Origin of the sequence: Massilia sp. IC2-476, from assembly GCF_020707295.1 — a bacterium.
Taxonomy (GTDB): Bacteria; Pseudomonadota; Gammaproteobacteria; order Burkholderiales; family Burkholderiaceae_D; genus Telluria.
On record NZ_JAJFER010000002.1, the window covers coordinates 281,030 to 337,161 of the forward strand.

At 65.2% G+C, this 56,132-nt stretch carries 55 protein-coding genes and 1 other RNA gene (2 of these 56 running past the window's edge); 34 read left to right on the forward strand and 22 right to left on the reverse strand.

Translation table 11 applies throughout. The features are described 5' to 3' along the window. The 5 genes from LK539_RS06170 to yghU form a co-directional block, all read right to left on the reverse strand. Positions 1-1,709, reverse strand: the 5' portion of a protein-coding gene (locus LK539_RS06170) for a GMC oxidoreductase (protein ID WP_227800036.1). It extends 13 nt beyond the left edge of the window; the window shows 1,709 of its 1,722 coding nt (coding positions 1-1,709); its start codon is at positions 1,707-1,709; its stop codon lies beyond the left edge, outside the window. Between the two features lie 68 nt (positions 1,710-1,777). Beyond that, positions 1,778-1,993 carry a hypothetical protein gene (locus LK539_RS06175; protein WP_227800037.1) on the reverse strand — a complete coding sequence of 72 codons (216 nt, stop codon included), beginning with the start codon at positions 1,991-1,993 and terminating at the stop codon, positions 1,778-1,780. Between the two features lie 238 nt (positions 1,994-2,231). Further along, complete coding sequence (locus LK539_RS06180; protein ID WP_227800038.1) at positions 2,232-2,855, reverse strand: exopolysaccharide biosynthesis protein; 624 nt, start codon at positions 2,853-2,855, stop codon at positions 2,232-2,234. Between the two features lie 290 nt (positions 2,856-3,145). After that, the gene (locus tag LK539_RS06185) at positions 3,146-3,625 is read right to left on the reverse strand and encodes a VOC family protein (RefSeq protein WP_227800039.1); all 480 of its coding nucleotides are present in this window, start codon (positions 3,623-3,625) and stop codon (positions 3,146-3,148) included. Positions 3,626-3,763: 138 nt separating this feature from the next. Beyond that, positions 3,764-4,564: a glutathione-dependent disulfide-bond oxidoreductase gene (gene yghU / locus LK539_RS06190; protein WP_227800040.1), complete on the reverse strand. Its 801-nt coding sequence runs from the start codon at positions 4,562-4,564 to the stop codon at positions 3,764-3,766. A 156-nt stretch (positions 4,565-4,720) separates the two neighbouring features. On the opposite strand from yghU, the gene LK539_RS06195 reads away from it, so the two are divergent. Further along, on the forward strand, positions 4,721-5,392 hold the full coding sequence (locus tag LK539_RS06195; RefSeq protein WP_227800041.1) for a hypothetical protein: 672 nt from the start codon (positions 4,721-4,723) through the stop codon (positions 5,390-5,392). A gap of 58 nt (positions 5,393-5,450) precedes the next feature. Here the strand turns inward: LK539_RS06195 and rpoH are convergent, their stop codons facing one another. The 4 genes from rpoH to ftsY form a co-directional block, all read right to left on the reverse strand. Beyond that, positions 5,451-6,341 carry an RNA polymerase sigma factor RpoH gene (gene rpoH, locus LK539_RS06200; protein WP_227800042.1) on the reverse strand — a complete coding sequence of 297 codons (891 nt, stop codon included), beginning with the start codon at positions 6,339-6,341 and terminating at the stop codon, positions 5,451-5,453. 525 nt (positions 6,342-6,866) lie between these two features. Further along, a complete protein-coding gene (gene ftsX / locus LK539_RS06205) occupies positions 6,867-7,781 on the reverse strand; it encodes a permease-like cell division protein FtsX (protein WP_227800043.1) in 915 nt (304 codons plus the stop codon). Continuing rightward, positions 7,778-8,440 (reverse strand): cell division ATP-binding protein FtsE, encoded by a 663-nt coding sequence (locus LK539_RS06210; RefSeq protein WP_227800044.1) that lies wholly within the window; start codon positions 8,438-8,440, stop codon positions 7,778-7,780. Before LK539_RS06210 ends, ftsX begins: the two co-directional genes overlap by 4 nt. Positions 8,441-8,446: 6 nt before the next feature. Next, a complete protein-coding gene (gene ftsY, locus LK539_RS06215) occupies positions 8,447-9,604 on the reverse strand; it encodes a signal recognition particle-docking protein FtsY (protein ID WP_227800045.1) in 1,158 nt (385 codons plus the stop codon). A gap of 250 nt (positions 9,605-9,854) precedes the next feature. On the opposite strand from ftsY, the gene LK539_RS06220 reads away from it, so the two are divergent. Further along, positions 9,855-10,046 carry a hypothetical protein gene (locus tag LK539_RS06220; protein WP_227800046.1) on the forward strand — a complete coding sequence of 64 codons (192 nt, stop codon included), beginning with the start codon at positions 9,855-9,857 and terminating at the stop codon, positions 10,044-10,046. 101 nt (positions 10,047-10,147) lie between these two features. Here LK539_RS06220 and LK539_RS06225 read toward each other — a convergent pair whose 3' ends face one another. Further along, a complete protein-coding gene (locus LK539_RS06225; protein WP_227800047.1) occupies positions 10,148-11,851 on the reverse strand; it encodes a thiamine pyrophosphate-binding protein in 1,704 nt (567 codons plus the stop codon). A 146-nt stretch (positions 11,852-11,997) separates the two neighbouring features. On the opposite strand from LK539_RS06225, the gene rnpB reads away from it, so the two are divergent. The 5 genes from rnpB to LK539_RS06250 all read left to right on the forward strand — a co-directional run bounded on the left by rnpB (position 11,998) and on the right by LK539_RS06250 (position 15,305). After that, an RNA gene (gene rnpB / locus LK539_RS06230) (RNase P RNA component class A) lies at positions 11,998-12,336 on the forward strand. Positions 12,337-12,376: 40 nt separating this feature from the next. Beyond that, positions 12,377-13,864, forward strand: coding sequence for a glycerol kinase GlpK (glpK, locus tag LK539_RS06235; RefSeq protein ID WP_227800048.1), 1,488 nt, complete (start codon positions 12,377-12,379; stop codon positions 13,862-13,864). 128 nt (positions 13,865-13,992) lie between these two features. Continuing rightward, a complete protein-coding gene (locus LK539_RS06240; RefSeq protein ID WP_227800049.1) occupies positions 13,993-14,529 on the forward strand; it encodes a DUF6622 family protein in 537 nt (178 codons plus the stop codon). A 47-nt stretch (positions 14,530-14,576) separates the two neighbouring features. Then, positions 14,577-14,837 carry a hypothetical protein gene (locus LK539_RS06245; RefSeq protein WP_227800050.1) on the forward strand — a complete coding sequence of 87 codons (261 nt, stop codon included), beginning with the start codon at positions 14,577-14,579 and terminating at the stop codon, positions 14,835-14,837. Between the two features lie 201 nt (positions 14,838-15,038). Then, a complete protein-coding gene (locus LK539_RS06250; protein ID WP_227800051.1) occupies positions 15,039-15,305 on the forward strand; it encodes a hypothetical protein in 267 nt (88 codons plus the stop codon). A 2-nt stretch (positions 15,306-15,307) separates the two neighbouring features. Here the strand turns inward: LK539_RS06250 and LK539_RS06255 are convergent, their stop codons facing one another. Further along, on the reverse strand, positions 15,308-16,258 hold the full coding sequence (locus LK539_RS06255; RefSeq protein WP_227800052.1) for an AAA family ATPase: 951 nt from the start codon (positions 16,256-16,258) through the stop codon (positions 15,308-15,310). Between the two features lie 474 nt (positions 16,259-16,732). On the opposite strand from LK539_RS06255, the gene mraZ reads away from it, so the two are divergent. The 14 genes from mraZ to ftsA are packed head-to-tail and all read left to right on the forward strand — an operon-like array spanning position 16,733 to position 32,498. Continuing rightward, the gene (mraZ, locus tag LK539_RS06260) at positions 16,733-17,161 is read left to right on the forward strand and encodes a division/cell wall cluster transcriptional repressor MraZ (RefSeq protein ID WP_159696337.1); all 429 of its coding nucleotides are present in this window, start codon (positions 16,733-16,735) and stop codon (positions 17,159-17,161) included. Further along, the gene (rsmH, locus tag LK539_RS06265; RefSeq protein WP_373889524.1) at positions 17,148-18,131 is read left to right on the forward strand and encodes a 16S rRNA (cytosine(1402)-N(4))-methyltransferase RsmH; all 984 of its coding nucleotides are present in this window, start codon (positions 17,148-17,150) and stop codon (positions 18,129-18,131) included. The genes mraZ and rsmH overlap by 14 nt, the downstream gene beginning before the upstream one ends. Then, positions 18,128-18,400: a cell division protein FtsL gene (gene ftsL / locus LK539_RS06270; protein WP_227800054.1), complete on the forward strand. Its 273-nt coding sequence runs from the start codon at positions 18,128-18,130 to the stop codon at positions 18,398-18,400. Before rsmH ends, ftsL begins: the two co-directional genes overlap by 4 nt. Further along, positions 18,397-20,172, forward strand: a complete 1,776-nt coding sequence (locus tag LK539_RS06275) for a penicillin-binding protein 2 (protein ID WP_227800055.1) — start codon at positions 18,397-18,399, stop codon at positions 20,170-20,172. The genes ftsL and LK539_RS06275 overlap by 4 nt, the downstream gene beginning before the upstream one ends. After that, positions 20,172-21,704, forward strand: a complete 1,533-nt coding sequence (locus LK539_RS06280; RefSeq protein WP_227800056.1) for a UDP-N-acetylmuramoyl-L-alanyl-D-glutamate--2,6-diaminopimelate ligase — start codon at positions 20,172-20,174, stop codon at positions 21,702-21,704. Before LK539_RS06275 ends, LK539_RS06280 begins: the two co-directional genes overlap by 1 nt. Beyond that, on the forward strand, positions 21,704-23,071 hold the full coding sequence (murF, locus tag LK539_RS06285) for a UDP-N-acetylmuramoyl-tripeptide--D-alanyl-D-alanine ligase (RefSeq protein WP_227800057.1): 1,368 nt from the start codon (positions 21,704-21,706) through the stop codon (positions 23,069-23,071). The genes LK539_RS06280 and murF overlap by 1 nt, the downstream gene beginning before the upstream one ends. 1 nt (position 23,072) lies before the next feature. After that, complete coding sequence (gene mraY / locus LK539_RS06290) at positions 23,073-24,242, forward strand: phospho-N-acetylmuramoyl-pentapeptide-transferase (protein ID WP_227800058.1); 1,170 nt, start codon at positions 23,073-23,075, stop codon at positions 24,240-24,242. 4 nt (positions 24,243-24,246) lie between these two features. Further along, on the forward strand, positions 24,247-25,758 hold the full coding sequence (murD, locus tag LK539_RS06295) for a UDP-N-acetylmuramoyl-L-alanine--D-glutamate ligase (RefSeq protein ID WP_227800059.1): 1,512 nt from the start codon (positions 24,247-24,249) through the stop codon (positions 25,756-25,758). Then, positions 25,758-26,975, forward strand: a complete 1,218-nt coding sequence (ftsW, locus tag LK539_RS06300) for a putative lipid II flippase FtsW (RefSeq protein ID WP_227800060.1) — start codon at positions 25,758-25,760, stop codon at positions 26,973-26,975. Before murD ends, ftsW begins: the two co-directional genes overlap by 1 nt. Then, positions 26,972-28,048 carry an undecaprenyldiphospho-muramoylpentapeptide beta-N-acetylglucosaminyltransferase gene (gene murG / locus LK539_RS06305; protein ID WP_227800061.1) on the forward strand — a complete coding sequence of 359 codons (1,077 nt, stop codon included), beginning with the start codon at positions 26,972-26,974 and terminating at the stop codon, positions 28,046-28,048. Before ftsW ends, murG begins: the two co-directional genes overlap by 4 nt. Then, a complete protein-coding gene (gene murC / locus LK539_RS06310; protein WP_227800062.1) occupies positions 28,045-29,433 on the forward strand; it encodes a UDP-N-acetylmuramate--L-alanine ligase in 1,389 nt (462 codons plus the stop codon). The genes murG and murC overlap by 4 nt, the downstream gene beginning before the upstream one ends. 4 nt (positions 29,434-29,437) lie before the next feature. Continuing rightward, on the forward strand, positions 29,438-30,424 hold the full coding sequence (locus LK539_RS06315; protein ID WP_227800063.1) for a D-alanine--D-alanine ligase: 987 nt from the start codon (positions 29,438-29,440) through the stop codon (positions 30,422-30,424). Between the two features lie 6 nt (positions 30,425-30,430). Beyond that, entirely contained in the window at positions 30,431-31,252 is an 822-nt protein-coding gene (locus tag LK539_RS06320; protein ID WP_227800064.1) for a cell division protein FtsQ/DivIB, read from the forward strand. 13 nt (positions 31,253-31,265) lie between these two features. Further along, on the forward strand, positions 31,266-32,498 hold the full coding sequence (gene ftsA, locus LK539_RS06325; RefSeq protein ID WP_227800065.1) for a cell division protein FtsA: 1,233 nt from the start codon (positions 31,266-31,268) through the stop codon (positions 32,496-32,498). A 39-nt stretch (positions 32,499-32,537) separates the two neighbouring features. On the opposite strand, the gene LK539_RS06330 is transcribed toward ftsA, so the two are convergent. Beyond that, positions 32,538-32,762: a hypothetical protein gene (locus LK539_RS06330; RefSeq protein ID WP_227800578.1), complete on the reverse strand. Its 225-nt coding sequence runs from the start codon at positions 32,760-32,762 to the stop codon at positions 32,538-32,540. Here LK539_RS06330 and ftsZ point away from each other — a divergent pair. The 5 genes from ftsZ to lpxC all read left to right on the forward strand — a co-directional run bounded on the left by ftsZ (position 32,673) and on the right by lpxC (position 36,950). Then, on the forward strand, positions 32,673-33,869 hold the full coding sequence (gene ftsZ, locus LK539_RS06335) for a cell division protein FtsZ (RefSeq protein WP_227800066.1): 1,197 nt from the start codon (positions 32,673-32,675) through the stop codon (positions 33,867-33,869). The two genes, LK539_RS06330 and ftsZ, sit on opposite strands and share 90 nt — an antisense overlap. 216 nt (positions 33,870-34,085) lie before the next feature. Next, positions 34,086-34,589: a peroxiredoxin gene (locus tag LK539_RS06340; protein WP_227800067.1), complete on the forward strand. Its 504-nt coding sequence runs from the start codon at positions 34,086-34,088 to the stop codon at positions 34,587-34,589. Positions 34,590-34,635: 46 nt separating this feature from the next. Beyond that, positions 34,636-35,085, forward strand: a complete 450-nt coding sequence (locus LK539_RS06345; protein WP_227800068.1) for a GNAT family N-acetyltransferase — start codon at positions 34,636-34,638, stop codon at positions 35,083-35,085. Between the two features lie 35 nt (positions 35,086-35,120). Beyond that, positions 35,121-35,963 (forward strand): DMT family transporter, encoded by an 843-nt coding sequence (locus LK539_RS06350; RefSeq protein ID WP_227800557.1) that lies wholly within the window; start codon positions 35,121-35,123, stop codon positions 35,961-35,963. Between the two features lie 51 nt (positions 35,964-36,014). After that, a complete protein-coding gene (lpxC, locus tag LK539_RS06355) occupies positions 36,015-36,950 on the forward strand; it encodes a UDP-3-O-acyl-N-acetylglucosamine deacetylase (protein ID WP_159696321.1) in 936 nt (311 codons plus the stop codon). A gap of 44 nt (positions 36,951-36,994) precedes the next feature. Here lpxC and LK539_RS06360 read toward each other — a convergent pair whose 3' ends face one another. Next, a complete protein-coding gene (locus tag LK539_RS06360) occupies positions 36,995-37,462 on the reverse strand; it encodes a DciA family protein (protein WP_227800069.1) in 468 nt (155 codons plus the stop codon). A gap of 150 nt (positions 37,463-37,612) precedes the next feature. Here LK539_RS06360 and LK539_RS06365 point away from each other — a divergent pair, with 150 nt between their 5' ends. The 3 genes from LK539_RS06365 (at position 37,613) to secA (ending at position 43,157) form a co-directional block, all read left to right on the forward strand. Continuing rightward, positions 37,613-39,019 (forward strand): MBOAT family protein, encoded by a 1,407-nt coding sequence (locus LK539_RS06365; protein WP_227800070.1) that lies wholly within the window; start codon positions 37,613-37,615, stop codon positions 39,017-39,019. A gap of 3 nt (positions 39,020-39,022) precedes the next feature. Continuing rightward, the gene (locus tag LK539_RS06370; RefSeq protein WP_227800071.1) at positions 39,023-40,213 is read left to right on the forward strand and encodes a hypothetical protein; all 1,191 of its coding nucleotides are present in this window, start codon (positions 39,023-39,025) and stop codon (positions 40,211-40,213) included. Positions 40,214-40,373: 160 nt separating this feature from the next. Next, positions 40,374-43,157 carry a preprotein translocase subunit SecA gene (gene secA, locus LK539_RS06375; protein ID WP_227800072.1) on the forward strand — a complete coding sequence of 928 codons (2,784 nt, stop codon included), beginning with the start codon at positions 40,374-40,376 and terminating at the stop codon, positions 43,155-43,157. A 199-nt stretch (positions 43,158-43,356) separates the two neighbouring features. Here the strand turns inward: secA and alr are convergent, their stop codons facing one another. Further along, positions 43,357-44,460, reverse strand: a complete 1,104-nt coding sequence (gene alr, locus LK539_RS06380) for an alanine racemase (protein WP_227800073.1) — start codon at positions 44,458-44,460, stop codon at positions 43,357-43,359. Positions 44,461-44,467: 7 nt separating this feature from the next. Then, the gene (locus LK539_RS06385) at positions 44,468-45,757 is read right to left on the reverse strand and encodes a D-amino acid dehydrogenase (protein ID WP_227800074.1); all 1,290 of its coding nucleotides are present in this window, start codon (positions 45,755-45,757) and stop codon (positions 44,468-44,470) included. Between the two features lie 111 nt (positions 45,758-45,868). On the opposite strand from LK539_RS06385, the gene LK539_RS06390 reads away from it, so the two are divergent. Continuing rightward, positions 45,869-46,354 (forward strand): Lrp/AsnC ligand binding domain-containing protein, encoded by a 486-nt coding sequence (locus LK539_RS06390; protein ID WP_159696317.1) that lies wholly within the window; start codon positions 45,869-45,871, stop codon positions 46,352-46,354. A 22-nt stretch (positions 46,355-46,376) separates the two neighbouring features. Here the strand turns inward: LK539_RS06390 and LK539_RS06395 are convergent, their stop codons facing one another. The 3 genes from LK539_RS06395 to LK539_RS06405 form a co-directional block, all read right to left on the reverse strand. Then, entirely contained in the window at positions 46,377-47,399 is a 1,023-nt protein-coding gene (locus LK539_RS06395; RefSeq protein ID WP_227800075.1) for a MerR family transcriptional regulator, read from the reverse strand. 119 nt (positions 47,400-47,518) lie between these two features. Then, entirely contained in the window at positions 47,519-48,523 is a 1,005-nt protein-coding gene (locus LK539_RS06400; RefSeq protein WP_227800076.1) for a peptidoglycan-binding protein, read from the reverse strand. Between the two features lie 26 nt (positions 48,524-48,549). Further along, positions 48,550-49,281, reverse strand: a complete 732-nt coding sequence (locus LK539_RS06405) for a transglycosylase SLT domain-containing protein (protein WP_227800077.1) — start codon at positions 49,279-49,281, stop codon at positions 48,550-48,552. A 347-nt stretch (positions 49,282-49,628) separates the two neighbouring features. Between LK539_RS06405 and argJ the strand changes: the two genes are divergently transcribed. Genes argJ through LK539_RS06420 form a run of 3 tightly spaced genes read left to right on the forward strand, consistent with a single transcriptional unit; the run spans position 49,629 to position 52,171 of the window. Then, the gene (gene argJ, locus LK539_RS06410) at positions 49,629-50,867 is read left to right on the forward strand and encodes a bifunctional glutamate N-acetyltransferase/amino-acid acetyltransferase ArgJ (RefSeq protein WP_227800078.1); all 1,239 of its coding nucleotides are present in this window, start codon (positions 49,629-49,631) and stop codon (positions 50,865-50,867) included. 4 nt (positions 50,868-50,871) lie between these two features. Then, a complete protein-coding gene (locus LK539_RS06415; protein WP_227800079.1) occupies positions 50,872-51,762 on the forward strand; it encodes an ATP-binding protein in 891 nt (296 codons plus the stop codon). Beyond that, positions 51,755-52,171, forward strand: a complete 417-nt coding sequence (locus tag LK539_RS06420; RefSeq protein WP_227800080.1) for an NUDIX domain-containing protein — start codon at positions 51,755-51,757, stop codon at positions 52,169-52,171. The genes LK539_RS06415 and LK539_RS06420 overlap by 8 nt, the downstream gene beginning before the upstream one ends. Positions 52,172-52,324: 153 nt before the next feature. On the opposite strand, the gene yacG is transcribed toward LK539_RS06420, so the two are convergent. From yacG to LK539_RS06440, 4 genes are all read right to left on the reverse strand, one after another. Next, complete coding sequence (gene yacG, locus LK539_RS06425) at positions 52,325-52,507, reverse strand: DNA gyrase inhibitor YacG (RefSeq protein ID WP_227800081.1); 183 nt, start codon at positions 52,505-52,507, stop codon at positions 52,325-52,327. Between the two features lie 11 nt (positions 52,508-52,518). Continuing rightward, positions 52,519-53,274, reverse strand: coding sequence for a cell division protein ZapD (zapD, locus tag LK539_RS06430; RefSeq protein ID WP_227800082.1), 756 nt, complete (start codon positions 53,272-53,274; stop codon positions 52,519-52,521). A gap of 93 nt (positions 53,275-53,367) precedes the next feature. Beyond that, positions 53,368-53,997 (reverse strand): dephospho-CoA kinase, encoded by a 630-nt coding sequence (gene coaE / locus LK539_RS06435; protein ID WP_227800083.1) that lies wholly within the window; start codon positions 53,995-53,997, stop codon positions 53,368-53,370. Between the two features lie 2 nt (positions 53,998-53,999). Continuing rightward, complete coding sequence (locus LK539_RS06440; RefSeq protein WP_227800084.1) at positions 54,000-54,872, reverse strand: A24 family peptidase; 873 nt, start codon at positions 54,870-54,872, stop codon at positions 54,000-54,002. A gap of 236 nt (positions 54,873-55,108) precedes the next feature. Between LK539_RS06440 and LK539_RS06445 the strand changes: the two genes are divergently transcribed. Further along, a protein-coding gene (locus LK539_RS06445) for a hypothetical protein (protein WP_227800085.1) crosses the window boundary here: on the forward strand, positions 55,109-56,132 show its 5' portion. 359 nt of this gene lie beyond the right edge of the window; 1,024 of the gene's 1,383 nt are visible here — the first part of the coding sequence; it begins with the start codon at positions 55,109-55,111; its stop codon lies off the right edge, out of view.

Below are 56,132 nucleotides of genomic sequence, written 5' to 3' on the forward strand. Positions count from 1 at the left end.
TTCTTGAGCTGGTCCACGGCGAAATGCGCGGCCCGTGCGGTAAGCGCCATATAGGTGAGCGAAGGATTCGCTGTTCCGCTCGACGTCATGCAGGCGCCGTCGGTGACGAAGACATTCGGGGCGCCCCATACCTGGTTGTGGCCGTTGAGCACCGAGCTGCGGGCATCGCGGCCCATGCGCGCCGTGCCCATTTCGTGGTTGCGCAGCCCCATGTTGTCGTGCGCTTCGTGCGTCGTGATGTTGGTGAAGCCTGCACGTTCGAACATGTCGGCGCCGGCGGCGAGCATGTCGCGGGTCATCGCATGCTCGTTGTCGCCGAACGCTGCGTCGACCTCGAGCAATGGTACGCCCCAGGCATCGCGCAAAGTCGGGCTCAGGCTGACCTTGTTGCCGTGATAGGGCAGGCATTCGCCGATCCCGCGCATGCTGATCTGCCATGGACCGGGATCGCGCAAGGCCTGCTTGAGCTCCGCCCCGAGGCCTGGCGGCGTCGCTTGGGGCGTGCGCGTGCTGTTGCCCTGGTAGGCGAAACCGCGCAGGAAGGCGCTGCTGCGGTCGGCCCCGAGATTGCGAAATCGCGGCAGATACACGCCTCCGGGACGGCGCCCTTGGTAGTACTGGTCCTGGTACAGCGGCAGCTCGGCGCGGATCGTGGCATTGCAGTTATGGTCCATCAGATTGCGTCCCAGTTCGCCGCTATCATTGCCCATCCCCCGCGGGAAGCGGCTGGAAGTGGAGTTCAGCAGGATCAGCGTCGTGTTCAGGGTCGAAGCATTGACGAACACGAGCTTTGCAAAGTACTCGGTACCGGTCCTGGTGTGTGCGTCGATGACACGCACGCCCTTCGCCTTGCCGCTGGCGGGATCGACAATGATGGATTCGACCACCGAGTCCGGACGAATGGTCAGCAGGCCGGTCCGGTCTGCTGCCGGCAGGGTCGCGCTGTTGCTGCTGAAGTAGCCGCCAAATGGACAACCGCGCACGCACAGGTTGCGGTTCTGGCAGCTGCCGCGTCCGAGGTGCGGCACCGTCAGGTTGGCCATGCGCGCAATGACCAGGTGACGGTCCTGATAATGCCTGGCGAGCTGGCGCTTGAAGTGCTGTTCGGCCGGGGTCATCTGCATCGGCGGCAGGAATTCGCCGTCCGGTACCTGGGGCAACCCATCGCGGTTGCCGCTGACGCCGACGAATTTTTCCACGTGGCTGTACCAGGGAGCGAGGTCGCGGTAGCGGATCGGCCAGTCGACAGCAATGCCTTCCCTGGCGTTGGCCTCGAAATCCTGCTCGCTCCAACGCTGGGTCCAGCGCCCCCATGTCAGCGAACGCCCGCCCAGCTGGTACCCGCGGATCCAGTCGTAGGGGCGTGTCTGCACATACGGGTGTTCCTGGTCCTTGACAAAGAAGTGCTCGGTCGCTTCCTGGAACGAGGCATGGCGGCTGACGATCGGATTGTCTTCCCGCGTCTTGCGGCTCAGCTGATTCCGGTGGGGCAGCTCCCACGGCGCGCTCAGCGCAGTCGGATAGTCCTTGATGTGTTCCACCGTACGGCCCCGCTCGAGGACCAGGGTGCGCAAGCCCAGTTCACACAATTCCTTCGCCGCCATGCCGCCGCTGATGCCCGAGCCAATCACGATGGCATCGTAAGTCTGCTCGGCAGCTGCCTTGATATTGAGTGCCGGCGCGGCAGGAGAGGCTGGGATCGTGTTCATCACGTGAAGTGTACGGCCTCGTTGCCCTCACGAAAAGTGGATTCTGCCAGCCTTTCCAGGCCGAGGCCTCAGCGTGCGGGGCGGGGATGCCGGCGGCGGTCGCGCTGGCGGAAGTGCTCGGGAGAGCACAGGACGCGCAGGGCCACCTGGCGCGGCACGCCCACCTGTTCCATGAACAGCAGGGCAGGGTGCACGCCATAGCGGGCGCACAACTTCAGGCCTTCGTCGACCTGGCCCGCCGTCACAACATCGGTGCGTGCATCGTTTCTGCTTTGCTCAACCATGTGTCCTCCATGCCAGCGAAGGATGCTAGCAGAGCGGTAAATGCACTTAAAGTAAATTCTTAAGAGTGCGTGCCAACTTGATGTTTTCAGTGGCTTATCTGCAAAACTTGCATGTGTGGCATTGCGCGCTGTTGGGACAGCCGTTAGTGCCGGTCTGCATGTTTAGCAAGGGTTTGCGTGCGGGCACCGGAACGGAAACGGGCTGGAATGTTCCAGCCCGCCGAATGAGGAGGAAGGTTCAGCCGGCCATGCGGTTGAAGACTTCGCGCACCGCCAGGCCGCCGCCGCCGATGAGCAGGGTGAAATACAGGATGGTGACGACGTTGCTGATGTGGCCCAGCAGCACGCTGACGCCGTCGCGCTGCAGCAGGCCGATTGCCAGGAACAACAGGGCGACCGCAGGGAAGGTATTGCTGAAGGGGATCAGGCCGAAGGGCATCATCAGCAGCACAGCGCCTAGGATCAGGCCGGCATTGTTGAGGTGCTGGATCGGGCCGTTTGCCACCAGCCACTGGATACGATTGGGCTTGCAGACGCGTTCGATCCGGTACAGCCAGGGCAGCGCCTTGCGCAGCGCCGGGCGCAGCTTGCTGGTGGAGATCATGCGGTGCTTCAGTTTTGCCGGGACCCAGAGTTCGCGCCCGAACAGCCGGCTGATGCCGATCAGGAGGATCGCAGCGCCGAATACGGTGCTGACACCCGGGATCGATACCGGAATCAGGAACACCAGGGTGAGCAGGGCGGTCAGGATCAGCAGGCCTTCGTTGCCGACCCGGTAGATCAGTTCGCTCAGGGTGATGCCGCCAGGCGGCAGGGAGCGGACCATTCCGCGGACCTTCTTGAAGATCGGTTCACCTTGCATGGGTGTTTTTTCGTGTTGCTTGTACATGAATATGGCGTTGGGCCAGCGGCGGTGCTGCCGTTGGCTTGAAGATCGGCAATAGTATAGTGGAGAGGCGGGGCCGCCCGATGAAATCGTGTAGTTTCGCCTGATGAGGTGCGCCGCTACAAGGGCAATCGCGCCGCCCAGCCGGACAGGAGACGAATTCCACCCCTTCTGTTTCCTGGTACAGGGAGCAGAGCTTACCAGAGTATCCACCATGTCATCTTCTTGACCTCGGACGCATAGACGCGCATGGCATGGAAAGCAGCTCAGCCGTGGCGGGCAGCTTCGATCGCGGCGACGTCGATCTTCCGCATCGTCATCATGGCTTCGAAGACGCGTTTTGCCACGTCCGGGTCGGGGTCGGCGATCCCCTCGGTGAGCACGCGCGGCGTGATCTGCCACGACAGGCCCCACTTGTCCTTGCACCAGCCGCAAGCGCTCTCCTGGCCGCCGTTGCCGACGATGGCGTTCCACAGGCGGTCGGTTTCCTGCTGGTCGTCGGTCGCGATCTGGAAGGAAAAGGCTTCGGTGTGCGGGAAGACCGGACCGCCATTCAGCCCGATGCAGGGGATGCCGGCCACAGTGAAGGCGACGGTCAGCACGTCGCCCTTCTTGCCGGCCGGATAGTCGCTGGGTGCGCGGAAGACCTGGCCGACCGCACTGTCGGGGATGTTTGCCGCATAGAACTGCGCCGCTTCCAGCGCCGTTCCGTTGAACCAGAGGCAGATCGTGTTTTTGCTGACCATGGGCATGTCTCCAATCGTTGGCACATCGTTCGGGAACGTCGCGCGCCAGCATAACGCAATCGCGCCCCCGTCGTCACCTGTCCGGGTCCCGCTTACGGGAGATCAGTCCAGGTCGGAAGGATCGTGACGTTCGGGAACCTATTCATCCGGCTTGCCGCGCACGCGGTTGACCTTGCGCCCGCGGATCACGGCCGGACGCGCCGCGATCTCGTCGGCCCAGCGGCGCACGTGCTGGTACTCGTGCACGGACAGGAACTCGCCAGCGTCGTACAGCTCGCCGCGCACCATCCCGCCATACCAGGGCCAGATCGCCATGTCGGCGATCGTGTATTCGTCGCCCGCCACGAAGCGGTGCTTCGCCAGCTGCCGCTCCAGCACGTCGAGCTGGCGCTTGGTCTCCATCGCGTAGCGGTCGATCGGGTACTGCAGTTTTTCCGGCGCATAGGCATAGAAGTGGCCGAAGCCGCCGCCCACGAAAGGCGCCGAACCCATCTGCCAGAACAACCAGTTGAAGGTTTCCACGCGCGCCACGCCGTCCTTCGGCAGGAAGGCGCCGAACTTTTCCGCGAGGTAGACCAGGATCGAGCCGGACTCGAACACGCGCACGGGTTCCGGGCCGCTGCGGTCGACCATGGCAGGGATCTTCGAGTTCGGGTTGATGTCGACGAAGCCGCTCGAGAACTGCGCGCCCTCGTTGATCTTGATGAGCCAGGCGTCGTACTCCGCGCCGCTGTGGCCGAGCGCCAGCAGTTCTTCCAGCATGATGGTCACCTTGACGCCGTTCGGCGTGCCCAGCGAATACAGCTGCAGCGGGTGCTTGCCGACCGGCAGTTCGGCCTCGTGGGTCGGGCCGGCGACCGGGCGGTTGATGTTGGCAAAGGTGCCGCCGCTGGAAGCGGGCGGGGTCCAGACTGCGGGTGGGACGTAGGGTTCGGTCATCGGGGTCTCCTGGAACATGCCGGATGAAAGCATCCATTCTAGCGGGGGCGTGCGGAACGCGTTGCTTCATGCGCTGCGCATCAAAAGGGGACCGGGTGGATACGGCGGCGGGCAGGCATGCTATGGTTGGCTGTTCTTTATTGCCACGGAAACGCCATGCACGTAGAAGTACCCAAATCCCACTCGTTCAAGGAATTCGCCGGCGAGTACATCATGATCGTCGTCAGTATCATCACAGCCCTGGCGCTGGAAAACGGCGTGCACCGCTACCACCAGAACCACCGGGCGCACGAGGCGATCCGCAATATCGACGCCGAGCTGGCTGCGAACCTGGCCGAGGTGCGCTCGGTCATCAAGCAGAACCAGCAGCAGATCGACAAGACGGCGAAGATGAAAGAAATCCTGCTGGCCAACATCAAGGCCGGCAAGGCAGACAAGGAGGCCGTCCAGCTCGCGGTGGAGGGGGGCGGAGGACGTTTCGGCGTCAACATGTTCTCGCCCTCGATCCAGCGCGAGGCCTGGGACGTCGCCGTGGCCAACCAGGCCCTCACCTACGTCGAGACCGAAAGGCTGAAGCATTACGCGATGCAGTACGCGAACATGCGGGATACGCAGCAGGTGCTCGCGAACCGGGGTACCAGCTTCATGGATTACACGCAGGTAGCGAATACCTTCAGCAGCTTCGAGCTGGGTGAGATTGACGCACGCAGCGTCTACCGCGTCCTCACGCAGGTCAACTCGACCCACGAGGCGACCAACAGCATGTTGAAAGGGCTGGAGAAGCTGCTGGTCGAGGAGCAGGAGAAAACCGCGAAGCTCACACACTGAGCCGACGCCAGAAAAAGAAAAAACCCGCCGCAGCGGGTTTTTTGTTGGCTAAGCCAGCTTACACGTAAGCCGCCAGCGCGCCCTTCATCTTCTTGAGCGCTGCCGATTCGATCTGGCGGATGCGCTCGGCCGACACGCCGAACTCTTCAGCCAGCGTGTGCAGCGTGGCGCCCGAACCGTCGTCGTTGGCCAGCCAGCGCGCTTCGACGATGCGGCGCGAACGCGGGTCGAGCTTGCCCAACGCAGTCTCGAGGCCTTCCGACTGCAGGCGGTCGACCTGCTCGGCTTCCAGCACGCGGGTCGGTTCCTGCTGTTCCGAGGACAGGTAGGCGATCGGCGCGAACTTGTCGTCTTCGTCGTCGGTCGGCGATTCGAGGGCGATGTCGCGGCCCGACAGGCGGGTTTCCATCTCGATCACTTCTTCGCGCTTGACGTCGAGCATCTTCGCCAGCTCGTCCACCTGGCTCGGGGTCATGGTGTCCAGGCCCTGCTTGTTGCTGCGCAGGTTGAAGAACAGTTTGCGCTGGGCTTTGGTCGTCGCGACCTTCACCAGGCGCCAGTTCTTCAGGATGTATTCGTGCATCTCGGCCTTGATCCAGTGCATCGCGTACGAGACGAGACGCACGCCCTGGTTCGGGTCGAAGCGCTTGACGGCCTTCATCAGGCCGATATTGCCTTCCTGGATCAGGTCAGCGTGCGGCAGGCCGTAGCCGAGGTAGCCGCGCGCGATCGACACGACCAGGCGCAGGTGCGACAGGACCAGCTTCTGGGCGGCATCGAGATCATTCTTTTCGTGCAGGCGCTTGGCCAGCGAAATCTCTTCTTCGTGGGTCAGCATCGGCAGGCGATTGACGGCCGAGATATAGGCGTCAATATTGCCGAGATTGCCGGTGAAACCCAGATTCAGGGCGCGACTGCCGGCAGGAACCAATGCGGATTGTGCGGACATGTTCATTTCCCTTATAGTAATCTTGCTGCATCCCCAATGTGCCACGGACACATGCCGCGTGACACCAGCGTTACCGCTTGTTACTGGATGCTCTTCTTGATTTCGCTTTCTTCGAGACATATATTAGCACTCTCCATGGGTGAGTGCTAGGCAAGCCATCGATTTGTCGAAATCGATTAAGTTTGGCTAAAGTATTGCCTTTGGGAATCAAAATCCTGCCGATTCCACTGTAGAGCAGGCGACCTGTATTTGGTTGATTCAGCTCAAAAGTGAGCCATAAACAGCTGGAAAACGTGTTAGAGACAGGTTAAAGGCGCGGGAACGGGTCTTCTGTTGGATGGCGCACGTTCGCTGGGGACGTTCTGTAGGAATTCAACCCGTCTGAACGTAGGGAGGGTCGGCTGAGCCTTTCTGTGGGTGCTTAATGATGACTGACCGCGTGGGCGGGAAGACCCGCCCACCCTACGGTGCATTGGCTGTTCGTAGGGTGGGCGGATTCCGCCCACGCGGTCTACGCCAGCTAGATTACTGCACGCGCGCCAGGTGCCGCTGCACCGACAGCATCGCCCCGATCAGCCCGAGGCCGGCACTGATGGCCAGCACGCCCGCCGTTTCCAGCGCACCGAGCGGTGTCAGCTGGAATTCCGAGGCATACAGCCTTGCAAACTCGGCAATCGCGCTGTTCAGGGGATGCAGCGCCAGCATCACCGCGCCGAGCGCCACCGCGCCCGCACACAGGCCGAGCAGGGCGCCCGTGTAGTAGAAGGGGCGGTGGATGAAGTTGTCCGTCGCGCCCAGCAGCTTGGACACGGCGATCTCTTCCTTCTGCGTCAGCACCTGCAGGCGGATGGTGTTGAACACCACCGCGATCACCACCACGCCCAGCGTCACCGCCAGCAGCAGCAGGGCCAGGCGCAGGATGCGCAGCAGGGCGGTCAGGCGCTTGACCCAGGCCGAATCCACCTGCACGGTGTCGACACCGGGCAGGGCGCGCAGCTGTTCGGTGATGGCGTCGACCTGGGTGGCCGCGCCGCTGCCCGCCAGCTTCATCACGAAACTGTCCGGCAGCGGGTTGTCGCCCAGCGTGTCCAGCACGTCGCCCAGCCCGCTCTTCTCCTTGAGCGAGGCCAGCGCCTTTTCGCGCGGCACGAAGGCGATCTCGGACTTGCCGGCTTGGGCCAGAATCGAACGGATCTGCGGCTGCAGGCTGGAGGCCTGCTCGCGCGTGGCTTCCGCCTTCATGAACAGGCTGATTTCCGGATCGACCGACAGCTGTTCGGACAGCGGCCGCACGTTGTCGAGCAGGGTGATGCCGGCAAACGGCAGCATCAGGGCAAAGGCGACCACGAGCACGTTGAACAGGAAGCTGCCCGGCGCCTTGCGCACGGTGGACAGCGCGGCGCCGAAGGCGAAGCGGTGCTGGCGGACCCACGGGCTCATACGGCACCTCCCATCAGTTGGCCATGTTCCAGGCGGATCACGCGCGCTTGCGCACTGTCGAGCACCTGCTCGTCATGGGTCGAGATCACGCAGGTGACGCCCACGGCGTTAAACGCGCGCAGGGCATCGAGCACCTTGTCGGCCGCCACGCGGTCGAGGTTGGCGGTCGGCTCGTCGGCCAGGATGATCTGCGGGCGGTTGACGATGGCGCGCGCGATCGCCACGCGCTGCTGCTCGCCGCCGGACAGTTCCAGCGGCATCGCCCTGGCCCGTTCCAGCAGGCCGACCTTGTCGAGCGCGGCGCGGGCGCGCTGCTCGGCCTGGCCCTTGGGCGCGCCGGTGACGAGCAGCGGCAGCATCACGTTGCCGAGGATGTTGCGGTCGTTGAGCAGGCGCTGGTGCTGGAAGATCAGTCCCAGGTTACGGCGCAGGAAAGGAATGCCGGCCTTCTTGATGCGGCCGATGTCCTGGCCATTGACGGTCACCACGCCGGTGGTCGGGCGCTCGACCGCGGCCACCATCTTCATCAGGGTCGACTTGCCGGCGCCGGACGGGCCGGCCAGGTAGACCAGCTCGCCCTTGGCGATGTTGAGGGACACGTCGCGCAGCGCATACGCGTCAGGGGAGTATTGCTTGGAGACGGACTGGAATTCGATCATCGGCCTTCAACCCAGCAGCGCTTCGACGAATTCTTCGGCATTGAACGGCTGCAGGTCGTCCAGCTTCTCGCCCACGCCGATGAAGTACACCGGCACCGGGCGGGTGCGCGCGATCGCGGCCAGCACGCCGCCCTTGGCGGTGCCGTCCAGCTTGGTGATCACGAGGCCGGTGAGCTGCAGCGCGTCGTCGAAAGCCTTGACCTGGGCCAGCGCGTTCTGGCCGGTATTGCCGTCGATGACCAGCAGGGTCTCGTGCGGGGCGCCGTCCATGCCCTTGCCGATGACGCGCTTGATCTTCTTGAGTTCTTCCATCAGGTGCAGCTGGGTCGGCAGGCGACCGGCGGTATCGACCATGACCACGTCGACGCCGCGCGCCTTGCCCGACTGGACCGCATCGAAGGCGACGGCGGCCGGGTCGCCCGAGGCCTGCGAGATCACGGTGACGTTGTTGCGCTGGCCCCAGACCATCAGCTGCTCGCGCGCGGCGGCGCGGAAGGTGTCGCCCGCAGCCAGCAGCACCGACTGGTCGAAGCGCTGCATGTGCTTGGCGAGCTTGCCGATGGTGGTGGTCTTGCCGGCGCCGTTCACGCCGGAGATCATCATCACCAGCGGTTCGTGGCGGCCCAGTTCGAGCGGCTTCTGCAGCGGGCTCAGGAGTTCGATCATCAGCGCCTTGAGCGCCGCCTTGACCTGGGCCGCGTCCAGCAGCTTGTCTTCCTTGACCTTGCGGCGCAGGGAGTCCAGCAGGTGCTGGGTGGCGTCCATGCCGGCGTCCGACATCAGCAGCGCCGATTCGAGTTCCTCGTACAGGTCTTCGTCGATGCGGGCGCCGACGAACAGCAGCGACAGGTTGCTCGAGGTCTTGGACAGGCCGGCCTTCAGGCGCGCCATCCAGGATTGCTTCTTTTCGGCGTCGGTCGTGGGGCGTTCGGCGGTTTCGGGGAACAGCTCGCCGATATCGGCCGCGACGGAAGCGGGCGGTGCAGCCGGGGCAGGCGTCGGCACCGGGGCCGGCGCCGGCGCTGGCGCCGGAGCTGGGCTCGGCGGCGCGTCCAGCCTGCCGGGCACGAACATCGGCGCCGACGCGGCCGCCGGAGCCGGCGCGGCCTGGCTCGGCTCCGGAACCTCGGTCTCAGGCTTCTTTCTCTTGAAGAAACTAAACATATGTGGGGGCGAATCCTGCGCACGATGCCGGCGTCAGCCGGCGATGAAAAAAGTAGCGAATATTTTACCAGAGCAGTAAGTCGCTTCCCCCGAGCACCCGTCACGACGCTTGAAGATGCATCGAAGGAACTGTTTGTTGCGTTATTGCTGAAACCGGCAGGCTACTCAACAGTGCGGTTCTGGAAAACGGCGGCGACTTGCGTTAAATTTGAACACAGAGAGAAAACCACAAAAGACAACGGGGCACACCGTGAAAATCACCAACTTTCTGAAGCGTCTCATCTATGGCGACAATGCCACGGATGGCGGTGCTGCGAACATGCGCAACATTATCGTGTGGGCGTTCATCGCCCTCGTCGCATTGTTCCTGACCAATCCGGAGCAGGTCAGTTTCTTCGACCATCCGATTCCGCTGCCGGCCGAGCTGGGCCTGGGGCAGTAGGGTGGGCGGCTTCGCCGCCCACGCGGTCTGCTCATGCCGTCGTTGAACGCGTGGGCGGGAATGTAGTCCACTGGACTACATTCCCCCGCCCACCCTACGGATTACTGGCCGGCCTTCGCCGCCGCAGCCGTCTTGCGAATGGTCTCGAGCGTCGCGTTCGGCGTGATCAGGTTGCCGTCGTAGCGCAGCTCGATCACGGCCGGCAGCTTGCGCTCGTTCGCATGCGCCAGCGCACGCTGCAGCGCAGGCGCAAATTCCTCGGTCTTCTCGACCACCTCGCCGTGGCCGCCATAGGCGCGCGCCAGCGCGGCGAAATCCGGATTGTGCAGGGTCGTGCCCGACACGCGGCCCGGGTAGTCGCGTTCCTGGTGCATGCGGATGGTGCCGAACATATTGTTGTTGAACACCAGTATGATCACGCCGGCGCCGTACTGGACGGCGGTGGCCAGTTCCTGTCCGGTCATCATGAATTCGCCGTCGCCGGCGAAGGTCACGACGGTGCGCTGCGGGTCGATGATCTTGGCCGCGACGCCGGCCGGCACCGCGTAGCCCATGGCGCCGTTGGTCGGCGCCAGCTGGGTGCGCTTGCCGCCGTAGCGGTAGAAGCGGTGCGCCCAGGTCGCGTAGTTGCCGGCGCCATTCGTGATGATGGTGTCGTGCGGCGCCTGCTGCATGAGTTCCTGCACCACCTGCCATAGGTCGAGCGGCGCGCTGCCGTCGCGGAAGATCGGCGGCTGCGCCTGCCACGCGGCCAGTTCGGCCTTTGCTTCTTCCACCGTGCCGGCCCAGGCCGACGCATCTACGGGTTCCATGGCGGCCAGCATGGCGCACACCTGCGCCGGACCGCTGGCGATCATCAGTTCGCCCTGGTACACGCTGCCCAGTTCTTCCGGATCGGCGTGGATGTGGACTAGTTTCTGGCGCGGCACCGGAGAAGAAAGCAGCGAGTAACCGCTGGTGGTCATCTCGCCCAGGCGCGGGCCGATCGCGATCACCAGGTCCGCTTCCTTCACGCGCGCGGCCAGTTTCGGGTTGATGCCGATGCCGACGTCGCCCACGTAGTTCGGGTGGGCGTTATCCAGCAGGTCCTGGAAGCGGAAGGTGCAGCCCACCGGCAGGCGGTTGGCTTCGGCGAAGCGGGCCAGGTTGGCGCAAGCTTCGTCGGTCCAGGAGCCGCCGCCCAGCAGCACCATCGGGCGTTTGCTTTCCGCCAGCATGGCGCGCAGCTGCGCGATCTGCGCTTGCGAAGGTGCGGCCTGCACCGGCTGGTAGCGGCGCGCGTCAAGCACGGCCGCTGTGGTCACCAGCATGTCTTCCGGCAGCGCCAGCACCACCGGGCCCGGACGGCCGCTGGTGGCGACCTGGAAGGCGCGCGCGATGTATTCGGGGATGCGGTCGGCGCGGTCGATCTGGGTCACCCATTTCGCCATCTGGCCGTACATGCGGCGGTAGTCGATTTCCTGGAAGGCTTCGCGGTCGATGAAGTCGCTGCCGACCTGGCCGATGAACAGGATCATCGGAGTCGAGTCCTGGTAGGCCGTGTGCACGCCGATCGAGGCATTGGTGGCGCCGGGGCCGCGGGTGACGAAGCAGATGCCCGGCTTGCCGGTCATCTTGCCGTAGGCCTCGGCCATGAACGCCGCGCCGCCTTCCTGCCGGTTGATCACGAAGCGGATATCCGAATCGTGCAGCGCATCCAGTACGTCGAGGTAGCTTTCGCCGGGCACGCCGAAGGCGGTGTCCACGCCGTGGGTATGGAGCGCATCGACCAGGATCTGGCCGCCGGTGCGGGAAGGGTGCGTCATGGTGTCGGTCATCCTTGCAGGTTTGTTATCCGAGCATTTTATGTGGATGAGGTGGGCAAGGATTTTGAAATGGCGACACGAAATTTCAGAAACGTGGCCGCAAGGCGATAGGTTACCCGGGCCCGATCGGTTACAATGTTCGCCGTGAAGCAGGCCAGACAGTCGCTGGTCCTCATCTTCGGGTGAGGGCGGGAGGAAGGTCCGGACTCCACAGAGCGGGGTGACGGTTAACGGCCGTCCGCTGAAAGCCGCAAGGTATAAGGCGAGGAATAGGGCCACAGAGACGAGCGTATTAAGTTACGGTGAAACGCGGTAACCTCCACCTGGAGCAATTCCAAATAGGCACGCGTTGATGTTGCTCGCGGAGCGTGCGGGTAGGAAGCTTGAGCGCTGGAGTAATCCAGCGCCTAGAGGAATGGCTGTCATAGGGGCGTCCCGCAAGGGAGACCACTACACAGAATCCGGCCTATCGGCCTGCTTTACTTGAATTCAGAGTCCCTCAGGGACCGCCCTCGCGAGACGACGATGCAGAAATACATCCTTGCCCTCGACCAGGGCACCACCAGCTCGCGCGCCATCCTGTTCGATCGGGCAGGCTTGCCGGTCGCGAGCAGCCAGCACGAATATCCCCAGTACTTCCCCCAGCCCGGCTGGGTCGAGCACGACGCCCTCGACATCTGGCACAGCCAGCTTGCCTGCGCCCGCGAGGCCATGCGCAAGGCCGGTATCGATGGCTCCCAGGTCGCCGCCATCGGTATCGCCAACCAGCGCGAAACCACGGTGCTGTGGGACCGCGCCAGCGGCGAGCCGGTGGCGCGCGCCATCGTCTGGCAGGACCGCCGCACCGCCGCCGTGTGCGACCGCCTGCGCGAAGAAGGATGCGCAGCAGGCATCCAGGCACGCACCGGCCTCGAAGTCGACGCCTATTTTTCCGCCACCAAGCTGCAATGGCTGCTCGAGCACGTGCCGGGCGCCAGAGCCCGGGCCGAGCGCGGCGAGCTGGCCTTCGGCACCGTCGACAGCTGGCTGGTTTACCGCCTGTGCGGACGCCACGTCACCGACACCAGCAATGCGGCGCGCACGATGCTGTTCAACCTGCACACGCTGCGCTGGGACGAGGAGCTGTTGGCCCTGTTCGGCATTCCCGCCAGCCTGCTGCCCGAAGTCGTCGCCAGTGCCGAGGTAGTGGGGCTGGCGGCGCAGGAATGGTTCGGCGCGGCGATCCCGATCGCCGGCATCGCCGGCGACCAGCAGGCCGCCACCTTCGGCCAGGCCTGCCACCGCAAGGGCCTGGTCAAGAACACCTATGGCACCGGCTGTTTCATGCTGATGCACGCCGGCGCCGCGGCACCAGGCTCGCACAACCGCCTGCTGTCCACCGTCGGCTGGACCGTGAACGGCGCCACCGATTATCTGCTGGAGGGCAGCGTCTTCATGGGCGGCGCCACGGTGCAGTGGCTGCGCGATGGCCTCGGCATCATCAAGCAGTCGCAGGACGTCGAGGCGCTCGCCATGAGCGTGCCGGATAGCGGCGGCGTGATGCTGGTGCCGGCCTTTACGGGACTGGGCGCGCCGCACTGGGACCCCTACGCGCGCGGCACCATCGTCGGCATGACGCGCGGGACGGGCGCCGGCCACATCGCGCGCGCCGCGGTGGAGGCGATCGCCTACCAGAGCGCCGAACTGCTGGTGGCAATGCAGAAGGACGCCGCCTGCCTTGTTACCGAGATGCGCGCCGACGGCGGCGCGGCCCGCAACGACCTGCTGATGCAGTTCCAGGCCGACCTGCTGGGCGTGCCCGTACTGCGCCCGCGCGTCACTGAAACCACGGCGCTGGGCGCGGCCTATCTCGCCGGGCTGGCGGTCGGCTACTGGGAGAGCGTCGAGGAGATCGCGCGCCAGTGGCAGGTCGAGCGCCGCTTCGAGCCGCGCATGGATGCCGGCCGCCGCGAGGAATGGATGGCGCGCTGGGGCAGGGCGGTGGAGCACGCGAAAGGCTGGGCGCACGAGTAGGCGGCGGCGTGTGACTGGCGCTGCCGATATGCATCTGGCGCCGGCAGGGACGCCATTCGTCACAAGCCGCCGCGTGCGGAATGCAGGCTCGCTAAGGTGAGGACATCTTCAACTCACCTAGGCCATCCATGTCCCAATTTCTCACCCGCACCCCGGTCTACGTCTGGGCCATCCTCGCCTTCCTCGTCTTTCGCGGGGTGCTGGCGACGCGCGACCGCGACATCACCATGACCCGCATGACGATCATCCCGCTGCTGATGCTGGTGCTGGCGCTGCAGTCGATCGGCGCGCGCTACGGCCTGGCGTCGGTGGCCATGGCAGCCTGGCTCGCCGGCAGCGCCGCGGTCGCGCTGCAGCGCTGGACCTTCGGCGGCAGCCGCGCCGAGGCGGGCGTGGCGCCGGGCAGCCTGCGCATGCGCGGCAGCTGGACGCCGTTGCTGCTGATGCTGGCCATCTTCGTGATCAAGTATGCGATGGCGGTGGTGCAGGTCGTGCGGCCGCAGGTGGCCGCCAGCACCGGCTTTGCGCTGGCCAGCTGCGGTCTGCTCGGGCTGTGCAATGGCTACTTCCTGGGCCAGCTGGCATGCGACCGGGCAGCGAGCCACCGCATCCTGCGCCAGCAGCAGCGCAATGGTGCGCAGCCCGCCATGGTCGATGCCGTATGATCCCGGCACAGGCGGCGCTCCGTGCCGCCAGGGCAAGGGAGAGCAGCATGCTGAAACTGGGAGATACCGATCCCCGCTTGATCGACAAACTCGGCACGCTCGCGGCGCGGGTGGTCGAAGACGCGCTGGCCTCGGGCCTGACCTGGGACCAGGCCGTCGTCGCCCTCGGCATCGCGGCCAAGGCGATGTCGGCGAAAGCGGCCAGCCAGGGCGGCGCGGCGCCGAGCGACTATGCGCTGCACGCCGAAAAGCGCCTGAAGGAAGGCATGGACCGCAGCGCCGCGGTACTCAAGGCTTACCTGAGCTGAGCGCCCCCAGGGATGGGGGAATCGCCCGGCCGGCACTTCTGTCGGACGGCATCGGCGGGCATAATGGTTTCATCGTCCCGGGACATCAGGCCTGGTACGTCAGCACGGCTTCCCCTTGCGCCCCGCCCATGCGGGGCGCTTTTTTCGCCTCCGTGAACATTCGATAGCATGCGCTGATGCCGCCGGTGGCATGATGCAGGCATGGAGAAAAAATACTGGTTCCCGGCCAAGCCGCCGGGGTATGGATGGGGATGGGGACTGCCGCTGACCTGGCAGGGCTGGGTGGTGTTCGTCGGTTTCTTCGTGCTGCTGGTCGCTGGCGCGATCTTCTACCTGCCCGACAGCCCGGGCTGGTATCTCTTCCATGTATTCTGTCTCGTTGACCTCCTGATCTTCATCTGCGCAAGGAAGGGCGAGCCGCCGGGCCCCTTTTTCCGGCGCAACCGGCACAAGGGACTTGGCGGCTAGGATCAGAATCCGATCCGCCCCTTGCCCGGCGTCGCCCTGATCCGGATATCGTCCGCGCGCACGTGTTCGCGTCCCGCGGCCACGGCATGGCCCAGGCCGTCGAGCAGGGTCTTGCGCAGGTCGCGCGGCGACACCGTCACCAGCTTGTCCAGCACCACGTCCCCGAGGCGCGCATCGAAGGCCGCCAGGTTCAGTTCATCCAGCAGGCCCGCGTACATGCGCTGGGCGATGCCGGCCGCCTGCTCAGGCGTCGGCGTCGGCACCTCGTAGACCGCCATGCGGTTGAGCAGCGGGTGGGGAATGCCTTCGGTGGAGTTGGCGGTCAGGACCCAGAAGATCTGCGAAGCGTCGATCTCGACGTCGATGAACTCGTCGCGGAAGGTGCTGGCCGTCTCCGGTTCCAGCAGCTGATACAGCGCGGCGAGCGGATCGGACTGGGTCGAGCCGCTCGCCTTTTCCACTTCGTCCAGCACGATCACGGGATTCGCGTACTGCCCGCGCACCAGGCGCTCGGCCACCTTGCCGCATTTGGCGCCGCGCCAGCTGGCCGAGCTGCCGGTGATGACGAAGCCGGCCGACAGGGCGTTCATGCTGATCAGTTCGCATTCGGTCTGCATCACACGCGCCAGGCGCCGGGCGAAGTGGGTCTTGCCGACGCCGGGCCCGCCCAGCAGCAGGATCGGCATGACATTGAAGCCGCGGTCGCCCGCATGCGCCAATGCCAGGTACCGCGCCAGGTCGTCCAGGACTTCGTCGAAATTGGGGCATTCCTCGAACAGGGGATCGAGGGCGTCGATCGATGAGGGTTTGGTGACGAAGCGGTCGGCCCCGGTCTCCAGCATGCGCTCGTAGAAGGCTTCGAGCTCCGGGGAGCGGCCGCGGCTGCGGTCGAGCGCTTCCTGAACTTCGATCAGGTCGTAGACCGCGCAGGTACGGGCGAGGGTGATGCTCACGACTGTCTCCTTGGCAGGCCCGCTCCCATCCAGGCTGCTCCATCCTGCCGAGCGGGCCGTATGCAGGACGGGTCATTGTCTTGCCTCGATCCTAACGCTTCCAGCCGAGCCCCGCCAATCCCAAAGTACCCAATTCTGCGAAGAAACTTAAGTTTCCATAAGAAAACACAACGTCAAGACCTGATATTGATCAAGAAGAAATGTTGTCAGTACAAGTGAGGTCCAACCTTCAATCAGTTTCCTAAGTGACTGATTTACGAGACATTTTACCTTGACCTTCTCTCAATATAAGCCGCTAAGTCATTGGTTTCATTAGACAAATTAGGATTTGCCAAGCGTGAATTCGCTTGACCACCAACATTGATTCCAATAAAGTGGGAAACAGTGTGAAAAAGTGTCGATTTGTGGGAGGTTTTTGGAACCCCAAGCGGCTAAAAAATTCTAAATTGATAATTCTCCAAGCTAGGTAAATACGTGTTCCAGGGCGCGTCAGCGATCAATCTCGATGCAAAAGGCCGGATGTCGATCCCGGCGAAGCATCGTGACGCCCTTGCGGTCCAGTGCGAGGGCCGAATGACGCTGACCAAGCATCCGCACGGCTGCCTGCTGTTCTTCCCCCGTCCGGTGTGGGAACAGCATCGCGAGCAGATCGCTTCCTGGCCGATGTCGGCAAGGGCGTGGCAGCGCATTTTCCTTGGTAACGCGTGCGATGTCGAGTTGGACAGCGCAGGCCGGGTGCTGATTTCGCCCGAGTTGCGTGCCGCCGTGGGTCTGGAGAAAGAAGTCATGATGTTGGGCATGGGCACCCATTTCGAAATCTGGGATGCCGCCAAGCTTGCCGAAAGCGAAGCCGAGGCTGTTGCCGGCGGCATGCCCGATGTCCTTTCCAATTTCTCCTTCTGAGGCGCCGATGACGGAAACAAACACGGTGCCTGGAGCTTTTCAGCATCGCACGGTGCTGCTGGATGAAGCAGTCGACGCGCTCAACCTGACGGGTGAGCGCGCCAACGGTACTTATATAGACGGCACTTTCGGCCGCGGTGGACACAGCCGCCTGATCCTGTCGCGACTCGGCCCCCAGGGCCGCCTGGTGGCCTTCGACAAGGACCCGCAGGCGATCGCGACCGCGGAGCAGGTGGGGGATCCCCGCTTCACGATCGTGCATGACAGTTTTGCCACGATGTTCGACGCGCTGGCCGCGCGCGGCATCGGCCAGGTGGACGGCATCTTGCTGGACCTTGGTATTTCGTCGCCCCAGGTGGACGACGCCTCGCGCGGATTCAGTTTCCGCCAGGATGGCCCGCTCGACATGCGCATGGATACCACGCGCGGGATGTCGGCGGCCGAATGGCTGGCCACCGCGTCGGAACAACAACTGGAAAAGGTTATTCGGGATTATGGAGAAGAACGGTTTGCTTTCCAGATTGCAAAGGCGATTGTTGCTCGCCGCGCAATCCAGCCAATTTCGACCACACGAGAGCTTGCCGCAATCGTGGCAGACGCGGTCAAAACCCGGGAAAAAGGCAAGGATCCGGCCACAAGGACCTTTCAGGCTGTCCGGATTTTCATCAATAAAGAGCTTGAAGACCTCGAAGCAGGTCTGAGCGCCGCGTACGCGATGCTGGCCCCCGGGGCGCGCATGTCCGTGATCAGCTTCCACTCGCTGGAAGACCGCATGGTCAAGCAGTTCCTGGCGTCCAAGGCGAAAGTGGAGCAGCCGGACCGCCGGCTGCCGATCCGCGCCGCCGATCTGCCGCAGCCATTGATGAAACTGATCACCAAGACCAAGCCGTCCGACGCGGAAGTCGACGCCAACCCGCGCGCCCGCTCGGCGGTGCTGCGCGTGGCCGAGCGCCTGGGAGCCAAGGCGTGAGCGTCAAGCTGAACATCCTCCTGACGGCGGCCGTGGTCGGCTGCGCGCTGTCGGTCGTGAACGCCCGCTACCAGGGGCGCCACCTCCTGATCGAGCTCGAGCGCCTGAACCAGCACGCGCGCCAGCTGGAGGTCGACTGGACCCAGCTCCAGCTCGACCAGTCCACCCTCGGCAAGAACGAACGCATCGAACAGATCGCGCGCACCAGCCTGAACATGGCCCCCTTGACGCCGGCCCGTACCCAATACCTGACGGAAGGCGCGAAATGAGCCGCGTCGAACGCCGAGCTGTCCCGCGCGTGGCCGCCTCCAAGGGCGTGGCTTTCTCGAAGAGCCCGGTCCTGGCCGTGAACGTCCCCAACTGGCGTTCGCGCCTGGTGCTGTTCGTCCTGTTCTCGGCCTTCGTCGTGCTCGCCGCACGCGCGCTGTGGCTGCAGGGCGTGTCGACCCAGTTCCTGCAAAAGCAGGGCAAGAGCCGTTACGAGCGCGTGGTCGAACTGCCGGCCGCGCGCGGCAAGATCACGGACCGCCACGGCCAGGTGCTGGCCTCCTCGCTGCCGGTGAAGGCGGTCGCCGCCTTCCCGAAGGAAGTGCTGAAGGAATCGCCGGACAAGCTGGCCGAGCTGGCGCGCCTGCTCGAGATGCCGCAGTCCGAACTGCGCACCAAGCTCGATCCGAAGCGCACCTACGTCTACCTGAAGCGCCAGGTCGAGATGGACGCGGTCGAGCAAATCGAAAAGCTCAAGATCGACGGCATCGACACCCGCAAGGAATACAAGCGCTACTACCCGCAGGGTGAAGTGATGACCCACCTGGTGGGCTTCACCAACGTCGAGGACAAGGGCCAGGAGGGCATGGAGCTGTTCCACCAGAAGGCGCTGATGGGCGTGCCGGGCAGCCGCCGCGTGATCCGCGACCGCCTCGGCCACATCGCCGAAGACTTGGGCATGTTCCGCGAGCCGCACGAAGGCAAGGACCTGACCCTGTCGGTCGACAGCAAGCTGCAGTACATCGCCTTCACCAGCGTGAAGAACGCGGTCGAGAAGTTCAATGCGCAGGCCGGCGGCGCCGTGGTGCTCGACGTCGAGACCGGCGAAGTGCTGGCCATGGCCAACTACCCGACCTACAACCCGAATGACCGCTCGAACCTGACCGGCGCCCAGCTGCGCAACCGCGTCATCACCGACACCTTCGAACCCGGCTCCACCATCAAGCCGGTGACGGTGGCGCTCGGCCTCGAGACCAGGCGCATCACCCCGGACACCGTGTTCGACACCAACCCCGGCTACATGGTGGTGACGGGCAAGCGCATCCGCGACACCCACAACTACGGCGTGCGCAACGTCGGCGGCATCATCCAGAAGTCCTCGAACATCGGCGTGGTCAAGATCTCGCAGATGATCCCGCCGCAGGAAATGTGGGAGATGTACACCAAGCTGGGCTACGGCCAGGCGCCGCGCTTCGGCTTCCCGGGCGCCACCGCCGGCCGCGTGCGTCCGTGGAAATCGTGGAAGCCGATCGAATACGCCAACATGGCCTTCGGCCACGGCCTGTCGGTGTCGCTGCTGCAGATGGCGCGCTCGTACATGATCTTCGCCCGCAATGGCGACATCATTCCGCTCTCCTTCCTGAAGGTGGACGAGAAGCCGGTCGGCCAGCAGGTGATCTCGCCGAAGACCGCGGCCCAGGTGCGCACCATGCTCGAATCCGTGGTCAGCCCCGAAGGCACCGCCTCCAAGGCGCAGGTGCCGGGCTACCGCGTCGGCGGCAAGACCGGCACCGCCGAAAAGATCGTCAACGGCCGCTATTCGCGTACCGACAACATTGGCTATTTCGTGGGCATCGCGCCGATGTCGAAACCGCGCTTCGTCATTGCGGTCATGATCGACAACCCGCGCGGCGCCCTGCGAACAGGCGGCAGCGTCGCGGCGCCGACCGCCGCCGACCTGGCGGCCAACGCATTGCGGGCCGCGAACGTACCGCCCGACTCATCGATCACCGACATCATCATCCCGGACGAACCGGTAGAGGAGAGCTTGTGATGGCGATGAGCCTGAACGATATCTGCCAATGGATCCGTGCCGCCGCCCCAGGCGGCCGACTCGTTTCCGACTCCCGCCGCGTTGGGAGGGGTGACGTGTTCTTCGCCTATCCGGGCGAGGCCGCGGACGGCCGCCGCTACATCGCCGCGGCGATCGCCGCCGGCGCGGCCGCCGTCGTCTACGAAGAGAACGATTACCGCTGGGATGACGCGCACGACGTGGCGCATCTCGCGGTCGCCAACCTGAAGAAGAACGCGGGCCCGATCGCCCATGGCGTGCTGGGTAAACCGGATGCCGGCATGTTTACCGTGGCCGTCACCGGCACCAACGGCAAGACCTCCTGCGCGGTGTGGACCGGGCAGGCGCTGGCGCGTCTCGGCGAGACCGCCGCCGTGATCGGCACCCTGGGCGTCGGTATCGTCAAAGGCAAGGGCGAACCGAATTTCGATGCCACCGGCTACACGACGCCGGACGCGGTGCTGCTGGCCCAGACCCTGGGCGAGCTGCGCGCCCAGGAGGCGACGGCGCTGGCGATCGAAGCCTCGTCCATCGGCCTGGTGCAGGACCGCGCCGCCGGCATGCACTTCGACGTCGCCATCTTCACCAACCTGACCCGCGACCACCTCGACTTCCACGAAACCATGGAGAACTACGAGGCGGCCAAGGTCAAGCTGTTCGAGTGGGAAGGCCTGAAGAACGCGGTCGTCAATTTGGACGACCCGGCCGGCCTGCGCCTGGTCGCGCACCTGCGCAAGCATTTCGCGGCGCTGCCGGTCGCCGGCTACACCTTGAGAAGCGAAGCCGAACAGCCGGCCATCGAGGGCGTCGGCATCCTGCGCGCCTCGAACATGCGCAGCCGCCATGCGGGCACCGAATTCAACGTCGACACCCCGGCAGGCAACGCGCTGGTGAAGACCCAGCTGGTGGGCCACTTCAACGTCAGCAATGCGCTGGCGGTGCTGGGCGCGCTGCTGGCCAAGGGCGTGGCCCTGAAGAATGCAGTGGAAGCCATCGAGGCCCTGGTGCCGGCCCCCGGCCGCATGCAGAGAATTGGCGGCCAGGATGCGCCGATGGTCGTGATCGACTACGCGCATACTCCGGACGCGCTGGAAAAGACGCTGCAGGCCCTGCGCCAGGTGGCGGGTGAACGCGGCGGCGAACTGTGGTGCGTGTTCGGTTGCGGCGGCGACCGCGACCCGGGCAAGCGTCCGCAGATGGGCGCCATCGCCCAGGCGGCCGACCACGTGCTGGTCACCAGCGACAACCCGCGCAGCGAGGAACCGGCGGACATCATCGCCCAGATCGTGGCGGGCATGACGAAGCGCGGTGACAAGCACGACCAGGCCGTGGAAGACCGCGCGACCGCGATCCTGCTGGCCGTGAAGAACGCCGGCAAGCAGGACGTGATCCTGCTGGCAGGGAAGGGCCACGAGCCCTACCAGGAAATCAAGGGCAAGAAGATTCCGTTCTCCGATGCCGACCATGCTTCGCTGGCATTGACCGCGCGGCTCACCATGATGAGGACTCACTGATGCGCGCCACGCTCGCACAACTCGTTCAGGCGATTCCGGGCGCACGGCTCGTGGGTGGCGAGGTCGCCTTCGAAGGCGTCTCGACCGACAGCCGCACGGCGCCCGCTGGCGCCTTGTTCGTCGCCTTGAAAGGCGAGACCTTCGATGCCCACAACTTCCTCGACCAGGTCGCCGCGCGCGGCGTGGCCGCGGTCGTGGTGCACCAGCTGCCGGACGGCTGGACCCTGCCGGCCATCGTGGTCCCGGACACCCTGGCAGCGCTGGGCCGCATCGCCAACTTCTGGCGCACCCAGTTCGAGATTCCCGTGATCGGCGTGACCGGCTCGAACGGCAAGACCACGGTCAAGGAAATGATTTCCTCGATCCTGGCCGCCGCCTTCGGCGAGGATACGCGCCTCGCGACCCAGGGCAACCTGAACAACGAGATCGGCGTGCCGCTGACCCTGTTCCGCCTGGGCGGTGCGCACCGCGCGGCCGTGATCGAGATGGGCATGAACCATCCGGGCGAGATCGCCCGCCTGGCCGCCATCGCGGCGCCCACGGTCGCGATGGTGAACAACGCCCAGCGCGAGCACCAGGAATTCATGCACACCGTGGAAGCGGTGGCGCGCGAGAACGGCTCGGTGCTGCAGGCCTTGCCGGCCAGCGGCGTGGCTGTGTTCCCGGGCGACGATACCTATACCGCGCTGTGGCGCGAACTGGCCCCCTGCGACGTGCTGACCTTCGGCCTCAGCGACGCCTGCGACGTGCGCGCCACCTACACCTCGACCGGCTTCGGCAACGACCTGGACGTGACTGCCAGCGGCGCCCGCTTCACGGTCAGGCTGGCTGCGGCCGGAGACCACAACGTGCGCAACGCGCTGGCCGCGATCGCCAGCACCCTGGCGGCGGGCATCGCGCAGGACGCCATCGTGCGCGGCCTCGAAGCCTTTGCCCCGGTCGGCGGCCGCCTGCAGCGCAAGCAGGCCGCGAACGGCGCGACCGTCATCGACGATACCTACAACGCCAACCCCGACTCGATGCGCGCCGCGATCGACGTGCTGGCCGCCTATCCGGCGCCGCGCATCCTGGTGGTGGGCGACATGGGCGAAGTCGGCACGCAAGGAAAAGAGTTTCACGAAGAAGTCGGTGCTTACGCTCAGACGCGTGGCATCGAACACGTGCTCGCCACCGGTGCGCTCGCTCAACACATGAGCGCGTCGGGAGCACGGCATTACGAGCAGTTCGACGATTTATTGGCAGCACTGGATTCAACTCTGGGCGGCAATACGACAGCGACTGTGCTGGTGAAGGGCTCGCGCTTCATGAAGATGGAACGCGTGGTCCAGCACCTGACCGGACAAACGATTATGAAAGACGCCCACTGACATGCTTCTCTGGCTCGCCCAATACTTCCAGGACTACATCGGTCCGCTGCGCGTGTTCAACTACATCACGTTCCGCGCCGTCTTCGCCACCATCACCGCGATCACCATCGGCCTGCTCTGCGGCCCGGCCGTGATCCGCAAGCTGACCGCGATGAAGGTCGGCCAGGCCGTGCGTACCTACGGTCCGCAGACCCACCTGGCCAAGCACGGCACCCCGACCATGGGCGGCGTGCTGGTCCTGATCTCGATCGGCATCTCGACCCTGCTGTGGTGCGACCTGTCGAACCGCCTGATCTGGCCGGTGCTGGTCGTGACCATGGGCTTCGGCGCCGTCGGCTGGGTCGACGACTACCGCAAGGTGGTCTACAAGGACCCGGAAGGCATGCGTTCGGGCGAAAAGTATTTCTGGATGTCGCTGATCGGCATCGCGTCGGCCCTGTACCTGGCCTTCTCGGTCTCGGCAGCGAACCCGTGGGAAGTGCTGCAGCTGTTCTACGCCTGGGTGCAGTCGGGCTTCTCGATGACCCTGCCGCCGAAGGCCGACCTGATCGTTCCCTTCTTCAAGTCGATCAGCTATCCGCTGGGCGTGTGGGGCTTCATCGCGCTGACCTACTGTGTCATCGTGGGTTCCTCGAATGCCGTGAACTTCACCGACGGCCTGGACGGCCTGGCGATCATGCCGACCGTGATGGTGGGCGGCGCCCTCGGCCTGTTCGCCTACCTCACCGGCAGCGTGACCTTTGCGAAGTACCTGTTCATCCCCTACATCCCGGGCGCCGGCGAACTGCTGATCTTCTGCGGCGCGATGGCGGGTGCGGGCCTGGCCTTCCTCTGGTATAACGCGCACCCCGCGCAGATGTTCATGGGCGACGTCGGCGCGCTGGCGCTGGGCGGCGCGCTCGGCACCATCGCCGTCATCGTGCGCCAGGAAATCGTCCTGTTCATCATGGGCGGCGTGTTCGTGGCCGAGACCCTGTCGGTGATCATCCAGGTGAGCTGGTTCAAGTACACCAAGAAGCGCTACGGCGCCGGACGCCGCGTGTTCCTGATGGCGCCGCTGCACCACCATTTCGAACAAAAGGGCTGGAAGGAGACCAAGGTCGTGGTTCGCTTCTGGATCGTGACCATGATGCTGGTCCTTGTGGGCCTGTCGACTCTGAAGCTGCGCTGACAGAATGAACTACGAAGGCAAATCCGCACTGGTGCTGGGCCTGGGTGAATCCGGGCTGGCGATGGCGCAATGGCTGGCCCGCTGCGGCGCGCGCGTGCGCGTCGCCGACACGCGCACCGAGCCGCAGCGCCTGTTCGCCCTGCGCCAGGCGGTGCCGAATGCGGACTTCGTGGCCGGCGACGCCTCCGGCGTGTTCGGCGCGGCGCTGCTGGACGGCATGGACTTCGTGGCCGTCAGCCCCGGCCTGGCGCCGAACCGTGAGCTGGCCGACATCACCCCGGCGGCGCGCGAGCGCAATATCCCGGTGTGGGGCGAGATCGAACTGTTCGCGCAGGCGCTCGCGCATCTGCGCATCGCACAAGGCTACGCGCCGAAAGTCATCGCGATCACCGGCACCAACGGCAAGACCACCGTCACCAGCCTGACCGGCCTGCTGTGCCGCCGCGCCGGCTTGAGCACGCGCGTGGCTGGCAACATCAGCCCGGCGGCGCTCGATGTGCTGCGCGAAGTCCTCGACAACAATGAACTGCCGCAGGCCTGGGTACTTGAACTGTCCAGCTTCCAGCTGCACACCACCTTCAGCCTGCAGGCCGATGCCGCCACGGTGTTGAACCTGACCCAGGACCACCTCGACTGGCACGGCAGCATGGAAGCCTATGCCGCCGACAAGGCGCGTATTTTCGGCGCCGGCACGGTGCGCGTGCTGAACCGCGACGACGCCATCGTGATGCGCATGGGCGCAGTCGATACGCCGACCACCACCTTCGGCACCGGCGAACCTGACACGCCGAACAGCTTCGGCCTGGTCAGCGAACGCGGTGTGCTGTGGCTGGCCAATGCGGTCGCTCTCGACGACGAGCCGCCGAAGAAACTGAAGAAGGGCGAGATCGCTCCGCCCGTGGAAGTGACTGTGAACCGCCTGATGCCGGCCGACGCACTGAAGATCCGCGGCCTGCACAATGCCTCCAACGCACTGGCCGCGCTGGCCCTGTGCCGCGCCTGCGGCCTGCCGCTGGCGCCGCTGCTGCACGGCCTGCGCGAATACGCGGGCGAGCCGCACCGCGTCGAACTGGTCGCCAGCATCGACGGCGTCGATTTCTATGACGACAGCAAGGGCACCAACGTCGGCGCCACCGTCGCCGCACTGGAAGGCCTGGGCAAGGCTTTCCAGGGCGAAGACCAGCAGATCCTCCTGATCGCCGGCGGCGACGGCAAGGGCCAGGACTTCACGCCGCTGGCGCTGCCGACTTCGCGCTACGTGCGCGCCGTGTTCCTGATCGGCCGCGACGCCCCGGCTGTCAAGGCCGCGATCGAACCGACCGGCGTGCCGGTCTTCGATTTCCCCAGCCTGCCGGACGCGGTGCGCCGCGCCGCCGGCCTGGCGCGCGCGGGCGACGCGGTGCTGCTGTCGCCGGCCTGCGCCAGCCTCGACATGTTCACCAACTACGCGCACCGCGCGCAGGTGTTTGTCGATGCCGTGCGCGACATCGCGCTGGAGAAGGGGCAGGAGATCTGATGGCCTTCCAGATTCCATTCAAGTTTTCCGGATCGAGCAGCGACGCCAGCATCGCGGCGCGCAGCCGTCCGTCGAAGATGATGGACTACGACCAGCCGCTGGTCTGGGTCACCGTGCTGCTCATGATGTTCGGCCTGGTGATGGTGTATTCGGCTTCGATCGCGCTGCCGGACTCGCCCAAGTTCGCCTACCTGAACGACAAGAACGAATACTTCCTGTACCGCCAGATGATGTACATCGCGGTCTCGATGGCCGCGGCCGCTGTCGTGTTCCAGGTGCCGGTCGCGGTCTGGCAGAAATGGGCGCCGATGATGTTCATCGGGACCCTGGTGCTGCTCGCAATCGTGCTGATCCCGGGCATCGGCCACTCCGTCAACGGCGCACGCCGCTGGATCCCGCTGAAAGTCATGCTGCTGCAGCCATCCGAGATCATGAAGATCGCGGCGGTGCTGTACGCGGCCGACTTCACGGTGAGGAAGCAGGAGTACATGCACAAGCTGACCAAGGGCTTCCTGCCGATGATGGTGGCGATCGGCCTGGTTGGCGGCCTGCTGCTGATGGAGCCGGACTTGGGCGCCTTCGGCGTGATCGTCTGCATCGCCATGGGCATCCTGTTCCTGGGCGGGATCAACATCGTCTGGTTCGGCGGCATCGGCGCGCTGCTGGTGCTGATCTTCAGCGCGATCATCGCGCTGTCGCCGTTCCGCCGCGCGCGCATGTTCGCCTACCTCGACCCATGGGCCGACGGCCATGCCCTGGACAAGGCTTACCAGTTGACGCACTCGCTGATCGCGTTCGGCCGCGGCGAGTTCTTCGGCGTGGGCCTGGGCGGCAGCGTGGAAAAACTGTTCTATCTGCCGGAAGCGCACACCGACTTCATCATGGCCGTGATCGGCGAAGAACTCGGCCTGGCCGGCGTGCTGGTGGTGATCGCGATGTTCTACTGGCTGGTGAAACGCGCCTTCGACATCGGGCGCCAGGCCATCGCCCTGGACCAGATCTTCGCCGGCCTGGCGGCAAAAGGGATCGGCATCTGGATCGGCGCCCAGACCTTCATCAACATGGGCGTGAACCTGGGCCTGCTGCCGACCAAGGGCCTGACGCTTCCCCTGATGAGCTTTGGCGGCTCGGGCGTGCTGTTCAACTGCGTCGGCCTGGCGATCCTGCTGCGGATCGACTACGAGAACCGGGTGCGCATGCGTGGGGGCCGTACATGACCAAGCGCCTGATGATCATGGCGGCCGGCACCGGCGGCCACATCTTCCCCGGCATCGCGATCGCGCAGACCATGCGCGCGCGCGGCTGGGAAGTGTCGTGGCTGGGTACGGCGCACGGCATGGAAACCGAACTGGTGCCGAAAGCCGGCATCCCGATGGACAGCATCGACTTCGCCGGCCTGCGCGGCAAGGGCCTGGCCCACACCGTCAAGGGCGCCTTCAAGATGCTGGGTGCATTCGTCGCCTGCCGCCGCTACCTTGGCCGGCGCGCGCCGAGCGTGGTGCTGGGCATGGGCGGCTACGTGACCGTTCCGGGCGGGATGATGGCGCGTTCGCGCGGCACTCCGCTGGCGCTGGTGAACGCCGACGCGGCGCTGCTGCTGTCGAACAAGACCCTGGCGCCGATGGCCGACCGCGTGCTGTTCGGCTTCCCGGCCGATTTCGGCAAGGCGGCCGGCAAGGCCGTCGTCACCGGCAACCCGGTGCGCCAGCAAATCCTCGACCTGCCGCAACCGGGCGAGCGCTTCGTGGGGCGCAGCGGTCCGCTGCGCATCCTCGTGGTCGGCGGCAGCCTGGGCGCCAAGGTGCTGAACGACAGCGTGCCGGCAGCCCTGGCGACGATCGACCCAAGCGTGCGTCCGATCGTGACCCACCAGTCGGGCAAGAAGAACATCGACGCCCTGCGCGCTGCTTATGCGCAGGCGGGCGTATCCGCCAACGTGGTCGACTTCATCGACGACATGGCCGCCGCGTATGCGAACGCCGACCTGGTGATCTGCCGCGCCGGCGCCATCACCGTGTCGGAACTGACCGCGGCCGGCGTGGCCAGCGTGCTGGTGCCTTTCGTTGCCAGCACCACCAGCCACCAGCGCGACAACGCGATCTGGATGCACGAACAGAAAGCGGCGATCCACCTGCCGCAAGGCGAACTGAATCCGCAGCGGCTGGCAAGCCTGCTGCAAACGACGACCCGTGAAGACTGCCTGGCGATGGCGCAGGCGGCCTACGGCGTGGGCAAGCGCGACGCGAACGAAGCGATCGCTAGAGAACTCGAACGACTGGCGGGACAATGAAACACAAGATCAAGAACATCCATTTCGTCGGTATCGGTGGCAGCGGCATGAGCGGCATTGCCGAAGTGCTGCTCAACCTCGGCTACAACGTGTCGGGCTCGGACCTGGCCAGCAATGCCGCCAGCCAGCGCCTCAGCGAACTGGGCGCCCGCGTGTTCACCGGCCACTCGGCGGAACACGTCAGCGGCGCCAACGTGGTCGTGACCTCGACCGCCGTCAACGAAGCCAACCCCGAAGTGATGGCCGCCCGTGCCGCCAAGGTGCCGGTGGTGCCGCGCGCGATCATGCTCGGCGAACTGATGCGCCTGAAGCGCGGCATCGCCATCGCCGGCACCCATGGCAAGACCACCACCACCAGCCTGGTGGCCTCGGTGCTGGCCGAAGGCGGCCTGGATCCTACTTTCGTGATCGGCGGACGCCTGACCGCGGCCGGCGCCAACGCCAAGCTGGGTTCGGGCGACTACATCGTGGCCGAGGCCGACGAGTCGGACGCTTCCTTCCTGAACCTGTCGCCGATGATCGAGGTGATCACCAACATCGACGCCGACCACATGGACACCTACGAGCACGACTTCGAGAAGCTGAAGGCGGCGTTCGTGAACTTCACCCACCGCCTGCCGTTCTACGGCCGCGCCATGCTGTGCATCGACGACCCGCACGTGCGCGCCATCCTGCCGCAGGTGACCAAGCCGGTGACGACCTATGGCTTTTCGGAAGACGCCGAAGTGCGCGCTTTTGACGCCCATGCCGAAGGCGTGCAGATGCACTTCACCGTGCGCCAGCAGGGCTACCCGGACGCGAAATTCGTGCTGAACCAGCCGGGCATGCACAACGTGCTGAACGCCTGCTCGGCGATCGCGATCGCGCGCGAGATCGGCATCAGCGACGAGCAGACCAACCTGGGCCTGCAGAACTTCAGCGGCGTCGGCCGCCGCTTCACCCGCTACGGCGAGGTGGCGATCCCGGGCGGCGGCAGCTTCACCCTGGTGGATGACTTCGGCCACCATCCGGTCGAGACCGAGGTGACCCTGGCCGCCGCGCGCGCGGCCTACCCGGGCCGGCGCCTGGTGCTGGCCTTCCAGCCGCACCGCTACAGCCGCACCCGTGACCTGTTCGAAGATTTCGTGAAAGTGCTGGCGACCCCGGACGTGCTGCTGCTGGCCGACGTCTACCCGGCCGGCGAAGCGCCGATCGTGGCCGCCGACGGCCGCGCCCTGGCGCGCGCCCTGCGCACCGGCGGCAAGGTGGAACCGATTTTTGTCGAGACGATCGCCGACATGCCCGCCGCCATCCTGAATGCGGTGCGCGACGGCGACGTCGTCATGACCATGGGCGCCGGCTCGATCAGCGGCGTCCCGCACCAACTCACCAATGCAAAGGCTTGATATCGTGAACGCTACCAAGGTGAACTCTAACCTCGCCACCTTCGACCCGGCAGCCTTCGGCAAGGTTGGCGTGCTGTTCGGCGGCCGCTCCGCCGAGCGCGACGTGTCGATCATGTCCGGCACCGGCGTGCTGAATGCCCTGAAATCGCGCGGCGTCGACGCCCATGCCTTCGATCCGGGCACCCAGAGCCTGGCCGAACTGGCCGAACAGAAGTTCGATCGCGTCTTCATCGCGCTGCACGGCCGCTACGGCGAAGACGGCAGCCTGCAGGGCGCGCTCGAGCAGCTCGGCATTCCGTACACCGGCAGCGGCGTGATGGCGTCCAGCGTCGGCATGGACAAGATCACCACCAAGAAGATCTGGAAGATGGACGAGATCCCGACCCCGGATTACATGTCGATCGATCCGACCACCGACCTCGACGAGGTGCTGGTGGCGCTCGGCCTGCCGCTGATCGTCAAGCCGCCGCTCGAAGGCTCCACCATCGGCATCACCAAGGTGAACAAGGCCGAGGAGCTGAAGGCGGCAGTCGAGCTGGCGATGGGCTTCGACCCGGTCGTGCTGGCCGAGGAATTCGTCACCGGCCGCGAATTCACCGTGGCCGTGCTGGGCACCGGCAAGAACGCGCGCGCCCTGCCGATCGTCGAGATCGTGGCCCCGGAAGGCAACTACGACTACCAGAACAAGTACTTCACCGACGACACCCAGTACCACTGCCCGGCGCAGCTGGACCCGGCCCTGACGGAAGAGATCCAGCGCCATGCCGTGAACGCCTACCGTGCGCTCGGCTGCGAAGGCTGGGGCAGGGTGGACGTGCTGGTGCGCAAGGAGGACATGCGTCCCTTCCTGCTCGAGGTGAACACCTCGCCGGGCATGACCTCGCACTCGCTGGTGCCGATGGCGGCGCGCGCGGTGGGCATCAGCTACGAAGACCTGTGCCTGGAAATCCTGGCGTCGGCGCGCCTGAAGATGACAAAGGCAAAGGGCTAAGCACGCATGTGGCATGACCCCCGCGCCCTCAACACGACCGCCAGCAGCCTGGTGGCGCTGGTGGTGCTCGCCTGCATCACGTCCGGCGTGTGGTGGCTGTCGCAGCGTCCCATGTTCTCGCTGAAGGCGGTGACGGTGGAAAGCATGTACCAGCTGCCGCTGCGCCACGTGAACGAGCTCACGGTGCGCAATGGCGTGATCGGCAAGATCCGCGGGAATTTCTTCACCACGGACCTGGACCAGGTGCGCGCCACGTTCGAGACCGTGCCTTGGGTGCGCCGCGCCACGGTGCGCCGCGAGTGGCCGGACCAGCTGATCGTCGAGGTCGAAGAGCACGAGGCGCTCGGCACCTGGGGCGAAGGCCGCCTGCTGTCGGTCAAGGGCGACGTGTTTACCGCCAACCTGGCCGAGGCCGACGACGACCACGAGCTGCCGGCCTTCGACGGCCCCAAGGGCAGCGAGAAGGATGTGCTGGCCCGCTTCACCGAGCTGCGCTCCTGGTTCGCGCCGGTGAAGCTGGCGCCGCAGGCGCTGTCGCTGTCCGAGCGCTATGCCTGGACCGTCAGGCTGGACAACGGCATGAGCGTGGCCCTGGGCCGCGAGCAGGACCGGGATACGCTGAAAAAGCGCGTGCAGCGGCTGGTGGGCGTCTACCCGCAGCTGGTCGCGCGGCTGCAGGAAGGGCGCATCGACACCATCGACATGCGCTACCCGAACGGCCTGGCGCTGTCCTCGGCGGCGCTGGCGGTACCGGAAGACGCGTCGAAACCGGTGAAGCCGGCAAAGAAGAAACCGAATCAACCCAACAAAACAACCAAGCAAACATAAGCAGGCAACAGCAATGACAAAAGACGCGAAGAACCTGATCGTCGGCCTCGACATCGGCACCTCGAAGGTGGTGGCGGTCGTGGCCGAAGTGATGTCCGATGGACGCCACGAGGTGATCGGCCTCGGTCAGCACGAGTCGAAAGGATTGAAGAAAGGCGTGGTCGTCAACATCGAGGCCACCGTCGAGTCGATCCAGCGCGCGCTCGAAGAAGCGGAGCTGATGGCCGACTGCAAGATCCGCAATGTCTATGCTGGCATCGCCGGCAGCCATATCCGTTCGTTCAACTCGAGCGGCATGGTTGCGATCAAGGACAAGGAAGTCACCGCCACCGACGTGGCGCGCGTGATCGAGACCGCCAAGGCGGTCAACATCCCCACCGACCAGCAATTGCTGCACACCGTGCCGCAGGAATTCATCGTCGACAACCAGGAAGACGTGCGCGAGCCGATCGGCATGAGCGGCATCCGCCTGGAAGTGCGCGTGCACATCGTCACCGGTGCGGTGTCCGCGGTCCAGAATATTGTAAAGTGCGTGCGCCGTTGCGGGCTCGAGGTCTCGGACCTGATCCTGCAGCCGATGGCATCGGCCGACGCCGTGCTGACCCCGGACGAGAAGGAACTCGGCGTGGTCCTGATCGACATCGGCGGCGGCACCACCGACATCGCGGTGTTCTCGGACGGCGCGATCCGCCACACCGCCGTGCTGCCGATCGCCGGCGACCAGATCACCAGCGACATCGCGATGGCGCTGCGCACCCCGACCGGCGAAGCCGAGGACATCAAGATCCGCTATGGCGTGGCCAAGCAGGTGCTGGCCGATCCGGGCGAGACCCTGGAAGTGCCGGGCCTGGGCGACCGCGGCCCGCGCGCGCTGTCGCGCCAGGCCTTGGCGGCCGTGATCGAGCCGCGCGTCGAAGAACTGTTCGCGATGGTCCACACGGTGGTGCGCGAGTCGGGCTACGAGGGCGTGCTCTCGTCGGGCATCGTGCTCACCGGCGGCAGTTCGATCATGCCGGGCATGATCGAAATGGCCGAAGACATTTTCCTCAAACCGGCGCGCCTCGGCACGCCGGACTACCGCGGCCAGTTGGCCGACGTCGTGCGCAGCCCACGCTACGCCACGGTGCTCGGCCTGCTGCTGGAAGCGAAGAAGCAGTACCTGCGCGGACACATCGTCACGCGTCAGGATGGTTCGGTGAAGGCAGTCTGGCAACGCATGAAGGAATGGATAGCGGGGAACTTCTAAAGAAGGGCATTGGTATTCGCATCACGGCACGAACTTTTTTCAGTACGACAGCAACAAAACGTTCACGGGTAAAGATTTTTTAAATACAATCGCTACTTCCGGTTTCAGGGCTCTGCCAGGGGCCTGGCACCAGGCCTGAAACGGAAGCGGCATCTTGAAAATTGGGAGTTCGATATGGAGTTCGATATGGTCGATAACGCAGCACTGGGAACCGTTATCAAAGTTGTCGGCGTCGGCGGCGCCGGTGGCAACGCGGTTCAGCACATGATCACCAAAGGTGTGTCCGGTGTCGAGTTCATCGCCGCTAACACGGATGCGCAGGCACTTGCCGCGTCGAGCGCAAACAACATCATCCAGATCGGCGAATCGGGCCTGGGCGCGGGCATGCGTCCGGAAGTCGGCCGCCAGCTGGCCGAGCAGACCCGTTCGCGCATCGAAGACGCACTGCGCGGCGCGCACATGGTCTTCATCGCAGCCGGCATGGGCGGCGGCACCGGTACCGGCGCCGCACCGATCGTCGCCGAAGTCGCCAAGACCATGGGCGCACTGACCGTGGCCGTGGTCTCCAAGCCGTTCTCCTACGAAGGCGACAAGTGCATGCAGGTCGCCGAGCAGGGCCTGGAAGAGCTGAGCAAGCACGTCGATTCGCTGATCGTCATCCTGAACGAGAAGCTGGAAGACATCTACGAAGACGAGTCGATGCTGGACTGGATGAAGCACGCCGACGACGTCCTGAACAACGCCGTTGCCGGTATCGCCGAGATCATTAACGTCCCGGGCCACATCAACGTCGACTTCAACGACGTGAAGACCATCATGAGCGAGCAGGGCAAGGCCATGATGGGCACCGCGACCGCGTCGGGCGTGGACCGCGCGCGCATCGCCGCCGAACAGGCCGTGGCTTCGCCGCTGCTGGACGGTATCGACCTGTCGGGCGCCAAGGGCGTGCTGGTCAACGTGACCGCAAGCCGTGGCCTGAAAGGCAAGGAGATCAAGGAAGTCATGGCCGCCGTGCGCGCCTTTGCCGCTCCGGACGCGTCGATCGCACAGGGCATCGCCTACGATGACGCGATGGGCGACGAGCTGCGCGTGACCGTGGTCGCGACCGGCCTGGGCAAGAACAAGAAGATGCAGCTGGTGCAGCCGCAGCAGGTGCTCAAGACCGGCACCTACAATGCGCCGATGATGTCCGGTTCCTCGGCAGTCGCCGGCGGCCTGACCATGGGCCAGGCAGGCGGCGACGCCATGGGCGGCATGAAGCAGCCGGCCGTATGGCGCCGCGAGCAGGCATCCGAGCAGGTGCAGGCGATGCAGCGCAACGGTGTCGAGACTTACGACATTCCGGCGTTCCTGCGTAAGCAGGCTGACTGATTCAGAATCAGTTGAATAGGGAAGGGCCAGCGCAAGCTGGCCCTTTTGCTTTGTAGGGTGGGCGGGTTTTCCCGCCCACGCGGCTGCCGATCCCCGGCACTGATGCGTATCACCGCGTGGGCGGCATAGCCGCCCACCCTACGAAAGCTGGTTCTGCAGACTCACCTGACTTCGGCGATAATTGCGAGATTATCAAAAACACTGAAGGAGCACCCCATGACCATCCAGATCGGCGACCGCCTGCCGGAAGGCACCCTGTCGGAATTCATCGAAACCGAAACCGCAGGCTGCTCGCTCGGCCCGAATACCTTCCAGGTCGCAGACCTGGTCAAGGGTAAAAAAATCGTCATCTTCGGCCTGCCGGGCGCCTTCACCCCGACCTGCTCGGCCCAGCACGTGCCGGGTTACGTCCAGAACGCCGAAGCGCTGCGCGCCAAGGGCGTGGACGAGATCTGGTGCATCTCGGTCAACGACGCCTTCGTGATGGGCGCTTGGGGCCGCGACCAGAAATCGACCGGCATCGTGCGCATGATGGCCGACGGTAACGGCGCGTTCTCGAAGGCCCTGGGCCTGGACGCCGACTTCTCGAAGCACGGCATGGGCACCCGCTCGAAGCGCTACTCGATGCTGGTCGAAGACGGCGTCGTCAAGGGGCTGAACGTGGAAACCGCCGGCTTCGAAGTCTCGAGCGCCGAGAAGATGCTGGAACAACTGGGCTGATCGAACTACTCCCTGCAAACGGCGCCGCGGCGCCGTTTTTTGTCACATGATCATCAATACCGAAGCCCCCGACCAGCCGGAAGTACGGGCCATGCTGGACAAGCTCGACGCCTACTGCGCCGCGCTGTATCCGGCCGAATCGAATCACCTGATGGACATCGCTTCCCTGATGACGGGCGAGGTGCTGTTCCTGGTCGCGCGCGACGTTGGCGGGCAAGCGGTCGGCTGCGCGGCGCTGGTCAACCGCGGCGGCTACGGCGAGGTCAAGCGCATGTACGTCATTGATGCCGGCCGTGGGCGCGGCACCGGCCGCCAGCTGCTGGAGCAGCTGACCATGTTCGCGCGCATGTCCGGCCTGCAGTCCCTGAAGCTGGAGACCGGCATCCACCAGCCGGAGGCGATCGGCTTGTACGAACGCAGCGGCTTCGTGCGCATCGAGCCCTTCGGCGACTACCAGGCAGACCCGCTCAGCCTGTTCATGGAAAAACGCCTTTGAAGCGTCCTCAAGGTAACCTATACAGCATCTACGCGATGGTGCTGGCCGTGTTCATGTTCGCGCTGATGGACACGGTGATGAAGCTGCTGTCGCAGCGCTACCCGGCGATCCAGGTGGCGGCGCTGCGCTCGCTCACCTCGCTGCCGCTGGTGGCCATCTACGTCGGGTTCAAGGTCGGCTACGGCGGCATCCTGCGCATCCGCTGGCCGCTGCACCTGCTGCGCGCGGTGCTGGGCATCGCGATGCTGAGCTTTTTCGCGTTCGGCATCCGCAAGCTGTCGCTGGCCGAGGCCTATACGATCTTCTTTATCGCGCCGTCGATCATCACCGCGCTGTCGGTATGGTTCCTGAAAGAGCGCGTCGACGCCGCGCGCTGGATCGCCATCGGCGTGGGCCTGGCCGGCGTGCTGGTCGTGCTGCGCCCGAGCGGCGCCGGTTTCCTCACCATCGGCGGCCTGGCCGTGCTGGGCGCCGCCGCGATGTACGCGATCTCGGCGATCACCGTCGGCGTGCTGGCGAAGACCGACCGCAGCGAGTACATGGTGTTCTGGCTGATGGTGATGATGTCGATCGGCGCGACCCTTCTTGCGGCGCCCGGCTGGGTCGGCATGAGCACCGGCGACATCCCGCTGCTGCTGGGCCTGGCGCTCACCGGCTTCATCGGCCAGCTGGCGATCACCGAAGCCTTCGCCAAGGGCGACGCCTCGAGCGTCGCGCCCTTCGAATACACGGCCCTGGCCTGGGCGGTCTGCCTCGACTGGCTGCTGTGGCAAACCCTGCCGGACGGCTGGACCCTGCTGGGTGCGGCGATCATCATCGGCAGCGGTATGTATCTGATTCGCCACGAAAAAGTCCACGTCGAGTCGGACCACCCGTAGAAGCCGGAGAGCGGTCAGCAAGGCCCGGAGGCGTGGGCTATAATCGTTTTCATGTTGAAACAAAGAACTATCAAGCAGGTCGTGCGCACCACCGGTGTCGGCGTCCACTCGGGCACCAAGGTCGAACTGACCCTGCGTCCGGCGCCGCCCGGCGCCGGCATCACCTTCCGCCGCGTCGACTACGACCCGATCGTCGCGATTCCGAGCGCGGCCGACGTGGTCGGCGAGACCCGCATGGCCACGGTCCTGATCAAGGATAACGCGCGCGTCTCCACCGTCGAGCACCTGATGTCGGCCTGCGCCGGCCTGGGCATCGACAACCTGGTCGTCGACGTCACGGCCGAAGAAATCCCGATCATGGACGGCTCGGCCGCTTCCTTCGTGTTCCTGCTGCAGCAGGCCGGCCTGGAAGAGCAGGACGCACCGAAGCGCTTCATCCGCGTGCTGAAGGATGTGGAGATCCGCCAGGGCGAGGGCAAGAACGAAAAGTGGGCGCGCCTGTCGCCCTACGACGGTTTCAAGCTCGACTTCTTCATCGAATTCAACCACCCGGCCGTGGACGGCACCATGCAGCGCGCCGCGGTCGACTTCGGCGACGTCTCCTACGTGCACGACGTGGCGCGTGCCCGCACCTTCGGCTTCATGCAGGACGTCGAAACCCTGCGCGGCATGGGCCTGGCGCGCGGCGGCTCGCTGGAAAACGCGATCGTGATGGACGAGTACCGCATCCTCAACGCGGACGGCCTGCGCTACGAAGACGAGTTCGTGCGCCACAAGATCCTGGATGCGATCGGCGACCTGTACATCGTCGGCCACCCGCTGCTGGCCAGCTACACCGCCCACAAGTCGGGGCACGCGCTCAACAACGAACTGCTGCGCAAGCTGCTGGCGCAGACGGATGCCTACGAGTGGGTGGAGTTCGATTCGCTGAGCGAGGCGCCGCCGTCGTATCTGCGGCAGATGACGCGGGAATGGGCGCAGACTTAGCGCCTATATAGGTTCTTGAGGGTCTGCCTGGCCGGACCCGGACCCTACTTACGCTTCTCCGCCAGGCGCCGAAGCGCCGCCACCAGATCCTTGTTCTGGCTGGTCTCCTCGAGCGATTCCGCCAGCTCTTCAAAAGCCTGCACCGCCGTCTTAGGCAGCTCCAGGGTGCGCATCTGGGGTTTGTCGTCCGGCATGGCGCGACCCACCTGCACCTTCAGCTTGACCGATTCCACCGCCCAGCCGCGCCCTGCCAGCGAGGATTGCAGCTTGGGCAGCATCTGCTTCATGCGCGCCGCCACGGCCGAGCTGGGCACGGCCAGCACCAGGACGCCGTCCTGGAACGAAATCACGTCGGTATTGCCGGCCAGGACGGGCAGGATGGCGGCGCAGTCGGACTGCAGGCGCGCCATGCGCATCGCCGCAGGCAGCAGGCTGGCCATGCGGTCGTTCTTGCGCAGGAAATCGGTCGCGACGATCGATGTCTGCCGGTTCTTGGTACCGTAGATGTGCACGTGATGAGGGAAGGCGAATGCGTGATGGGCGCACCTTACCATAGTGGATGGCGTTTGCAATGCCACGGTAACAAGCTTGCGTGTGGGTAATATAGTTTTTATAATGCCTCGATTCGATGGCGCGCCGCTGTCGCCTCACGCCTACGCCAGATGCTGTTCTCATCGATCATCTTTCTGTTCTTTTTCCTGCCGGTTTTCCTCTCCCTGTATTACCTGCTGCCCTGGAAGAACGCGGTCCTGCTGATCGGCAGCCTGGTGTTCTACGGCTGGGCCGAACCGCGTTTCCTGCCGCTGCTGCTGCTGTCGGCCGCCCTCAACTACGGTGTCGGCCTGGCGCTGGCCAGTACCGCTGCACACCGGCGCCGCGCACGGATCTGGCTGACGGCGGGTGTCTCGGCCAACCTGGGCCTGCTCATCTGGTTCAAGTACGCCGGCTTCCTGGCCGAGGCGATCAACAGCGCGCTCGCGGCCGGCCTGCCGGTGCCGCACATTACGCTCCCGCTCGGGATCTCCTTCTTCACCTTCCAGGGGATTTCCTACCTGGTCGACGTGTACCGCGGCGAAGTCGCGGCCCAGTCCAGCTTCCTGCGCTTCGCCACCTATAAAGCGCTGTTCCCCCAGCTGATCGCCGGCCCCATCGTGCGTTACCGCCAGGTGGCCGACGAGATGGGCAAACGCGTGCTGTCGAACGAGCGCCTGCTGGCGGGCTTCCAGCTGTTCGCGCTTGGCCTGGCGCAGAAGGTCCTGATCGCCAATACCCTGGCGTTTCCCGCCGACCGCCTGTTCGGCGCCGACCACGCCGAGCTGTCCGCGCTGACCGCCTGGCTCGGCCTGCTGTGCTACACCCTGCAGATCTATTACGATTTCGCCGGCTATTCCAACATGGCGATCGGCCTCGGACACATGCTGGGCCTGAGCTTCCCGCCCAATTTCGACCGCCCGTATTCGGCGCGCTCGCTGACCGAGTTCTGGCAGCGCTGGCACATCAGCCTGTCGTCCTGGTTCCGCGACTACCTGTACATCCCCCTCGGCGGCAACCGGCGCGGCCCGGTGCGCACCTGGTTCAACCTGGGCCTCGTGTTCCTGCTGTGCGGCCTCTGGCACGGCGCGGCCTGGACCTTCGTGGTGTGGGGCGCCTGGCACGGCGCCTGGCTGATCGTCGAACGCATGGGACTGCGCAAGCTGCTGGACCGTTTGCCCTGGCCGCTGGCGCAGGCATGGACTCTGGCCGTGGCGATGCTGGGCTGGGTCTGGTTCCGCGCGGCCGACATGGATGCCGCGCTGAGTTATTTTGCGGCCCTGGCGGGTGGCTCGGCCAACCCATCGGGCCATCCGTGGCAGGCCGAGATCGCCTCGCTCGAACTGGTGGCGCTCGCGGTCGGCCTGGCGTTTGCCGTGATGCCGACCGGCCGCGCGCCGGTGGCATCGAGCGGCACCCCGCCGGCCCTCATGGCGGGCCGCTGGGCCAGGCTGCCGCTGGCCGTGGCCTGCGTCGCCCTGTGCGCCTGCAGCCTGGCGGGCGGCACCTACAATCCCTTCCTCTATTACCGGTTCTGAGCCATGAGAATCTTCCGCCATTCCGCCAAACTGGTGATTACCGGCCTCCTGGCCTTGCCGCTGGTCGTTACCTTCGCCTGGCCCAGCCTTGATAGCGCCGAACAGCGCGCACTGGCGGCCGCCCCTGCCGTGCCGCACAGCTGGAGCGATGCGCGCGCCTGGCCGGCCGCGGCCGAAGCCTGGGTCAACGACCATTTCGGCTGGCGTTCGCAGATGGTCGCGTTCAACGCACGCCTGTACCACGACCTGTTCGGCCGCTTCCCGACCAACCAGATGATGATGGGGCGAGAGGGACGGATCTTCCTGGCCGCCCACAATGACCGCGGCAGGGGAGAGCCCTACACGGCGCTGGTCGCCTGCGGCTGGAAATTCAGGCGCGAGCCCGAGATCGTCCAGCAGATCAACGGCTTCATCGCCACCTTCAAGGCCGAGGGCATCGCCGCCAGGTTGCTGATCGTGCCGTCGGGGCCGGTGGTGTACAGCGAACAGATGCAGCCCTGGCAGGCCGAGCGCTGCCGCCCGGACGCGGTGCCGCTGCGCCGCATCCTGGCCTCGCCGGCGCTGGCGCCCGAGGCACGCGAACTGGTTTATTTCCCCTTGAGCGAAATGCGGGCCATGCGCGACCGCGTCGAATTCTTCCCCAAGACCTTCTTCCACTGGAACGCCTCCGGCGCCGCGGCCGTGGCTGGCCTGGCCGAGCAACGCTTCTGGGGCCGCAGTGCGAACACCACCCCGATCCCGCTGGTGCAGCGGATGTCGCCGTCCGACGTCGGCTGGCTGTTCCCCGGCATCCAGCACGACAGCATGACGGACGACCCGAACTTCGGCGGCACCACGATCACCCCCTGCCGCGGCGCCGACTGCTTCCCCGAGGCGAAGACGGCGATGGAAAAGCTCGGCGACGTCGGCCGCTTCCTGAATTCGGCCCCGGGACTGGGACCGCGCCTGGTCGTGCTGGCCGATTCCTTCGGCAATGCCGGCGCCCCGATGTTCTCGCGCTACCACCGCGAAGTGGTGTATTTGTCGACCAATAATATGGCGCGGCTCGACCCCGCCGAGATGGCGCAGCTGCGCAAGCTGCTGTTCGTACCGGGAAGCGGAGATGAAGTCCTCTTCCTTTATCATGACGCCACCGTGCTGTCCGACCGCATCGAGTACGACCTGAAGAATCTGTCAATACAGCAACAAAAATAATAAATGTCGGCTTGGTAACATCTTGTTATCTGAACTGTCGCCCTCAAGTGTGGCCGGATCGCATGATAAAATCAGTAGCTTTTTGCCATAGGCGGTCTTCGGCGAGTCATGTAGTGCTCGCCCTGGCTCTTTTTGCGGCGTAATTTTCTAGAACACAGCAATGTCATTCCTGACCCAGATTTTCGGCAGCCGTAACCAGCGTCTGCTCAAGCAATACCAAAAGACCGTGCGCCAGATCAACGCGCTCGAGCCCCAGATGGAAAAGCTGTCGGACGCCGAACTCCAGGCCAAGACGCCGGAATTCAAGGACCGCCTGGCCAAGGGCGAGACGCTCGACGACATCCTGCCGGAAGCGTTTGCGGTGTGCCGCGAGGCGGCCAAGCGTGTCATGAAGATGCGCCACTTCGACGTCCAGCTAATCGGCGGCATGGTCCTGCACCAGGGCAAGATTGCCGAAATGGGTACGGGTGAGGGCAAGACCCTGATGGCAACCCTGCCGGTCTACCTGAACGGCCTGTCCGGCAAGGGCGTGCACGTCATTACCGTCAACGACTACCTGGCCCAGCGTGACGCCGAGTCGATGGGCCGCCTGTACGGCTGGCTGGGCCTGACCACCGGCGTGAACCTGTCGCAGCTCGACCACGACAGCAAGCAGAAAGCCTACGCTTCGGACATCACCTACGGCACCAACAACGAATTTGGCTTCGACTACCTGCGCGACAACATGGTCTACGACGTGCGCGAACGCGTGCAGCGCAGCCTGAACTTCTCCGTGGTCGACGAGGTCGACTCGATCCTGATCGACGAAGCCCGTACGCCGCTGATCATCTCGGGCCAGGCCGAGAGCCACACCGACCTGTACCAGCGCCTGAACGCGCTGCCTCCGCTGCTGACCCTGCAGATCGGCGAAGAAACCCCGGACGGCAAGGGCAAGATCGAAGTCCCGGGCGACTACACCAAGGACGAGAAAGCGCACACCGTGCTGCTGACGGAAAGCGGCCACGAGCGGGCCGAAGCCATCCTGACCGAATGGGGCCTGCTGCCGGAAGGCGCATCCCTGTACGACGCCGCCAACATCACCCTGGTCCACCACCTGTACGCGGCGCTGCGCGCCCACGTCCTGTACCACAAGGACCAGCACTACGTGGTGCAGAACAATGAAGTCGTGATCGTCGACGAATTCACCGGCCGCCTGATGACGGGCCGCCGCTGGTCGGACGGCCTGCACCAGGCCGTGGAAGCCAAGGAAGGCGTGCGCATCCAGAACGAGAACCAGACCCTGGCCTCGATCACCTTCCAGAACTACTTCCGCATGTACACCAAGCTGGCCGGCATGACCGGTACGGCGGACACCGAAGCCTACGAATTCCAGGAGATCTACGGTCTGGAGACCGTGGTGGTCCCGCCGAACAAGCCGTCGCAGCGCAAGGACCGCCAGGACCAGGTGTACAAGTCGGCCGAAGAGAAGTACAACGCGATGTTGAACGACATCCGCGACTGCTACGAGCGCGGCCAGCCGGTGCTCGTGGGTACCACCTCGATCGAGAACTCGGAACTCCTGTCCGGCATCCTGAACAAGGCGAACCTGCCGCACAACGTCCTGAACGCGAAGCAGCACGCCCGTGAAGCGGAAATCATCGCCCAGGCCGGCCGCCCGAAGATGATCACCATCGCCACCAACATGGCGGGCCGCGGGACCGACATCGTCCTGGGCGGCAATGTCGAGAAGCAGATCCAGCTCATCGAGGCGAATGCCGAGCTGTCGGACGCCGACAAGGCGGCGCAGGCCACGCAGCTGCGCGACGAATGGCAATCGCTGCACGACCACGTGGTGGGCGCCGGCGGCCTGCACATCATCGGTACCGAGCGCCACGAATCGCGCCGGGTCGACAACCAGCTGCGCGGCCGTTCGGGCCGCCAGGGCGACCCGGGTTCCTCGCGCTTCTACCTGTGCCTGGACGACCCGCTGCTGCGTATCTTCGCCGGCGACCGCGTGCGCGCCATCATGGAACGCCTGAAGATGCCGGAAGGCGAGCCGATCGAAGCGGGCATCGTGACCCGTTCCATCGAGACCGCCCAGCGCAAGGTTGAAGCCCGCAACTTCGACATCCGTAAACAACTGCTGGAATACGACGACGTCGCCAACGACCAGCGCAAGGTGATCTACACCCAGCGTAACGAGCTGCTGGAGTCGGTCGACATGGCCGAGCTGATTGCCTCGCTGCGCGTGGGCGTGTTCACAGCCCTGGTGCGCCAGTACGTGCCGGCCGAGTCGGTGGAAGAGCAGTGGGACATCGCCTCGCTGGAGTCGGTCCTGGGCGCCGAATGGGGCTTGAGCATTCCGCTGCAGAAGATGCTGGTGGACGATCCGAACCTGAACGACGACGACATCCTCGAGCGCGTGCTCAAGGCTGCCGAAGAGTCGTACAACGCCAAGGTGGCGGTGGTCGGCGCCGAGTCCTTCGGCGGCTTCGAGCGCAACGTCATGCTGCAGAGCCTGGACACCCACTGGCGCGAGCACCTCGCGGCGCTGGACCACCTGCGCCAGGGCATCCACCTGCGCGGCTATGCGCAGAAGAACCCGAAGCAGGAGTACAAGCGCGAAGCCTTCGAGCTGTTCAGCAACATGCTGGACATGATCAAGAACGAAGTGATCCGCACCGTGATGACGGTCCGCATCCAGACCCGCGAGGAAGTCGAAGCGGCCGAAGCCGCGATGGCGGCCCAGCTGTCGCACCTGGAAAACGTCAACTACCAGCACGCCGACTTCAACCCCTCGGCCGCGCCGGAAGAGCTGCTCAACCCGAACCCGGTGGGCGGCGGGGCGGCACCGGTGGCGGCGGAAGACCACAGCACCTACATGGGCGTAAAGGTCGGCCGCAACGATCCGTGCCCGTGCGGCAGCGGCAAGAAGTTCAAGCAGTGCCACGGCAAGCTGGCGTAAGCTGCTGCAGCGTGTAAACGGAAACGGCCGGACTGGATGTCCGGCCGTTTTTTTTTATGTTCGTGGGATGCGACGAACTTGGGTTCCCGCCTGCGCGGGAACGACGTTGGTTAGATTGCGGGATATTCAGGCCGCGCCACTCCTGCAAGTAGCCTAAAAACCGTCATCCCGGCGAAGGCCGGGATCCAATTTTGCACGATCAAACGTAACGCCGATGGAAGCGGCTGCCGAGGCGCGTCAAGACTTCATACCCAATCGTCCCCGACAGCGCGGCGACTTCATCCACCGGCTGGTGCTCGCCCATCAGCTCCACGTCCGCCCCCGGCACCACGCGCTCCGGCGCGATGCCCGTAACGTCCAGCGTGATGCTGTCCATCGACACCCGCCCCACGAAAGGCGCCACGACGCCATCGACGAAGGCGAAGCCGCGCCCTGAGAGGGTGCGCTGCCAGCCGTCGGCATAGCCCACCGCGACGGTGGCGATGCGGCGCTCGCTCGGAACCAGGTGGTAGGCGCCGTAGCCGACCACGTCGCCTTCGCGCACCGTGCGCACCTGCACGATGCGGGCGTGCAGTGACACAGCCTGCTTGAGGGGATTCTCCATGCCCGGCTGCGGATTGATGCCGTACAGCGCCGCGCCCGGGCGCAGCAGGTCATAGTGGAACGAGGATCCGAGGAACACGCCCGAGGAATTGGCAAGGCTGGCAGGCACACCGGGGAACAGCTCGCGCATGCTGTCGAAACGGCGGCGCTGGGTGTCGTTGAGCGGGTGGCCCGGCTCGTCGGCGCAGGCCAGGTGGCTCATCACCAGGGTGGGCTCGATGCCGGCGAGCCAGTCCTTCTCCCCCGACAAGGCCATCAGGTCACCGGGTGCAATGCCCATGCGCGACATGCCGGTATCGACCTGGATCGCGGCCGGCAGCATGCGCCCGAGCTTGCGCGCCAGCTGCCGCCATTCCTGCACCTGGCTTGGGTCGTTCAGCACGGGACGCAGGTCGTACTGGAAGAAATCCGTCGCCGTGCCCGGCGGCGGGCCGTGCAGCACGTAGATGGCGCAGCCGTCCGGCACCAGCTGGCGCAGGCGGATGCCTTCGTCCAGGTGGGCCGTGAAGAAGACGCGGCAGCCTTCCAGCGCCAGCGCGGGCGCCACCTGTTCCATGCCGAGGCCGTAGGCATCGGCTTTCATGACGGCCGCGCAGGCCCCTCTGGTCTTCCCGGCCAGCAGCCGGTAGTTGTCACGGATCGCCCCGAGGTCGATCGTGAGCCGCGCCCCGGCGCGGGACGCATCCACGGAATCTGCCATCGAACGCTTACGCCTTGACCAGTTCCGGGGCGGCCGCGCCTTGCGGCGTGCCGGCGTAGCGGAACACCGCCAGGTCGTCGGCGCGGATGGCCGGCTGCTTGCCGCTCACCAGGTCGGCGATGACGCTGGCCGAGCCGCAGGCCATGGTCCAGCCCAGGGTGCCGTGACCGGTGTTGACGAACAGGTTGCGCAGCGGAGTAGCGCCGACCACCGGGGTGCTGTCCGGGGTCATCGGGCGCAGGCCGGTCCAGAACGAGGCCTGGCGGGTGTCGCCGGCGCCCGGGAACAGGTCGTTGACGACCATTTCGAGGGTTTCGCGGCGCGCCGGGTTCAGGGCCTTGCTGTAGCCCGCGATCTCGGCCATGCCGCCGACGCGGATGCGGTCTTCGAAGCGGGTGACGGCGATCTTGTAGGTCTCGTCCAGGATGGTCGATACCGGGGCGCGGCTCTCATCCGTGATCGGCACGGTGATCGAGTAGCCCTTGAGCGGATAGACAGGCAGCTGGAACTGGTCTTTCAGGAGCAGGCGCGAATAGCTGCCCAGCGCCAGCACGTAGCGGTCGGCCATGAGCGTGCCCCTGGCGGTGCGCACGCCGGTGATCTGGCCACCGGCAATGTCGAGGGCCTGGATGTCGGTGTCGAACTCGAAGCGCACACCCAGGTCGCGCGCCATCGCGGTCAGGCGCGTGGTGAACAGCTGGCAGTCGCCGGTCTCGTCGTTCGGCAGGCGCAGGCCGCCAACCAGGGTGCCGTGCGTGCCCAGCGCCGGCTCGGCCTTGCCGAGGTCATGGCCGAGCAGCAGTTCGTATTCCACGCCGGCCTGCTTCAGGACTTCGATGTCCTTGGCGGCGCTGTCGAGTTGCTGCTGGGTGCGGAACAGCTGGATCGTGCCCAGGCTGCGGCCTTCGTACTCGATGCCGGTCTGGGCGCGCAGTTCGCGGATGCAATCGCGGCTGTACTCGGCCAGGCGCACCATGCGCTCCTTGTTCACCGCATAGCGGCCGGCCGTGCAGTTGCGGTACATCTGCCACATCCAGGCAAGCTGGAACAGCGAGCCGTCCGGGCGGATGGCCAGCGGCGCGTGCTTCTGGAACAGCCATTTCGCGGCCTTCAGCGGAATGCCCGGCGCCGCCCAGGGCGAGGCATAGCCCGGCGAGATCTGGCCGGCGTTGGCGAAGCTGGTCTCCAGGGCAGGGCCGGGTTGACGGTCGATGACGGTGACGTCGTGGCCTGCCTTGGCCAGATAGTAAGCGGTGGTCACGCCGACCACGCCGCTGCCCAATACGAGAACGCGCATGTTATGCCCAGGTCCTGAAGTAAATGATGCGGGATTTAGAAAAGATTGCCATATTACCGCCGCTAATGGAATAATGGTTTCTGTTATTACACCCGTTTTCAGTGAAAATTCATGCGCGTCCAGAAGAATTCCAACCGCGTCCTCGACAAGATCGACCTCCACATCCTGTCGGTCCTGCAGGACGATGCGCGCATCGTCATGAAAGACCTGGCCGAACAGGTGGGCCTGTCGCTGACGCCGTGCATCGAGCGGGTCAAGCGCATGGAGCGCGACGGCGTCATCACCGGCTACCACGCGCGCGTGAATCCCCAGGCCATGGGCCTGCAGATCCTGGTGTTCGTCGAGATCACGCTGCACCAGAAATCGGAAAAGGCTTTCGACCGTTTCCGCCGTGCGATGCTGGGCATTCCCGAGGTGATGGAGTGCCACCTCGTATCTGGGGACTTCGACTATTTGATCAAGGCGCGCATTCCGGAAATGTCGGAATACCGGCGCCTGCTGGGCGAAATCCTGCATGTGGCCGACGCCGGCCAATCGAAGAGCTATGTGGTGATGGAAGAGCTGAAGGAAACGCTGGCGCTGTCGATCCCGCGTTGAGCAACGCCGCGCTCCCCGCCAATCAAGCGTTGGTGTGCAGGTTTTCCATGGCTTTGCGCAGGAACTCGATGACGTCGTCACCGATGCCGGTGCCCAGGCGCAGCAGCGGCTCCGAGCGCGTGGCGAGGCGGAACTGTGCGATCACTTCCGGATCGTCGCCCACCATGTCGGTGAACAACCCGAACCAGCTGCGCGCGAGCTGCCGGGCTTCCACGGATCGGGCCTCGGGATCCACCTGGAGGCATGCGCGGATCCGGGACGCCAGCACGATCCACTCGTCCGCATGCGCGGCTTCGTGGCGGCGCATGCGCTCCACCGTGTCCGCCGGCAGGTAGCGCGCGTGGATCGTGAAGCGCAGTTCCGCGAGCACTGAGCGCATATAGGCCTGCAGCGCGAGCGACATGCCGGTTTGCTGTTGCACTTCCAGGTCCTGCGAGGTCATGGCGGTCAGCTGCAGGACGAAGGCCGGGTTGCCGCCGGTGTCGCGTTCGAGCTGTTCGAGCCAGCGCACGGCAAAGGCGTTTGCTTCCTGCGAGCCGGGCGCCACGTTTTTCGTCATTAGTCCATGCGCATGCGCGACCAGTTCCCGCCATTCGGCCTGCGCCGCGGGGTTCTGGTACAGCGGCAGGCGCGCCAGTTCTTCTTTCGTAAAGTATTTTTCGTACATCGTCATCTGCTCCAGAGTGGTTAGCCAGATGGACATGTCCGTTTCGTCGCCGGCGGCCAGGCGTGAGCGCAGGCGCAGCAGCTGCTCGCGCATCTGCGCGGCTTCGGCGATCTGCTGGTCAAGGGCCTTGAGCTGGCGCTCGACGATGGCCAGCGGCGACGCTTCCGGACTGTCCAGGTAAGCCCCGATGTCGCTGAGCGCCATGCCGAACGCGCGCAGGGCCTGGATCTGCTGCAGGCGCGCCACGTCGTCGCGGTCATAGAGCCGGTAGCCGGCATCGGAACGCGCAGAAGGCGAGAGCAGCCCGATGCTGTCGTAATGGTGCAGCGTGCGGACCGTCAGGCCGGCGCGCGCCGCGAGTTCTCCCACTTTCAGCATCGAGCTTCTCCCTGTTCTTCATGCGTAGCGCTACTCTGGAGCCTCACCTTGCGTGAGGGTCAAGCGCTTTGTCGGACGTGCTTGTCCGCCATGATAAGGGCACGCACGTCCCGGGAGCACTACCAGACCATCTTGTTCCAGGTGTTGTCACCCACGACACCGTCGGCGCTCAGGCCCTTCGAGGTCTGGAAGTTCTTCACCGCCGTTGCCGTGGCCGGCCCGAAGGCGCCGTCCACCGTGATGCCCGCGCCGCTCTCGTTGAGCTGGCTCTGCACCGCGCGCACCTTGGCGCCCGAATCGCCCTGCTGGGTCAGGATCACCAGCGCCGGCCAGGTGGCGTTGCCGACGATGCCGTCCGCGCCCAGGCCGTGCGAGGACTGGAAGTTCTTGACCGCGTTCTGGGTCGCGGTGTCGAAACTGGCGTTCACCGTGAGCGTATAGCCCCACTGCTGCAGCAGGTACTGGATGGTGCGCACCCGTTCGCCGGTGTTCCCGTACTGGACCAGGGGCCAGGTAGCGGTGGTGCCACCGCCCGAGCTGCTGCCGGCTACCAGCGACTTGTAGCGTGGCCAGTCCCAGCCCGAACCCGGATCGGTGTGGCTCTGGCTCGCGTAGTTGACGTGGCCCTTGACGTTGTACAGCGAGTCCGACGGTACCGCGTTCCAGCCACTGCTGCCATCGTAGACCTTCTGCGCCAGCGCGCGCGAGGCCAGGATGTCCTTGGTCAGCGCTGCCGAGGCGTTGTACATGGCGGTGGTGTACCAGGCGGACGGGTTGGCGATGTAGCCCTCGTGCTCGATGCCGATGGTGTAGCCGTTCGAGTTCCCCACGTGCCAGGCCTTGTCGGCCTCGCGCACCATCTGGGTCACCTGGCCGTCCGAAGAGCGGATCACGTAGTGGGCGCTGACGCCGGCGCTGCAGTTCTGGAACCAGGAGATCGAGCCCGCGTAGGAGCCCTGGGTGGTGTGCACGGTCACGTGGCTGACCGCGGCGGTACGGGCGGAATAATTGCAGCTGGCGGCCGGGTTCCAGATGGCCGGCGGGTAGTCGGTCGACGCAAGCGCCGGCTGGGCCGACGCGACGAAACACAGGCCTGCGAGTAGGCTGCGCATCAAGGTCTTCATAGATTGTCTCCGTATTCTGCTCGTTATTATTTGTTCGGGGTGTCTGCGAAGTCCGGTGCCGAAATCTTCGGATCGGGCGTGCCGGTTTCGATCGTGATGCGGCGCGCGGACAGCTTGCGCAGCTTGTCCTTGCCGTAGACCTTCTCCATCTCGACGTGCTTCTGGTCGATCTCGAACTTGTCGCTGCGACGTCCCTGGCGGATCGCGGTCAGCACTTCGTAGCTGTAGATCTTCGCGATCTCGGGCTGCGGGATCCCGCTGTAGCGCGCCACCGCGGCTTCCCAGTCCTCGAGCGGGAAGGCCTTGTTCTTGCGGGCGCCGTACTGTGCGAGCAGGGCGGCGGCGGCGCGGATGTTGGAGCGCGTGTCCGACGCCGCCTGTTCGGGCGTCACGCGGATCAGGGCCGCGCCCTCGCGCAGGGAGTGGCCGAAGTGGTTGTCGTCGCGCAGGCCCATGATCCCGTAGCTGATCGGCATGCCCTCGTGCGATTCCACCTCGACCTCGGGTTCGCCGTTCTTCTTCAGCTTGCCCTTGGGGACGTGCGGATGCCAGCGCGTTTCGGCGTAGGCGATCGACTGCAGCAGTTCGACCGGCACGTTGAACTCGTTCGAAGCTTCCCTGAAATACTGCTTGTACTGCTTCGCCGACACGGTCAGTTCGACCGGCTTGCCGTCGGCGAAGGCGAGTGGCGATGCGGCCGCTCCCGCAAGTGCTGCACATAGCGCGACCAGCAATCGCGCCTTGACGCTTGGTTTCATTGTTTGTCTCCAGATTGTTGTTGGAATGATCCCGACTAAGGCCGGGAAAGGCGCCAGGATCCTGCAAAAAAACATGCCGTTTCCGGGCCTGTCGAGTATATGCACACTGCGGATGAGCAAACGCTAAGCGTTTGATTTAGAACAATATTTCGGCAGAAATGAATCGTGCGCAAGGTGCCACTGAAAGTCGGTACATACACGCCGATTAAGGGGGTGTGAGCGCAGGTTATCGACTTATGCGATCCGCATAAAACGGGTGCAAAACCCGCGCCGGACAGGCCTGCTCGCCGTGGACGCCGCTGGCAGTACAATATCGGATTACCTATCTTTTCTTTCATGAGATCGCCATGGCCGTCAATTCCCCCCTGCCAGTCGCAGCCGACCTGAAACCCGTCGCCGGTATCGAGATCGGCTATGCCGAAGCCGGTATCAAGAAGCCCAACCGCAAGGACCTGCTGGTCATGCGGCTGGCTGAAGGCGCCACCGTGGCCGGCGTGTTCACCAAGAACCGCTTCTGTGCCGCGCCGGTCCAGGTGAGCAAGGCCAATCTCGCGGCCGTGCAGAGCGGCGGCAAGCCGATCCGTGCGCTGGTGGTCAACACCGGCAATGCCAACGCCGCCACCGGCGAGCAGGGCCTGGCCAATGCGCAGGCCACCTGCGCGGAAGTCGCCAAGCTGCTCGGCCTGGACGCGCAGCAGGTGCTGCCGTTCTCCACTGGCGTCATTCTCGAGCAGCTGCCGATCCAGAAGGTCGTCGCGGGCCTGCCGGCAGCGGTGAGCAACCTGAAGGCGGACAACTGGTTCAACGCCGCCGAGGCGATCATGACCACCGACACCCAGCCGAAGGCGGCCTCGCGTATTGTCACCATTGGCGGCCACGCGGTCACCATGACCGGCATCAGCAAGGGCGCCGGCATGATCAAGCCGAACATGGCGACCATGCTCGGTTACCTGGCAATTGACGCGCGCGTCGCGCAACCGGTGCTCGACGAGCTGGTCAAGCATGCGGCCGACCACTCCTTCAACAGCATCACGATCGACGGCGACACCTCGACCAACGATTCCTTCATCATCGTCGCCACCGGCGCCGGCAGCCTGGCGATCGACGCCGCATCCGGCCCTGAATACGAAGCACTGAAGGAGGCCGTCACCGACATCTCGCGCAACCTGGCGCAGCAGATCATCCGCGACGGCGAAGGCGCCACCAAGTTCATGACCATCACGGTGGAGGGCGGGCGCGACGTCGAAGAGTGCCGCAAGATCGCCTACTCGATCGCGCACTCGCCGCTGGTCAAGACCGCCTTCTTTGCCTCGGACCCGAACCTGGGCCGTATCCTGGCCGCGATCGGCTACGCCGGCGTGGACGACCTCGACACCACCAAACTCGACCTCTACCTGGACGACGTGTGGGTGGCCAAGGCCGGCGGGCGCAATCCGGACTACAAGGAAGAAGACGGCCAGCGCGTCATGAAGCAGTCCGAGATCACGACCCGCGTGACGCTGGGCCGCGGCGAGGCCACCGCCACGGTCTGGACCTGCGACCTGTCGCACGACTACGTGTCGATCAACGCCGACTACCGCTCTTGATCCAATGACGCCACTCGAGCAGTTCCTTCACCGCGCCGAGGCCCTGCTGGCGCGGGTCGAAGCGGTGCTGCCGCCGGCGGTGCCGCGCGAGCCGGACTGGAAGCGCAGCTTCGCTTTCCGCTGGCGCAAACGGGTCAATGGGGGTGGCAAGTACCTGGCGCCGGTGCTGCATGCCTCCGCCATCCGGCTCGAAGATTTGCAGCACGTCGACGCGCAGAAGCGCCAGATCGAGCAGAACACCCGCCAGTTCGTGCTGCGCCGCCCGGCCAACAACGTGCTGCTGACCGGCGCGCGAGGCACCGGCAAGTCGTCCCTGATCAAGGCCTGCCTGAACGGTTTCGCCGACCAGGGCCTGCGCCTGATCGAGGTCGACAAGGCGGATCTGGCCGACCTGCCGGACATCGTCGAGCTGGTGGCGGGACGCCCCGAGCGTTTCGTGGTCTTCTGCGACGACCTGTCCTTCGAGGAGGGGGAGGCGGGCTACAAGGCGCTCAAGGTGGCGCTCGACGGCAGCATCGCGGCGGCCTCGGACAATGTGCTGATCTACGCGACCTCGAACCGGCGCCATCTGATGCCGGAAAAGATGTCCGACAATGCCGGCTACACGCATGGCGACGACGGCGACCTGCATCCGGGCGAGACGGTCGAAGAGAAGATCTCGCTGTCCGAGCGCTTCGGGCTGTGGCTGTCGTTCTACCCGTTCCGCCAGGACGACTACCTCGACATCGTGGCGCACTGGCTGGCCAGCTACGGCTGCACCCCGCAGCAAATCGAGGGCGCACGCCCCGAGGCCCTGCAGTGGGCCCTGCAGCGCGGCTCGCGTTCGGGCCGCGTGGCCTGGCAATTTGCGAAGGACTATGCCGGCAGGCTGCCGGACGAAGAGACCCATGAGTGAAGTGAAGGCAAAACCGGTCGACGTCGCGGTCGGCATCCTGATGCGCGCGAATGGCGACGTGCTGCTCGGCCAGCGCCCCGAAGGCAAGCCCTATGCGGGCTACTGGGAATTCCCGGGCGGGAAGGTGGAGCAGGGCGAGGACATCTTCCACGCGCTGCAGCGCGAGTTCGTCGAAGAACTCGGCGTGCGGGTGCTGAGCGGCGAGGCCTGGTGCTGCGTCGAGCACGTGTACGAGCACGCCCACGTGCGCCTCTACTTCTACATCTGCCGCGAGTGGGAAGGGGAGCCGCAAAGCCTCGAGGGGCAGGCGTTTGCCTGGCAGGGTGGGTATAGCGTCAGTCCGCTGTTGCCGGCGACCATACCGCTGCTGGAGTGGCTGGATAAGGTGCGCTACGCGTCGCCCGAATAACAGCGACTAACTTAGCACCACTAGCCCGTCGTTCCGGCGAAGGCCGGAACCTAATTTGACGTTCGTGGCAACTCGGCAAAATTGGATCCCGGCCTGCGCCGGGATGACGTTCCAGGGTCGCAGGTCAAAACAAGGCCGCAGGAGGGCGCCTACTTAGTCATCCGTCGGCTTGTCATCCTGCGGATCATTGCTCGACGCCCCAGGAATCGTATACTTCTCTTCGGCCCAGGCCCCCAGGTCGATCTGCTTGCAACGCTCCGAGCAGAACGGGCGATACTTGTTCGCCGGGGTCCATTCGACCTTCTTGCCGCAGGTCGGGCAGGCTACAACAGTCATGTCAATACCAGTCAAAAATTACAGAGGGTGAGGTTGAAGGGCACGTCTTCTTCCAAAGCCTTCGGCTTGCAGTCACCATCATGGGTGGTGAAACGCACCCACAGCATATACTTGTTGGCCGAGATCTCGGGGATCGCGCCAAGCGAATCGTCGATCGACAGGCGCAGCATCTGGTACACCTTCCCTTGCAGCATCTGCTGGTAGCTGCCGCCCGTGGCGATCATCTTGACCGGGCCGCCGGAGTCGCGCAGCAGGCGCAGCACCAGCGCGAGCGCTTCGAACAGCGGCGCCAGCGGCGCGAACCAGCCCAGGATGTCGGCCTGGCGCTGCTCGGCCGAGTGGTGCTGCCAGGCGTAGTAGGACGGCAGGTCGAATTCGCAGGCGCCGCCGGGGATGATGGTGCGGCCGCGGATGCTCATCAGCCACTCGTTGTCGCGCACGTTCTGACCGGTCTTGCCCTGGCTAGCTACCAGGGCGCCGCTGACGGCGTCCAGCTCGGCCAGCACGGCGTCCAGCGTTTCGGTGGCGACGTTCGGATTGCTGCGGTAGGAGAGCAGGCTTTGCTTCTGCCGCTCGAGTTCCTGCAGCAGGTCGGATTTCAGGTCGGCGCGGCCGGCCACTTCCAGCATGTCGAAAATCGTGGCAAGGGCCACGTGATGCTGCATCGGGTGCTCTTGTTGCACAAAGAACTTGAACTTGTCGTACAGGTCTTCCAGCCGCAACAACGTGCGAATGCGCTCGTTGAAAGGATATTCGTAGACGATCAAAATGACATTCCTCTGAATGTAGGCTGGCGAGCAACCCCGTGATTCTGAACCATGCTGCGCAAAATTACAAATCCCGCATTGACTTAATTCAATTTAGTTTTGCTTAGATTTACTCTGGGATAAATACAGCGCATGCAAAGCCTCCACTTGCGGGCGCAGCGCGTCCAGTCCATCGTCGTTCAGAATGATATCGTCAGCCGCCGCGCGACGCTGTTCGCGAGACACCTGGGCCGCCATGATGGCGCGGACCTGGGCCTCGGAAATGGCGCTCCTGGCCATCACCCGCGCCACCTGTAGCTCTTCCGGGCAGTCGATCGCCAGCACCCGGGTCACGCGCTGGCGCCAGGTACCGGATTCAATCAACAGGGGCACGACGAAGATCACGTAGTCGCCGGTAGCGATGGCGGCGGCGGCCGCGGTGGCGTCGCGGATGCGCGGATGCAGGATCGCCTCCAGCCGGGCGCGGGCGGTATCGTCCGTAAATACAAGGGCGCGCATCTTGGCGCGGTCGAGGGCGCCGTCGGGCGTGGCGAAGTCATCGCCGAACTCCGACAGCAGGGCCGGCATCGCCGCGCCGTGCGGGGCAGTCAGCGCGTGCGCGATCTGGTCGGTGTCGATGACCGAGGCGCCGAGCGCGGCGAACATGTCGGCCACGGTCGTCTTGCCGCAGCCGATGCCGCCGGTGAGGCCGACCGAGAAGGCGAGCTTATGCGGCGCGTCCATTGTCAACCGGTGACGACGGTCTGCAGCCCGGCGCTGATGCCGGCGCCGTAGAGCAGGGCGATCAGGCCGGCCGCCGCCAGGTATGGACCGAAGGGAATCGGCTTGTCGCGGCCGCGCTTGGCGAACACGATCAGGCTGATGCCGACCAGTGCGCCCACCACCGAGGACAACAGGATGATGGTTGGCAGCATCTGCCAGCCGAGCCAGGCGCCAAGAGCGCCCAGCAGCTTGAAGTCGCCGTAGCCCATGCCTTCCTTGCCGGTCACCAGCTTGAACAGCCAATACACGGCCCACAGCACCAGGTAGCCGGAGGCGGCGCCGATCAAGGCGTCCTGCAGCGGAACGAAGGTGCCGTGCAGGTTCACCAAGAGGCCCGCCCACAGCAGCGGATAGGTAAGGTCGTCCGGCAGCAGCTGGGTGTCGATGTCGATGAAGGTCATGGCGACCAGCAGGAACAGGAACAGCAGCGTGGCCAGGCCCGCCAGGCCGCTGCCGAAGGTCCAGACCAGCACGCCTGCGAGCACGCCGGTGAGCAGCTCGACGGCCGGGTAGCGCGGCGAGATCGGCGCCTTGCACTTGCGGCACTTGCCGCGCAGTGCGAGCCAGCTGATCACCGGGATGTTTTCCATGGCCGTGATCTGGTGCCCGCAGTGCGGGCAGGCGGAGCGGGGCACCATCAGGTTGTAGCGGTCGGTGTGGGGCGGCTCCTTGCCGCTTTCCTGGGCCACGTAGTTGTCGGACTCGCGTTGCATCATCTTCGGAATCCGGTGGATGACCACGTTCAGGAAGCTGCCCACGAGCAGCCCGAACAGGGCGGCCACGAGGGTGGCGCTGAGTGTGGCGGGTGGGGCGAACAGCAGGGATTCCAGGGGCATGGCGGCAGGGTCCGGTCAGAAAGCGGGCAATAACAGCTAGTTTCGGTAAAAAAGATGCTTTACGTCAACCTTATTGTAGAGATTTCCTGCAATTTGGCGAAGTTTCCGCCGCCATGCGTGGCTTTTACGGCCGGCACAGTGCTGGCGCACGATTGTGACGGATCATGCCGTGATGCCGGCGCGCGGCTACGCTGCACCTCATTGGCCACTTTTCGGCCGCCGCCATGGTGCCTGCAATGCCCCGCGCAACATTCACTTTCCTGAATCATGCCTGCTTCATGGTGCGTACCGAGGCTGCGCTCCTGGTCTGCGATCCCTGGCTCGAAGGCCCGGTACTGGACGACGCCTGGAGCCTGGTGGACGACTCCAGCAGCAATGCCGCCCTGCTGGAAACGCTCAATTCTGCCGGCGTGCCCGTCTATATATGGTGTTCGCGCGCCCAGCCGGACCACTTCCCGCTGCCTTTCCTGCGGCGCTTCCGCTCCGAATTTCGCGGCATCGCCACCTTTCTCTACCGGCCCGGGCGCGACATGCGCATCGGTGAAGAACTGCGCCGCCTGCGCCTGCCGCTGGCCGAATGCCCGGACGGCGTCACGGTGGCGCTGGCCGGCGACCTGCGCCTGACCGCACTGGCCAACGGCGACGGCGACACCGCCTGCCTGATCGACTGTGCCGGGCGCAGCATCCTCAACCTGGGCGACCGTGCCCTTGCCACGGCGGCCGAGTGCCAGGCCGCGGCGCCGCGCATCGGCAAGGCCACCTCGCGCATCGACCTGCTGCTCACCGGTTTCGGCAACATGGGCTGGTGCGGCAACCCGGAGCAGTTCGCGCTGCGCGAGGGGGCGGCCAAGGCTGCGGTGGAACGCCTGGCGGCGCAGGTCGAACGCTTCCGGCCGAAACTGGTGCTGCCGATCGCCTCGTTTGCCCGCTTTGCGCGGGCCGACAACGTCTGGCTCAACGGCGGCCGGATGGCGCCGCGCGAATTGCTGGAGGCCTCGCGCCTGGACGGCGTGCGCGGGGTCGTGCGTTTCCTGCCGCCCGGCGCCAGCATCGACCTGCAGCGCGACACACCCGGCACGCTGGCGGCCATGCACGAGCGGGCCCTGGAACACTGGACCGAACGCTGGCGCAAGCGCCCGCCGCCGCTGCCGCGTCCCCCGCAAGCTTCGCTGGGCGAACTGAAGGCGGCGTTCGCGCGCTATTGCGAGCGGGTGACGGCCGGCATGCACGTGCTGCCACGGCTGCTGGAAGCGGTCGGTC

What these genes read in the sequence shown, in the direction of transcription:
- LK539_RS06245 (WP_227800050.1), top strand. Translation starts at nt 14,577, where the DNA reads ATGCTGAAACTGGGAGATACCGATCCCCGCTTGATCGACAAACTCGGC.
- murC (WP_227800062.1), top strand. Translation starts at nt 28,045, where the DNA reads ATGAAACACAAGATCAAGAACATCCATTTCGTCGGTATCGGTGGCAGC.
- argJ (WP_227800078.1), top strand. Translation starts at nt 49,629, where the DNA reads ATGGCCGTCAATTCCCCCCTGCCAGTCGCAGCCGACCTGAAACCCGTC.
- LK539_RS06240 (WP_227800049.1), top strand. Translation starts at nt 13,993, where the DNA reads ATGTCCCAATTTCTCACCCGCACCCCGGTCTACGTCTGGGCCATCCTC.
- LK539_RS06225 (WP_227800047.1), bottom strand. Translation starts at nt 11,851, where the DNA reads ATGACGCACCCTTCCCGCACCGGCGGCCAGATCCTGGTCGATGCGCTC.
- ftsY (WP_227800045.1), bottom strand. Translation starts at nt 9,604, where the DNA reads ATGTTTAGTTTCTTCAAGAGAAAGAAGCCTGAGACCGAGGTTCCGGAG.
- LK539_RS06440 (WP_227800084.1), bottom strand. Translation starts at nt 54,872, where the DNA reads ATGCCCCTGGAATCCCTGCTGTTCGCCCCACCCGCCACACTCAGCGCC.
- LK539_RS06195 (WP_227800041.1), top strand. Translation starts at nt 4,721, where the DNA reads ATGCACGTAGAAGTACCCAAATCCCACTCGTTCAAGGAATTCGCCGGC.
- LK539_RS06420 (WP_227800080.1), top strand. Translation starts at nt 51,755, where the DNA reads ATGAGTGAAGTGAAGGCAAAACCGGTCGACGTCGCGGTCGGCATCCTG.
- LK539_RS06385 (WP_227800074.1), bottom strand. Translation starts at nt 45,757, where the DNA reads ATGCGCGTTCTCGTATTGGGCAGCGGCGTGGTCGGCGTGACCACCGCT.
- glpK (WP_227800048.1), top strand. Translation starts at nt 12,377, where the DNA reads ATGCAGAAATACATCCTTGCCCTCGACCAGGGCACCACCAGCTCGCGC.
- LK539_RS06345 (WP_227800068.1), top strand. Translation starts at nt 34,636, where the DNA reads ATGATCATCAATACCGAAGCCCCCGACCAGCCGGAAGTACGGGCCATG.
- LK539_RS06275 (WP_227800055.1), top strand. Translation starts at nt 18,397, where the DNA reads ATGAGCCGCGTCGAACGCCGAGCTGTCCCGCGCGTGGCCGCCTCCAAG.
- LK539_RS06370 (WP_227800071.1), top strand. Translation starts at nt 39,023, where the DNA reads ATGAGAATCTTCCGCCATTCCGCCAAACTGGTGATTACCGGCCTCCTG.
- murG (WP_227800061.1), top strand. Translation starts at nt 26,972, where the DNA reads ATGACCAAGCGCCTGATGATCATGGCGGCCGGCACCGGCGGCCACATC.
- LK539_RS06340 (WP_227800067.1), top strand. Translation starts at nt 34,086, where the DNA reads ATGACCATCCAGATCGGCGACCGCCTGCCGGAAGGCACCCTGTCGGAA.
- LK539_RS06395 (WP_227800075.1), bottom strand. Translation starts at nt 47,399, where the DNA reads ATGCTGAAAGTGGGAGAACTCGCGGCGCGCGCCGGCCTGACGGTCCGC.
- yghU (WP_227800040.1), bottom strand. Translation starts at nt 4,564, where the DNA reads ATGACCGAACCCTACGTCCCACCCGCAGTCTGGACCCCGCCCGCTTCC.
- LK539_RS06320 (WP_227800064.1), top strand. Translation starts at nt 30,431, where the DNA reads ATGTGGCATGACCCCCGCGCCCTCAACACGACCGCCAGCAGCCTGGTG.
- ftsX (WP_227800043.1), bottom strand. Translation starts at nt 7,781, where the DNA reads ATGAGCCCGTGGGTCCGCCAGCACCGCTTCGCCTTCGGCGCCGCGCTG.
- LK539_RS06280 (WP_227800056.1), top strand. Translation starts at nt 20,172, where the DNA reads ATGGCGATGAGCCTGAACGATATCTGCCAATGGATCCGTGCCGCCGCC.
- murF (WP_227800057.1), top strand. Translation starts at nt 21,704, where the DNA reads ATGCGCGCCACGCTCGCACAACTCGTTCAGGCGATTCCGGGCGCACGG.
- murD (WP_227800059.1), top strand. Translation starts at nt 24,247, where the DNA reads ATGAACTACGAAGGCAAATCCGCACTGGTGCTGGGCCTGGGTGAATCC.
- mraY (WP_227800058.1), top strand. Translation starts at nt 23,073, where the DNA reads ATGCTTCTCTGGCTCGCCCAATACTTCCAGGACTACATCGGTCCGCTG.
- LK539_RS06415 (WP_227800079.1), top strand. Translation starts at nt 50,872, where the DNA reads ATGACGCCACTCGAGCAGTTCCTTCACCGCGCCGAGGCCCTGCTGGCG.
- coaE (WP_227800083.1), bottom strand. Translation starts at nt 53,997, where the DNA reads ATGGACGCGCCGCATAAGCTCGCCTTCTCGGTCGGCCTCACCGGCGGC.
- LK539_RS06405 (WP_227800077.1), bottom strand. Translation starts at nt 49,281, where the DNA reads ATGAAACCAAGCGTCAAGGCGCGATTGCTGGTCGCGCTATGTGCAGCA.
- LK539_RS06210 (WP_227800044.1), bottom strand. Translation starts at nt 8,440, where the DNA reads ATGATCGAATTCCAGTCCGTCTCCAAGCAATACTCCCCTGACGCGTAT.
- alr (WP_227800073.1), bottom strand. Translation starts at nt 44,460, where the DNA reads ATGGCAGATTCCGTGGATGCGTCCCGCGCCGGGGCGCGGCTCACGATC.
- ftsW (WP_227800060.1), top strand. Translation starts at nt 25,758, where the DNA reads ATGGCCTTCCAGATTCCATTCAAGTTTTCCGGATCGAGCAGCGACGCC.
- LK539_RS06400 (WP_227800076.1), bottom strand. Translation starts at nt 48,523, where the DNA reads ATGAAGACCTTGATGCGCAGCCTACTCGCAGGCCTGTGTTTCGTCGCG.
- LK539_RS06175 (WP_227800037.1), bottom strand. Translation starts at nt 1,993, where the DNA reads ATGGTTGAGCAAAGCAGAAACGATGCACGCACCGATGTTGTGACGGCG.
- LK539_RS06180 (WP_227800038.1), bottom strand. Translation starts at nt 2,855, where the DNA reads ATGCAAGGTGAACCGATCTTCAAGAAGGTCCGCGGAATGGTCCGCTCC.
- lpxC (WP_159696321.1), top strand. Translation starts at nt 36,015, where the DNA reads ATGTTGAAACAAAGAACTATCAAGCAGGTCGTGCGCACCACCGGTGTC.
- LK539_RS06390 (WP_159696317.1), top strand. Translation starts at nt 45,869, where the DNA reads ATGCGCGTCCAGAAGAATTCCAACCGCGTCCTCGACAAGATCGACCTC.
- LK539_RS06250 (WP_227800051.1), top strand. Translation starts at nt 15,039, where the DNA reads ATGGAGAAAAAATACTGGTTCCCGGCCAAGCCGCCGGGGTATGGATGG.
- ftsA (WP_227800065.1), top strand. Translation starts at nt 31,266, where the DNA reads ATGACAAAAGACGCGAAGAACCTGATCGTCGGCCTCGACATCGGCACC.
- rpoH (WP_227800042.1), bottom strand. Translation starts at nt 6,341, where the DNA reads ATGTCCGCACAATCCGCATTGGTTCCTGCCGGCAGTCGCGCCCTGAAT.
- yacG (WP_227800081.1), bottom strand. Translation starts at nt 52,507, where the DNA reads ATGACTGTTGTAGCCTGCCCGACCTGCGGCAAGAAGGTCGAATGGACC.
- LK539_RS06365 (WP_227800070.1), top strand. Translation starts at nt 37,613, where the DNA reads ATGCTGTTCTCATCGATCATCTTTCTGTTCTTTTTCCTGCCGGTTTTC.
- ftsZ (WP_227800066.1), top strand. Translation starts at nt 32,673, where the DNA reads ATGGAGTTCGATATGGTCGATAACGCAGCACTGGGAACCGTTATCAAA.
- secA (WP_227800072.1), top strand. Translation starts at nt 40,374, where the DNA reads ATGTCATTCCTGACCCAGATTTTCGGCAGCCGTAACCAGCGTCTGCTC.
- LK539_RS06185 (WP_227800039.1), bottom strand. Translation starts at nt 3,625, where the DNA reads ATGGTCAGCAAAAACACGATCTGCCTCTGGTTCAACGGAACGGCGCTG.
- LK539_RS06350 (WP_227800557.1), top strand. Translation starts at nt 35,121, where the DNA reads ATGGTGCTGGCCGTGTTCATGTTCGCGCTGATGGACACGGTGATGAAG.